Annotated in this window: 58 protein-coding genes and 1 tRNA gene (1 of these 59 cut by a window edge); 35 read left to right on the forward strand and 24 right to left on the reverse strand. The window is 61.2% G+C overall.

What is annotated here, in order from left to right; translation table 11 throughout:
* Positions 1-12 precede the first annotated feature (12 nt).
* From CHR90_RS09590 to CHR90_RS09685, 20 genes are all read left to right on the forward strand, one after another.
* The gene (locus tag CHR90_RS09590) at positions 13-378 is read left to right on the forward strand and encodes an NADH-quinone oxidoreductase subunit A (RefSeq protein WP_094408784.1); all 366 of its coding nucleotides are present in this window, start codon (positions 13-15) and stop codon (positions 376-378) included.
* Positions 369-923: a NuoB/complex I 20 kDa subunit family protein gene (locus tag CHR90_RS09595; protein WP_094408785.1), complete on the forward strand. Its 555-nt coding sequence runs from the start codon at positions 369-371 to the stop codon at positions 921-923. The genes CHR90_RS09590 and CHR90_RS09595 overlap by 10 nt, the downstream gene beginning before the upstream one ends.
* A gap of 76 nt (positions 924-999) precedes the next feature.
* A complete protein-coding gene (locus CHR90_RS09600) occupies positions 1,000-1,617 on the forward strand; it encodes an NADH-quinone oxidoreductase subunit C (protein WP_094408786.1) in 618 nt (205 codons plus the stop codon).
* A gap of 10 nt (positions 1,618-1,627) precedes the next feature.
* The gene (locus CHR90_RS09605) at positions 1,628-2,806 is read left to right on the forward strand and encodes an NADH-quinone oxidoreductase subunit D (protein WP_094408787.1); all 1,179 of its coding nucleotides are present in this window, start codon (positions 1,628-1,630) and stop codon (positions 2,804-2,806) included.
* Positions 2,803-3,432 carry an NADH-quinone oxidoreductase subunit NuoE gene (gene nuoE / locus CHR90_RS09610; RefSeq protein WP_094408788.1) on the forward strand — a complete coding sequence of 210 codons (630 nt, stop codon included), beginning with the start codon at positions 2,803-2,805 and terminating at the stop codon, positions 3,430-3,432. The genes CHR90_RS09605 and nuoE overlap by 4 nt, the downstream gene beginning before the upstream one ends.
* Positions 3,432-4,718 carry an NADH-quinone oxidoreductase subunit NuoF gene (gene nuoF, locus CHR90_RS09615; RefSeq protein WP_094408789.1) on the forward strand — a complete coding sequence of 429 codons (1,287 nt, stop codon included), beginning with the start codon at positions 3,432-3,434 and terminating at the stop codon, positions 4,716-4,718. The genes nuoE and nuoF overlap by 1 nt, the downstream gene beginning before the upstream one ends.
* A 15-nt stretch (positions 4,719-4,733) precedes the next feature.
* The gene (nuoG, locus tag CHR90_RS09620; RefSeq protein ID WP_094408790.1) at positions 4,734-6,812 is read left to right on the forward strand and encodes an NADH-quinone oxidoreductase subunit NuoG; all 2,079 of its coding nucleotides are present in this window, start codon (positions 4,734-4,736) and stop codon (positions 6,810-6,812) included.
* The gene (gene nuoH, locus CHR90_RS09625; protein WP_094408791.1) at positions 6,805-7,818 is read left to right on the forward strand and encodes an NADH-quinone oxidoreductase subunit NuoH; all 1,014 of its coding nucleotides are present in this window, start codon (positions 6,805-6,807) and stop codon (positions 7,816-7,818) included. Before nuoG ends, nuoH begins: the two co-directional genes overlap by 8 nt.
* Before the next feature lie 34 nt (positions 7,819-7,852).
* On the forward strand, positions 7,853-8,341 hold the full coding sequence (nuoI, locus tag CHR90_RS09630; protein ID WP_094408792.1) for an NADH-quinone oxidoreductase subunit NuoI: 489 nt from the start codon (positions 7,853-7,855) through the stop codon (positions 8,339-8,341).
* Positions 8,342-8,350: 9 nt separating this feature from the next.
* Positions 8,351-8,965, forward strand: coding sequence for an NADH-quinone oxidoreductase subunit J (locus tag CHR90_RS09635; protein WP_094408793.1), 615 nt, complete (start codon positions 8,351-8,353; stop codon positions 8,963-8,965).
* Between the two features lies 1 nt (position 8,966).
* Positions 8,967-9,275 (forward strand): NADH-quinone oxidoreductase subunit NuoK, encoded by a 309-nt coding sequence (gene nuoK / locus CHR90_RS09640; RefSeq protein ID WP_094408794.1) that lies wholly within the window; start codon positions 8,967-8,969, stop codon positions 9,273-9,275.
* Between the two features lie 7 nt (positions 9,276-9,282).
* Entirely contained in the window at positions 9,283-11,292 is a 2,010-nt protein-coding gene (gene nuoL, locus CHR90_RS09645) for an NADH-quinone oxidoreductase subunit L (RefSeq protein WP_094408795.1), read from the forward strand.
* Positions 11,293-11,295: 3 nt separating this feature from the next.
* Positions 11,296-12,828, forward strand: a complete 1,533-nt coding sequence (locus CHR90_RS09650; RefSeq protein ID WP_094408796.1) for an NADH-quinone oxidoreductase subunit M — start codon at positions 11,296-11,298, stop codon at positions 12,826-12,828.
* A gap of 16 nt (positions 12,829-12,844) precedes the next feature.
* Positions 12,845-14,299 (forward strand): NADH-quinone oxidoreductase subunit NuoN, encoded by a 1,455-nt coding sequence (nuoN, locus tag CHR90_RS09655; RefSeq protein WP_094408797.1) that lies wholly within the window; start codon positions 12,845-12,847, stop codon positions 14,297-14,299.
* Positions 14,300-14,333: 34 nt separating this feature from the next.
* Positions 14,334-15,038 carry a biotin--[acetyl-CoA-carboxylase] ligase gene (locus CHR90_RS09660; protein WP_212668663.1) on the forward strand — a complete coding sequence of 235 codons (705 nt, stop codon included), beginning with the start codon at positions 14,334-14,336 and terminating at the stop codon, positions 15,036-15,038.
* A 10-nt stretch (positions 15,039-15,048) separates the two neighbouring features.
* A complete protein-coding gene (locus CHR90_RS09665; protein ID WP_094408798.1) occupies positions 15,049-15,825 on the forward strand; it encodes a type III pantothenate kinase in 777 nt (258 codons plus the stop codon).
* On the forward strand, positions 15,822-17,516 hold the full coding sequence (locus tag CHR90_RS09670; protein ID WP_094408799.1) for a ribonuclease J: 1,695 nt from the start codon (positions 15,822-15,824) through the stop codon (positions 17,514-17,516). The genes CHR90_RS09665 and CHR90_RS09670 overlap by 4 nt, the downstream gene beginning before the upstream one ends.
* A 22-nt stretch (positions 17,517-17,538) precedes the next feature.
* Complete coding sequence (gene mce, locus CHR90_RS09675; protein ID WP_094408800.1) at positions 17,539-17,949, forward strand: methylmalonyl-CoA epimerase; 411 nt, start codon at positions 17,539-17,541, stop codon at positions 17,947-17,949.
* A gap of 1 nt (position 17,950) precedes the next feature.
* On the forward strand, positions 17,951-18,208 hold the full coding sequence (locus tag CHR90_RS09680; protein WP_094408801.1) for a DUF1467 family protein: 258 nt from the start codon (positions 17,951-17,953) through the stop codon (positions 18,206-18,208).
* 97 nt (positions 18,209-18,305) lie between these two features.
* Complete coding sequence (locus tag CHR90_RS09685; RefSeq protein ID WP_094408802.1) at positions 18,306-18,638, forward strand: DUF2794 domain-containing protein; 333 nt, start codon at positions 18,306-18,308, stop codon at positions 18,636-18,638.
* On the opposite strand, the gene CHR90_RS09690 is transcribed toward CHR90_RS09685, so the two are convergent.
* The 6 genes from CHR90_RS09690 to CHR90_RS09715 form a co-directional block, all read right to left on the reverse strand.
* Positions 18,639-19,208 carry a hypothetical protein gene (locus tag CHR90_RS09690; RefSeq protein ID WP_094408803.1) on the reverse strand — a complete coding sequence of 190 codons (570 nt, stop codon included), beginning with the start codon at positions 19,206-19,208 and terminating at the stop codon, positions 18,639-18,641. It lies immediately after the preceding gene.
* 34 nt (positions 19,209-19,242) lie between these two features.
* The gene (locus tag CHR90_RS09695) at positions 19,243-19,959 is read right to left on the reverse strand and encodes an ATP-binding protein (RefSeq protein ID WP_141210916.1); all 717 of its coding nucleotides are present in this window, start codon (positions 19,957-19,959) and stop codon (positions 19,243-19,245) included.
* A 189-nt stretch (positions 19,960-20,148) separates the two neighbouring features.
* Positions 20,149-20,475, reverse strand: coding sequence for an STAS domain-containing protein (locus CHR90_RS09700; RefSeq protein WP_170941363.1), 327 nt, complete (start codon positions 20,473-20,475; stop codon positions 20,149-20,151).
* 148 nt (positions 20,476-20,623) lie between these two features.
* Complete coding sequence (locus CHR90_RS09705) at positions 20,624-21,205, reverse strand: septation protein A (RefSeq protein ID WP_094408806.1); 582 nt, start codon at positions 21,203-21,205, stop codon at positions 20,624-20,626.
* Between the two features lie 91 nt (positions 21,206-21,296).
* On the reverse strand, positions 21,297-21,929 hold the full coding sequence (locus tag CHR90_RS09710; protein ID WP_094408807.1) for an NAD(P)H-dependent oxidoreductase: 633 nt from the start codon (positions 21,927-21,929) through the stop codon (positions 21,297-21,299).
* Between the two features lie 85 nt (positions 21,930-22,014).
* Positions 22,015-22,428, reverse strand: coding sequence for a winged helix-turn-helix transcriptional regulator (locus CHR90_RS09715; RefSeq protein ID WP_094408808.1), 414 nt, complete (start codon positions 22,426-22,428; stop codon positions 22,015-22,017).
* Between the two features lie 141 nt (positions 22,429-22,569).
* Between CHR90_RS09715 and CHR90_RS09720 the strand changes: the two genes are divergently transcribed.
* Positions 22,570-23,454 (forward strand): SDR family oxidoreductase, encoded by an 885-nt coding sequence (locus tag CHR90_RS09720; RefSeq protein WP_212668664.1) that lies wholly within the window; start codon positions 22,570-22,572, stop codon positions 23,452-23,454.
* A gap of 3 nt (positions 23,455-23,457) precedes the next feature.
* On the opposite strand, the gene CHR90_RS09725 is transcribed toward CHR90_RS09720, so the two are convergent.
* From CHR90_RS09725 to guaB, 8 genes are all read right to left on the reverse strand, one after another.
* On the reverse strand, positions 23,458-24,336 hold the full coding sequence (locus CHR90_RS09725; RefSeq protein ID WP_170941364.1) for an alpha/beta fold hydrolase: 879 nt from the start codon (positions 24,334-24,336) through the stop codon (positions 23,458-23,460).
* Positions 24,329-24,787 carry a GNAT family N-acetyltransferase gene (locus tag CHR90_RS09730; protein WP_094408811.1) on the reverse strand — a complete coding sequence of 153 codons (459 nt, stop codon included), beginning with the start codon at positions 24,785-24,787 and terminating at the stop codon, positions 24,329-24,331. Before CHR90_RS09730 ends, CHR90_RS09725 begins: the two co-directional genes overlap by 8 nt.
* Positions 24,788-24,849: 62 nt before the next feature.
* Positions 24,850-25,797 (reverse strand): hypothetical protein, encoded by a 948-nt coding sequence (locus CHR90_RS19210; RefSeq protein ID WP_141210917.1) that lies wholly within the window; start codon positions 25,795-25,797, stop codon positions 24,850-24,852.
* Positions 25,798-26,055: 258 nt separating this feature from the next.
* Positions 26,056-27,627: a glutamine-hydrolyzing GMP synthase gene (gene guaA / locus CHR90_RS09735; RefSeq protein WP_094408812.1), complete on the reverse strand. Its 1,572-nt coding sequence runs from the start codon at positions 27,625-27,627 to the stop codon at positions 26,056-26,058.
* A gap of 26 nt (positions 27,628-27,653) precedes the next feature.
* Positions 27,654-28,226, reverse strand: a complete 573-nt coding sequence (locus CHR90_RS09740; RefSeq protein ID WP_170941365.1) for a GNAT family N-acetyltransferase — start codon at positions 28,224-28,226, stop codon at positions 27,654-27,656.
* 4 nt (positions 28,227-28,230) lie between these two features.
* Positions 28,231-28,680: a GNAT family N-acetyltransferase gene (locus CHR90_RS09745; protein WP_094408814.1), complete on the reverse strand. Its 450-nt coding sequence runs from the start codon at positions 28,678-28,680 to the stop codon at positions 28,231-28,233.
* Positions 28,681-28,809: 129 nt separating this feature from the next.
* Positions 28,810-30,180, reverse strand: a complete 1,371-nt coding sequence (locus CHR90_RS09750) for an RsmB/NOP family class I SAM-dependent RNA methyltransferase (protein WP_094408815.1) — start codon at positions 30,178-30,180, stop codon at positions 28,810-28,812.
* 5 nt (positions 30,181-30,185) lie between these two features.
* Positions 30,186-31,649, reverse strand: coding sequence for an IMP dehydrogenase (guaB, locus tag CHR90_RS09755; RefSeq protein ID WP_094408816.1), 1,464 nt, complete (start codon positions 31,647-31,649; stop codon positions 30,186-30,188).
* Positions 31,650-31,997: 348 nt separating this feature from the next.
* Here guaB and CHR90_RS09760 point away from each other — a divergent pair, with 348 nt between their 5' ends.
* Complete coding sequence (locus tag CHR90_RS09760) at positions 31,998-33,998, forward strand: methyl-accepting chemotaxis protein (protein WP_094408817.1); 2,001 nt, start codon at positions 31,998-32,000, stop codon at positions 33,996-33,998.
* A gap of 61 nt (positions 33,999-34,059) precedes the next feature.
* Here CHR90_RS09760 and CHR90_RS09765 read toward each other — a convergent pair whose 3' ends face one another.
* Positions 34,060-34,785: an RlmE family RNA methyltransferase gene (locus CHR90_RS09765; protein ID WP_094408818.1), complete on the reverse strand. Its 726-nt coding sequence runs from the start codon at positions 34,783-34,785 to the stop codon at positions 34,060-34,062.
* A 7-nt stretch (positions 34,786-34,792) separates the two neighbouring features.
* Complete coding sequence (locus tag CHR90_RS09770; protein ID WP_229671458.1) at positions 34,793-35,761, reverse strand: Ppx/GppA phosphatase family protein; 969 nt, start codon at positions 35,759-35,761, stop codon at positions 34,793-34,795.
* 253 nt (positions 35,762-36,014) lie between these two features.
* Here CHR90_RS09770 and CHR90_RS09775 point away from each other — a divergent pair, with 253 nt between their 5' ends.
* The 4 genes from CHR90_RS09775 to panB are packed head-to-tail and all read left to right on the forward strand — an operon-like array spanning position 36,015 to position 39,340.
* Positions 36,015-36,944, forward strand: coding sequence for a YicC/YloC family endoribonuclease (locus CHR90_RS09775; protein WP_212668665.1), 930 nt, complete (start codon positions 36,015-36,017; stop codon positions 36,942-36,944).
* A 10-nt stretch (positions 36,945-36,954) separates the two neighbouring features.
* A complete protein-coding gene (gene gmk / locus CHR90_RS09780) occupies positions 36,955-37,617 on the forward strand; it encodes a guanylate kinase (protein ID WP_094408820.1) in 663 nt (220 codons plus the stop codon).
* Positions 37,618-37,642: 25 nt separating this feature from the next.
* Entirely contained in the window at positions 37,643-38,518 is an 876-nt protein-coding gene (gene panC, locus CHR90_RS09785; protein WP_094408821.1) for a pantoate--beta-alanine ligase, read from the forward strand.
* The gene (gene panB / locus CHR90_RS09790; RefSeq protein ID WP_094408822.1) at positions 38,519-39,340 is read left to right on the forward strand and encodes a 3-methyl-2-oxobutanoate hydroxymethyltransferase; all 822 of its coding nucleotides are present in this window, start codon (positions 38,519-38,521) and stop codon (positions 39,338-39,340) included. It abuts the gene before it with no gap.
* Here the strand turns inward: panB and rsmA are convergent.
* Both rsmA and CHR90_RS09800 read right to left on the reverse strand, forming a co-directional pair.
* Entirely contained in the window at positions 39,337-40,197 is an 861-nt protein-coding gene (gene rsmA / locus CHR90_RS09795) for a 16S rRNA (adenine(1518)-N(6)/adenine(1519)-N(6))-dimethyltransferase RsmA (protein ID WP_229671457.1), read from the reverse strand. The genes panB and rsmA overlap by 4 nt on opposite strands.
* Entirely contained in the window at positions 40,194-41,159 is a 966-nt protein-coding gene (locus tag CHR90_RS09800; protein WP_170941366.1) for a peptidylprolyl isomerase, read from the reverse strand. The genes rsmA and CHR90_RS09800 overlap by 4 nt, the downstream gene beginning before the upstream one ends.
* Positions 41,160-41,358: 199 nt before the next feature.
* Here CHR90_RS09800 and CHR90_RS09805 point away from each other — a divergent pair, with 199 nt between their 5' ends.
* The 3 genes from CHR90_RS09805 to CHR90_RS19215 are packed head-to-tail and all read left to right on the forward strand — an operon-like array spanning position 41,359 to position 44,604.
* Positions 41,359-42,846 carry a leucyl aminopeptidase gene (locus tag CHR90_RS09805; protein ID WP_094408824.1) on the forward strand — a complete coding sequence of 496 codons (1,488 nt, stop codon included), beginning with the start codon at positions 41,359-41,361 and terminating at the stop codon, positions 42,844-42,846.
* Positions 42,847-42,860: 14 nt separating this feature from the next.
* Entirely contained in the window at positions 42,861-43,322 is a 462-nt protein-coding gene (locus CHR90_RS09810; RefSeq protein WP_094408825.1) for a DNA polymerase III subunit chi, read from the forward strand.
* Between the two features lie 25 nt (positions 43,323-43,347).
* The gene (locus CHR90_RS19215; RefSeq protein ID WP_141210918.1) at positions 43,348-44,604 is read left to right on the forward strand and encodes a hypothetical protein; all 1,257 of its coding nucleotides are present in this window, start codon (positions 43,348-43,350) and stop codon (positions 44,602-44,604) included.
* A gap of 204 nt (positions 44,605-44,808) precedes the next feature.
* On the opposite strand, the gene CHR90_RS09820 is transcribed toward CHR90_RS19215, so the two are convergent.
* From CHR90_RS09820 to recG, 3 genes are all read right to left on the reverse strand, one after another.
* Positions 44,809-46,011 (reverse strand): cyanophycinase, encoded by a 1,203-nt coding sequence (locus CHR90_RS09820; protein ID WP_170941367.1) that lies wholly within the window; start codon positions 46,009-46,011, stop codon positions 44,809-44,811.
* 107 nt (positions 46,012-46,118) lie between these two features.
* Positions 46,119-46,508 (reverse strand): tautomerase family protein, encoded by a 390-nt coding sequence (locus CHR90_RS09825; protein WP_094408828.1) that lies wholly within the window; start codon positions 46,506-46,508, stop codon positions 46,119-46,121.
* Between the two features lie 25 nt (positions 46,509-46,533).
* Positions 46,534-48,630: an ATP-dependent DNA helicase RecG gene (recG, locus tag CHR90_RS09830; protein ID WP_094408829.1), complete on the reverse strand. Its 2,097-nt coding sequence runs from the start codon at positions 48,628-48,630 to the stop codon at positions 46,534-46,536.
* Positions 48,631-48,720: 90 nt separating this feature from the next.
* On the opposite strand from recG, the gene CHR90_RS09835 reads away from it, so the two are divergent.
* The 3 genes from CHR90_RS09835 (at position 48,721) to CHR90_RS09845 (ending at position 52,762) form a co-directional block, all read left to right on the forward strand.
* Complete coding sequence (locus CHR90_RS09835) at positions 48,721-48,984, forward strand: FAD assembly factor SdhE (protein ID WP_094408830.1); 264 nt, start codon at positions 48,721-48,723, stop codon at positions 48,982-48,984.
* A gap of 77 nt (positions 48,985-49,061) precedes the next feature.
* Complete coding sequence (gene mfd, locus CHR90_RS09840) at positions 49,062-52,556, forward strand: transcription-repair coupling factor (RefSeq protein ID WP_094408831.1); 3,495 nt, start codon at positions 49,062-49,064, stop codon at positions 52,554-52,556.
* Between the two features lie 116 nt (positions 52,557-52,672).
* Positions 52,673-52,762 (forward strand) — tRNA-Ser (locus CHR90_RS09845).
* A 90-nt stretch (positions 52,763-52,852) separates the two neighbouring features.
* Here CHR90_RS09845 and CHR90_RS09850 read toward each other — a convergent pair.
* Positions 52,853-53,893, reverse strand: a complete 1,041-nt coding sequence (locus tag CHR90_RS09850) for a hypothetical protein (protein WP_141210919.1) — start codon at positions 53,891-53,893, stop codon at positions 52,853-52,855.
* 172 nt (positions 53,894-54,065) lie between these two features.
* The gene (locus tag CHR90_RS09855; RefSeq protein ID WP_094408833.1) at positions 54,066-54,353 is read right to left on the reverse strand and encodes a DUF1330 domain-containing protein; all 288 of its coding nucleotides are present in this window, start codon (positions 54,351-54,353) and stop codon (positions 54,066-54,068) included.
* 98 nt (positions 54,354-54,451) lie between these two features.
* Between CHR90_RS09855 and CHR90_RS09860 the strand changes: the two genes are divergently transcribed.
* From CHR90_RS09860 to CHR90_RS09870, 3 genes are read left to right on the forward strand one after another with little or no spacing between them, the layout of a single operon-like run.
* Positions 54,452-55,027: a TetR/AcrR family transcriptional regulator gene (locus CHR90_RS09860; RefSeq protein WP_094408834.1), complete on the forward strand. Its 576-nt coding sequence runs from the start codon at positions 54,452-54,454 to the stop codon at positions 55,025-55,027.
* A gap of 11 nt (positions 55,028-55,038) precedes the next feature.
* The gene (locus CHR90_RS09865) at positions 55,039-55,326 is read left to right on the forward strand and encodes a YciI family protein (RefSeq protein WP_094408835.1); all 288 of its coding nucleotides are present in this window, start codon (positions 55,039-55,041) and stop codon (positions 55,324-55,326) included.
* 2 nt (positions 55,327-55,328) lie between these two features.
* Positions 55,329-55,937 carry a DNA-3-methyladenine glycosylase I gene (locus tag CHR90_RS09870; protein ID WP_094408836.1) on the forward strand — a complete coding sequence of 203 codons (609 nt, stop codon included), beginning with the start codon at positions 55,329-55,331 and terminating at the stop codon, positions 55,935-55,937.
* On the opposite strand, the gene CHR90_RS09875 is transcribed toward CHR90_RS09870, so the two are convergent.
* A protein-coding gene (locus CHR90_RS09875; protein WP_170941368.1) for a GGDEF domain-containing protein crosses the window boundary here: on the reverse strand, positions 55,934-55,998 show its end. It continues 1,291 nt past the right edge of the window; the window shows 65 of its 1,356 coding nt (coding positions 1,292-1,356); its start codon lies beyond the right edge, outside the window; the stop codon is at positions 55,934-55,936. The genes CHR90_RS09870 and CHR90_RS09875 overlap by 4 nt on opposite strands.

Consider the following 55,998-nt stretch of genomic DNA (forward strand, 5'->3'; position numbering starts at 1 on the left):
AGGGTCTTTTAGATGAATGCACTGCTCGCCGAATATTTACCGATCATGGTGTTTCTGGGCATCGCCATTGGCCTGACCATCGTGATGCTCGTCGCGTCTCGCCTTGTTGCGGCGCAAAAGCCGGACTCCGAGAAAGTGTCCGCCTATGAGTGCGGCTTCGAGGCGTTCGATGACGCCCGCAGCAAGTTCGACGTGCGCTTCTACCTCGTCGCCATTCTCTTCATCATTTTCGATCTAGAAGTGGCTTTCCTGTTCCCCTGGGCTATTTCGCTCAAGGATATCGGTCTCTACGGCTTTTGGTCGATGATGGCCTTCCTGGGCGTGCTGACCGTTGGGTTCATTTACGAATGGAAGAAAGGGGCGCTGGAATGGGAGTGATGGTTCCGCAGAAGCCCGCGGGCGTCGATCTTCTGGCGCCGGGTACCGAGCAGGATGCGCTGCTGGGCCATGTGACCGACGAGCTGCAGGACAAGGGCTTCGTCGTCGCGCAGTTCGATAAGCTGGCCGCTTGGGCACGCACCGGTTCGCTGTGGCCGATGACCTTCGGGCTGGCGTGTTGCGCCGTGGAAATGATCCATACCGGCTGTAGCCGCTACGATCTCGACCGGTTCGGGATCGTTTTTCGTCCCAGCCCGCGCCAGTCCGATGTGATGATCGTTGCCGGCACGCTGACCAACAAAATGGCCCCGGCGTTGCGCAAGGTTTACGATCAGATGGCCGAACCGCGCTGGGTGATCTCGATGGGATCCTGCGCCAATGGCGGCGGGTATTACCATTACTCCTATTCGGTGGTGCGCGGCTGCGACCGCATCGTTCCGGTCGATATTTATGTTCCGGGCTGCCCGCCGACGGCCGAAGCCTTGCTGTATGGCATCCTGCAACTTCAGAAGAAAATTAAGCGGACGCGCCACTTCGTCCGCTAACGGCTTGTTCTGGCGCGGATCGTCTGTCGCCGGAACCAAAAAATGAAGCGTAAAGCTCTCATACGGATGGGTTCGAATGGTCGAGACACTGGAACAGCTTGGCGCGCATATTGCGCAACGTAGCGGCGCGGCCGTGACCGCGGTCGATCTATCCGGCGGCGAGCTGACGCTGAGCACGACCGCCGATAATCTTCTGACGCTGATGGGTTTTCTGCGCGACGATGCGGCATGCCTGTTTAAGACGTGCGTCGACGTGTGCGGGGTGGACTACCCTGAGCGTGAACTGCGCTTTGATGTCGTCTATCATCTGCTCAGCCTGAAGAAGAATCTGCGCCTGCGCGTTCGGCTTGAAACCGATGATGCGACCGCCGTGCCGTCCGTGACCGGCCTGTGGCCGTCGGCAGGCTGGTACGAGCGCGAAACTTGGGACATGTACGGGGTCTTCTTCTCCGGCCATCCCGATCTGCGCCGCATCCTGACCGACTATGGTTTCGAAGGCCATCCGCTGCGCAAAGATTTCCCGCTGACCGGCTATGTCGAACTGCGCTACGACGAAGAGCAAAAGCGCGTCGTCTACGAGCCGGTGAAGCTGACGCAGGACTTCCGTAGCTTTGATTTCATGTCGCCCTGGGAAGGGATGACGCGCGATCGTCCGGTTTTGCCGGGCGACGAAAAGGCCGCGCAGAACGGGTAAGGAGCGGGCCATGACCGACGTTAAGATCGAAAACTACACGATGAACTTCGGGCCGCAGCATCCGGCGGCCCACGGTGTGTTGCGCCTCGTCCTTGAAATGGACGGCGAAGTGGTGGAGCGCGCCGATCCGCATATCGGCCTGCTGCATCGCGGCACCGAAAAGCTCATCGAGTATAAGACCTATACCCAAGCGCTGCCGTATTTCGACCGGCTGGACTATGTGGCGCCGATGAACCAGGAGCATGCCTTCGCGCTGGCGACGGAACGGCTGCTGGGCATCGAGGTGCCGAAGCGCGCGCAATATATCCGCGTGCTGTTCAACGAAATCGGGCGCATCGGTAATCATCTGCTGAACCTGACGACCTATGCGCTGGACGTCGGCGCGCTGACGCCGATCCTCTGGGCGTTTGAAGAGCGCGAAAAGGTGATGGAGTTTTATGAGCGCGTTTGCGGCGCCCGTCTCCATGCCAATTATTTCCGCGTCGGCGGCGTGCATCAGGATCTGCCCGCTGGGCTGCTCGACGATATTGCCGCCTGGGTCGATCATATGCCGGCGCTGCTGGACGATGTTGAAGGTCTGCTGACCAACAACCGCATCTTTAAGCAGCGCACGGTGGATATCGGCGTCATCACGGCGGACGAATGCTATGCCTGGGGCATGACCGGTCCCGTGCTGCGCGCGTCGGGCATTCCGTGGGATCTGCGCAAAAGCCAGCCCTATGAAGTCTACGGCGAGCTGGATTTCGATATTCCCATCGGCAAGAACGGCGACTGCTACGACCGTTACCTTGTGCGGATCGAGGAAATGAAGCAGTCGCTGCGGCTGATCAAGCAGTGCATTGCGCGTATTCCTGATGGCCCTGTCATGACGACGGATGGCAAAGTCGGCGCGCCGAAGCGCACGGCGATGAAGCAATCGATGGAAGCGCTGATCCATCACTTCAAGCTCTATACCGAAGGCTATCACGTCCCGGCAGGCCAGACTTACGCCGCCGTGGAAGCGCCGAAGGGCGAGTTTGGCGTTTATCTGGTCGCCGATGGCACCAATAAACCCTATCGCTGCAAGATCCGCGCGCCGGGGTTTGCCTTCCTGCAAGCGATGGATTTCCTCGCAAAAGGCCACATGCTGGCCGATGCCGTGGCGATCATCGGTTCGCTGGATATCGTTTTTGGTGAGATTGATCGATGAGCAGCGCCCCCATTCCCGCCCATATGGTCGAGCCGACCGAGTTCAGCTTTTCGGCTGAAAACCAAGCCTTGGCCAAAAAGATCATCGCGAAATATCCGGCAGGCCGCGAAGCCAGCGCCGTGATCCCGCTGCTCGACGTCGCACAGCGCCAAGCGGGTGGCTGGTTGCCGCGCGTGGCGATGGATCATGTTGCCCAGGTGCTGGGGATGCCGCCGATCCGCGTTTACGAAGTCGCCAGCTTCTACACGATGTTCAACCTAAAGCCGGTGGGGAAGCATTTCGTGCAGGTTTGCACGACGACGCCGTGCTGGTTGCGCGGCTCGGACCAAGTGGTCCATGCCTGCAAGAAGGAACTCGGCATCGATCTTGGCGAAACCACGGCGGACGGCGAGTTTACGCTGATCGAAGTGGAATGCCTCGGCGCTTGCGTGAATGCGCCGATGGTGCAGATCAACGATGATTTCTACGAAGATCTCGACGAAGCCAGCACCACCAAAGTGCTACAAGCGTTGAAGGCCGGGCAGAAGCCGAAGGTTGGGCCGCAGATCGGCCGCAACTACGCCGAACCGGTGACCGGCCTGACGACGCTGACCGATCTTCCTGCCGGTAAGAAGGAGCCGTCGTAATGTTGCGCGACCAAGACCGGATTTTCACCAATCTCTACGGCCAGGGCGATTTCGGCCTGGCGGGCGCACGGGCGCGCGGCGATTGGGATGGGACCAAGGCGATCCTGGAAAAGGGCCGCGACTGGATCATCGACGAAACCAAGAAGTCGGGCCTGCGCGGGCGCGGCGGGGCGGGGTTTTCCACGGGGATGAAGTGGTCCTTCATGCCCAAAACCTCCGACCGGCCCCATTACCTCGTCGTCAATGCCGATGAAGGCGAACCGGGCACCTGTAAAGACCGCGAAATTATGCGCCACGACCCGCATAAGCTAGTCGAAGGCTGTTTGATCGCCTCTTTCGCCATTGGCGCCAAGGCTTGCTACATCTACATTCGTGGCGAGTTCTGGTCGGAAGGGAACAACCTTCAGCGCGCCATCGACGAAGCCTATGAAGCAGGGCTGATTGGCAAGAATGCCTGCGGGTCGGGTTGGGATTTCGATCTCTATCTGCATCGCGGCGCCGGGGCCTATATCTGCGGCGAAGAAACCGCGCTGATCGAGTCGATCGAAGGCCGTAAAGGCCAGCCGCGCCTGAAGCCACCGTTCCCGGCGGGTGCGGGGCTGTACGGCCTGCCGACGACGGTGAACAACGTCGAAAGCATCGCTGTGGTGCCGACCATCCTGCGCCGGGGCGCGGAATGGTTCGCGGGCATCGGTCGTCCGAATAACACCGGCACGAAACTCTTCTGCATCTCGGGGCATGTGAACACGCCCTGCACCGTGGAAGAGGAGATGGGGATTCCGCTGAAGGACCTCATCGAAAAGCATTGCGGCGGCGTACGCGGCGGCTGGGATAATCTGCTGGCGGTCATCCCCGGCGGCTCCTCCGTCCCAGTTCTGCCGAAGACCACCTGCGATACCGTGCTGATGGATTTCGACAGCCTGCGCGCCGAGCGCTCCGGCCTTGGTACGGCGGCGGTGATCGTGATGGATAAATCCACCGACATCGTCAAAGCCATCGCCCGCCTGTCGAAATTCTACATGCACGAAAGCTGCGGCCAGTGCACGCCGTGCCGCGAAGGCACCGGCTGGATGTGGCGCGTGATGGAACGCATGGTCAAGGGCCAGGCCGACATCGGCGAAATCGACATGCTGGAAGAAGTGAGCCGCCAGATCGAAGGGCACACCATCTGTGCGCTTGGGGATGCGGCGGCCTGGCCGGTCCAGGGTCTCATCCGTCATTTCCGGCCGGAAATGGAAAAGCGTATCCGCGATCGCCAAGGCGTCGCAGCGCAGGCAGCGGAATAAGGGGCGAGTAGCGCTATGCCAAAACTCACAGTCGACGGCATTGAGGTCGAAGTCCCGGCAGGGGCGACCGTCATGCAGGCCTGCGAGGCCGCCGGAAAGGAAATTCCGCGCTTCTGTTATCATGAACGGCTGTCCATCGCGGGCAACTGCCGCATGTGCCTCGTGGAAATGGAAAAGGCGCCGAAGCCGATTGCCTCCTGCGCCATGCCGGCGGGCGACAATATGGTCATTAAGACCGATACGCCGTTGGTGCAAAAGGCGCGCAAGGGGGTGATGGAGTTCCTGCTCATCAACCACCCGCTCGATTGCCCGATCTGCGATCAGGGCGGCGAGTGCGACCTGCAAGATCAGGCGATGGCCTATGGCCGTGACGGCTCGCGCTTTGAAGAAAACAAGCGCGCCGTGCCGGACAAAAATTTTGGCCCGCTGATCAAGACCTTCATGAACCGCTGCATCCATTGCACGCGCTGTGTTCGCTTCATCTCCGAAGTGGCAGGCGAGCCGGATTTGGGCGCGACGGGGCGTGGCGAACATACGGAAATCGGCACCTTCATCGAAAAGGCCGTTAGCTCCGAACTGTCGGGCAATGTCATCGACCTCTGCCCGGTCGGCGCCTTGACGTCGAAGCCCTACGCCTATGCCGCCCGCCCGTGGGAGTTGCGCAAGACCGAATCGGTCGATGTGCTGGACGCGGTCGGTGCCAATATCCGCGTCGATGTGCGCGGCGGCGAAGTGCTGCGCGTGTTGCCGCGCCTCAATGAAGACATCAACGAAGAATGGCTGGCTGATAAATCGCGCTATGCCGTCGATGGGCTGAAGAAGCGGCGCCTGGATCGCCCGTATGTGCGGAAGAACGGCAAGCTGGTCGCGGTCGATTGGGCGGAAGCCCTGTCGGTGGTCGCGCAGAAGCTGACCCAGACGGCGTCGCAGAAGATTGCTGCCCTCGCAGGCGATCTCGTCGATGCCGAAAGCGCCTTCGCGCTGAAGCAACTGCTGACCGGCCTTGGCGTGACCAGCCTCGACTGCCGCACCGATGGCGCGGCTATCGGCGGCGGGGCACGGGCAGGCTATCTGTTCAACACCACCATCGCCGGTCTCGAACAGGCCGATGTGGTGCTACTGATCGGCACGAACCCGCGCTGGGAAGCACCCTTGCTGAACGCGCGCCTGCGCAAGCGCTACCTGACCGGAGCGCTGACGGTGGCATCGGTCGGGCCGGAAGTCGATCTGACCTATACGGTCGAAGACCTGGGCAATGATCCGCAAGTGCTGGATTCGCTGCTGGAAGGCACGCACCCCTTCGCCGAGGTGCTGCGCGCGGCGAAAAACCCCGTCGTCATCATCGGCATGGGCGCACTGGCCCGCGCAGATGGCGCCGCCCAACTGGCGGCAGCGCGCGGCATTGCCGAAGCCTACGGCATGGTCCGCGATGGCTGGAACGGTTTCAACGTGCTGAACACGGCCGCAGGCCGCGTCGGGGCGCTCGACCTCAATTTCCTGCCGCAAACAGGGGGCCGCGATCTCGCCGGTATTCTGGCGGGGGCCGCCTCGGGTGAGGTGGACGTCGTTTACCTGCTCGGCGCCGATCTGGCCGATACGAGCGCGCTGAAGAACGCTTTCGTGATCTACCAAGGTCATCACGGCGATAGCGGCGCGGAAGTCGCCGATGTAATCCTGCCGGGCGCTGCCTATACCGAGAAGGACGGTACTTACGTCAATCTCGAAGGCCGGGCACAGCGGGCGCAGCGGGCGACCTTCCCGGTCGGCGATGCGCGCGAAGATTGGAAGATCGTCCGTGCTTTGTCGGCCTTGACCGGGAAAGTGCTGCCGTTCGACAGCATTGCTGAACTGCGGGTGCTGCTGGCGCAAACCGCGCCGAGCTTCGCGGCAATTGGGCAGGTGGTTCCGGCGGCCTGGGGGCCGTTCGGCACGGCGGGGGCGATTAACGCCGCCCCGTATCGCTTCCCGATTTCCGATTATTACCGGACCGATCCGATCAGCCGCGCCTCGGAAACGATGGCCAAATGTTCGGCTCTGTTCGTTCATGGGCGTCAGCCCGACGATCTGCTGGAGCGGGTTGGGACCTATGGTTGATTTCTGGCAGGATTACGCGCTTCCGGCGGCGATCATCGTCGCCAAGATTGTCGCGATCATTGTGCCGCTGCTCGTCGCAGTGGCCTATCTCACCTATGCCGAACGCAAGGTTCTGGCCGTCATGCAGTTGCGCCGGGGGCCGAACGTCGTCGGTCCCTTCGGTCTGTTGCAGCCGCTGGCGGACGGGCTGAAGCTGCTGCTGAAGGAAACCATCATCCCCGCCGGGGCGAACCGCGTGCTGTTCGTCATGGCGCCGATGCTGACCTTCATTCTGGCGATGCTGGCTTGGGCGGTTATTCCGGTCGATAAGGGCTGGGTTCTGTCCGACATCAACGTCGGCGTGCTCTACCTCTTTGCGATTTCGTCGCTCGGGGTTTACGGCATCATCATCGCCGGTTGGTCGTCGAACTCGAAATATTCCTTCCTCGGCGCGCTGCGCTCTGCGGCGCAGATGGTGTCTTACGAAGTCTCTATCGGCCTCGTGATCATCACCGTGCTGCTCTGCGTCGGCTCGCTGAACCTGTCGAAGATCGTGGAAGCGCAGAAGACCGTGTGGTTCTTCATTCCACTGTTCCCGATGTTCATCATCTACTTTATCTCTGCCCTGGCCGAAACGAACCGCTCGCCGTTCGATTTGCCGGAAGGGGAGTCGGAACTCGTCGGCGGGTATTTCACCGAATATTCGTCGATGACCTTCGCCCTGTTCTTCTTGGGCGAATATGCCAACATGATCCTGATGTCGGCGATGGGGTCGATCCTGTTCCTCGGTGGCTGGTTGCCGCCGCTCGACATCGCACCGTTTAACTGGATCCCCGGCCCGATTTGGTTTGCGCTGAAGATCAGCCTGCTGCTGTTCGGGTTCCTGTGGGTCCGCGCCACCTTCCCGCGCTTCCGCTACGATCAGTTGATGCGTCTCGGTTGGAAGATTTTCCTGCCGTTCTCGCTGTTCTACGTGGTTCTCGTCGCCGGGGTGCTGGTGGCGTTCGATTGGTTGCCGACGCCGTAAGGCGCGCGCGCAGTAATGAGGGAGTGATCCAGTCATGGCATCCTTAGGCGCGACCGCGCGGAGTTTCCTGCTTGCCGAGCTTGTCTCGGGCATGGCGCTGACCTTCAGCTACATGTTCAAGAAGAAGGCGACGGTTAACTATCCCTACGAAAAGAGCTACATCAGCCCGCGCTTCCGGGGTGAGCATGCGCTGCGCCGCTACGCCAACGGCGAAGAGCGCTGCATTGCCTGCAAGCTCTGCGAAGCGATTTGCCCGGCGCAGGCCATCACTATCGAAGCCGAACCGCGCGACGACGGTAGCCGCCGGACGACGCGCTACGACATCGATATGACGAAATGCATCTACTGCGGCCTGTGCCAAGAGGCCTGCCCGGTCGATGCCATTGTCGAGGGGCCGAACTACGAGTTCGCCACCGAGACGCGCGAAGAGCTTTTCTATAATAAAGCCAAACTCTTGGCGAACGGCGATCGGTGGGAAGTTGAAATTGCCGCCAATATCGCCGCTGACGCGCCGTATCGGTGAGATCCCGTCATGATTTTGCAAACCCTTGCCTTCTATCTCTTCGCGTCGATTTGCGTTGCATCGGGCGTGATGGTGATTTCGTCGAAGAACCCGGTTCACGCGGTTCTCTATCTGATTTTGGCTTTCTTTAACGCGGCGGGCCTGTTCGTCCTGATGGGTGCCGAGTTCTTGGCAATGCTGCTGATCGTCGTCTATGTCGGCGCGGTCGCGGTGCTGTTCCTCTTCGTCGTTATGATGCTCGACATCAATTTCGCGGAATTGCGCCAGGGCTTCTTGCAGTATCTGCCCATCGGCGGGCTGATCGGCTTTATCCTGCTGATCGAACTGCTGCTGGTGTTGGGGTCGTGGGCGGTTTCGCCCGACGCCGGATCGGCGCTGGTGGCGAGTGCAGCGAACGTCGGCGGGCCAACCAATGCTCATGCGCTCGGGCGGCTGATCTATACCCATTACGCCCTTCTGTTCCAAAGCGCGGGGCTGATCCTGCTGATCGCCATGATCGGTGCGATTGTGCTGACGCTGCGCGAACGGGTAGGCGTGAAGCGGCAGAATGTCGCCCGCCAGATCGCGCGCCGCCGCGACGAAGCGGTTGCCGTTGTTAAAGTCGAGTCGGGGAAGGGGATTTAACATGGTGATCGGCCTCGATCATTTCCTCACCGTCGCCGCCATTCTGTTTACGCTGGGGATCTTCGGCATCTTCCTGAACCGGAAGAACGTCATCGTCATCCTCATGTCGGTAGAACTGATGTTGCTGGCGGTGAATATCAACCTCGTCGCCTTCTCCACCCATTTGCAGGATCTCGCCGGGCAGGTCTTCGCCCTGTTCATCCTGACCGTTGCTGCGGCCGAAGCCGCCATCGGCCTTGCGATCCTGGTCGTCTACTTCCGTAATCGCGGCACGATTGCGGTTGAAGACATCAACATGATGAAGGGCTGATCCCGCGATGTATGCCGCCATCGTCTTTTTGCCGCTGATTGCGGCAATCCTGGCCGGTTTCGGGGGCCGCGTGCTCGGGGATCGTGGATCCCAGCTCGTCACCACCGTTGCCGTGTTTATTGCCGCCATCCTATCGTGGGTAACCTTCATCGAGGTTGCGGGCGGGGCGCCTGTGAAGACCGTCGAGCTGCTGCGCTGGATCGACGTCGGGTCGCTCGACCTGTCGTGGGCGCTGCGCATCGACGCGCTGTCGGCGACCATGCTGATCGTCGTCACCACGGTTTCGGCCTGTGTGCATCTTTATTCCATCGGCTACATGGAAGAAGATCCCGCCAAGCCGCGCTTCATGGCCTACCTCAGCCTTTTCACCTTCTGCATGCTGATGCTGGTGACGGCCGATAACCTCGTCCAGATGTTCTTCGGTTGGGAAGGCGTCGGTCTTGCGTCCTATCTGCTGATCGGCTTCTGGTATCAAAAGCCCTCGGCCAATGCCGCCGCGATCAAAGCCTTTGTCGTCAACCGCGTGGGTGACTTCGGCTTTGCCCTTGGCATCTTCGGCATCTTCTTGCTGTTCGATACGGTGAATTTCGACGGTATCTTCCAAGGCTCGCTGGCCATGAAGGATAAAACCTTCATGTTCCTTGGGATGGAAGTGCATGCGCTGACCACCATCTGCGTGCTGCTCTTCATCGGCGCGATGGGCAAATCGGCGCAGCTTGGCCTGCACACTTGGTTGCCGGACGCGATGGAAGGCCCGACGCCGGTGTCGGCACTCATCCATGCGGCAACCATGGTCACCGCCGGGGTCTTCATGGTCTGCCGCATGTCGCCGCTGTTCGAACTGGCGCCGAGCGTGCTGGCCCTGGTGACGATTGTTGGCGCGAGCACGGCTTTCTTCGCGGCGACCGTCGGGCTGACCCAGACCGACATTAAGCGCGTGATCGCTTATTCGACCTGCTCGCAGCTCGGCTATATGTTCTTCGCCGCCGGGGTTTCGGCCTATGGCGCCGCTATGTTCCACCTGATGACGCACGCTTTCTTCAAGGCGCTGCTGTTCTTAGGGGCGGGCTCGGTCATCCATGCGATGCACCACGAGCAAGACATGCGCAACATGGGCGGCCTCGCCAAGCACATTAAAATTACCTATGCGCTGATGTGGATCGGCACGCTGGCCCTGGTCGGTATTCCGCCCTTCGCCGGGTTCTTCTCGAAGGATATCGTGCTGGAATCGGCTTTCGCCGCCCACAGCCAAGCGGGTACTTATGCCTTCGTTCTAGGCACCATCGCCGCTTTCCTGACGGCCTTCTACTCGGGTCGTCTGACCTTCCTGACCTTCCACGGCACGCCGCGCTGGGCGGATCATGGGCATCACGGCCATGATGATCACGCGCATGCCGCTCACGGTCACGATGATCACAATCATGATCATCACGGTCATGGTCACGCCCATACGCCGCATGAATCGCCGATCGTTATGCTGATCCCGCTGTTCGTGTTGGCGATTGGCGCCGTCGTCGCGGGTTATCTCGGCTATAACGCCTTCGTCGGTGATGGGCGGGAGCATTTCTGGGGCGAAACTCTCTCGAACGCCTCGGGCCGTGATACGCTGCATCACGCCCATGACGTACCGACCTGGGTGAAGCTGCTGCCGCTGGTGATGGGCGTGTCGGGGCTGGGGCTGTCGTGGGTCTTCTATGTTAAGGCGCCGCATCTGCCCAACCAGGTCGCGACCGGGTTCCGGGGGCTCTATCAGTTCTTCCTGAACAAATGGTTCTTCGATGAACTCTATGACCTGATCTTCGTGCGCCCGTCGCTCTGGCTTGGCCGACTGCTGTGGAAGCGCGGCGACGGCACCATCATCGACGGTTTCGGCCCGAATGGGGTGGCCTCGGTCACCGTCTTCCTGTCGCGCCGGGCCTCGGTGCTGCAGTCGGGCTACGTCTATCATTATGCGTTCGCCATGCTGATCGGGCTTGTTGCCCTGGTAAGCTGGTATCTCTTCTCGCGGAACGGGTGATCCATGACCGGGCTACCGCTACTTTCGCTGGTCACGTTCCTGCCGCTTGCGGGCGTGGTTCTGATCTTCCTGCTGCGCGGGGAGGAGTCCAAAGTTGCCGCACAGTCGCGCTGGATTGCGCTGCTGACGTCGCTTTTCGTCTTCGCCCTTTCGCTGCTGCTGTGGACGGGCTTCGATAAGACCAATCCGGGCTTCCAATTCGTCGAAAAGCTGAACTGGCTGCCGGGCACCGGGGTTAGCTATCACGCTGGGATCGACGGCATCTCGCTGTTCTTCGTCCTGCTCTCGACCCTGCTGACGCCGATTTGCATCCTGTCGAGCTGGGAAGCGGTCGAAAAGCGCGTAAAGGAATATATGCTGGCTTTCTTGGTCCTTGAGACCCTGATGGTCGGCATGTTCGCCGCGCTCGATCTGATTACTTTCTACATCTTCTTCGAAGGTGTGCTGATCCCGATGTTCATCATCATCGGGGTCTGGGGCGGCCAGCGGCGCGTTTACGCGGCCTTCAAGCTGTTCCTCTATACGCTGGCCGGGTCGGTGTTGATGCTGGTCGCTATCCTGGCGATGTATTGGGATGCGGGGACCAGCGATATTCCGGCGCTGCTGAAGCATAGCTTCCCGGTCGGGATGCAAACGTGGATGTGGCTGGCTTTCTTTGCCTCCTTCGCGGTGAAGGTGCCGATGTGGCCGGTGCATACGTGGCTGCCCGATGCGCACGTCGAAGCGCCGACCGCTGGATCGGTCATCCTGGCGGGGGTGCTGCTGAAGATGGGGGGCTATGGCTTCCTGCGCTTCTCCATCCCAATGTTCCCGCACGCGACCGAATTCTTCACACCGCTGGTCTTCACCCTGTCTGCCGTGGCCGTCATCTACACCTCGTTGGTGGCGCTGGCGCAGGAAGACATGAAGAAGCTGATCGCTTATAGCTCCGTCGCTCACATGGGCTTCGTGACGATGGGCCTGTTTGCGCTGAACCAGCAGGGCATCCAGGGCGCCGTTTTCCAGATGCTAAGCCACGGAATTGTCTCCGGCGCGCTCTTCCTCTGCGTCGGCGTCGTCTATGATCGGCTGCATACTCGCGAGATCAACCGGTATGGCGGGCTTGCGGAAAATATGCCGAAATATGCCCTGGTCTTCCTGTTCTTCACCTTCGCGACCATCGGTCTGCCGGGGACGAGCGGGTTCGTTGGCGAATTCACCATCCTCGTCGGCTCCTATATCGCCAATACATGGGTGACTTTCTTCGCCGCGACCGGCTTGGTTCTGGGGGCCGCTTACTCCCTGTGGCTGTATCGCCGCGTGGTGTTCGGTAAGCTCGAGAAGGCCGATCTGAAGCTGTTGCCGGATCTGTCGGCGCGCGAAGTGCTGACGTTTGCCCCGCTGGTGATCCTGGCGCTCTGGATGGGCATCTACCCGGCGTCCTTCATGGACCCGATGGCCGGTTCGGTCGAACTGCTGGTCAAAAACTATAAGGCCGCCCTGGCCGCTGCCGAGCCGCTGTCGTTGACCGGCACGCTGCTGGCCTGGGTGCAGTAAGGGGATTGAGGGAAAGATGAGCATCGTTCTAGACAAAGCCGAACTGGCGATCGTCGTCCCCGAACTCTTCCTGGCCTTAGCGTCGCTGGTGCTGTTGATGGCCGGGGCGTTCAGCAAAGGGCAGCGGGCCGTGCGCGGCACGACGGTGGGGGCGCTGTTTGCCTTCGCCGTGACTGCCCTTTTCGTGGTGCTCTTGCCCTATGGCGATAGTGGCCGCGTAGCGTTCAATGGGCTGATCCACGTCAGCGCCTTCACGGCCTTCTTGAAAGTGCTGATCCTGCTCGGTTCGGCCCTAGCGCTGGTCTTGTCGACCGACTTCTTCGAGAAGGAGAAGATCGCCCGCTTCGAATATCCGGTGCTGGTGGTCCTGGCCACGGTCGGCATGCTGTTGATGGTCAGCGCCTCCGACCTAATGACCCTCTATATGGGTCTCGAAATGCAGTCGCTGGCACTCTATGTCATCGCCTCAATCCATCGCGACAATGCGAAATCGACGGAAGCGGGCCTCAAGTACTTCGTGCTCGGCGCTCTGTCCTCGGGCCTGCTGCTCTACGGGATTTCACTGGTCTACGGTTATGGTGGCAGCACGAACTTTACGCTGCTGGCCCCGCAACTAACCGATCATCCGCCGACGGGCGTTGTCATCGGCCTTGTCTTCGTCATCGCCGCGCTGGCCTTCAAGGTTTCCGCCGTGCCGTTCCATATGTGGACGCCGGATGTGTACGAAGGCGCGCCGACGCCGGTCGCGAGCTTCTTCGCCGCTGCGCCGAAGGTTGCCGCGATGGGGCTGCTGGTCCAGGTGCTGACCGGACCGTTCGGGGGCATGGTCGCCCAGTGGCAGCAGGTGATTGTTTTCGTCTCTATCGCCTCGATGGTTTTCGGCTCGGTTGCCGCGATCAATCAGAAGAACATCAAGCGCCTGATGGCCTATAGCTCCATCGGCCACATGGGCTTCACCCTGGTCGGTTTGGCGGCGGCGAATGCCGATGGTATCCTGGGGGTGCTCGTCTATCTCGCCGTTTACGTCGTCATGGGTCTCGGCACCTTCGCCTGCATCATTGCCATGCGTGTGAAGGGGCAGGCGGTGGAGAATATCGACGATCTCGCCGGCCTGTCGCGCACCCAGCCGCTGGTTGCCCTGGCCTTGGCGTTATTCATGTTCTCGATGGCCGGGATTCCGCCGCTCGCGGGCTTCTTCTCGAAGTTTTACGTCTTCCGGGCCGCGGTGCAGGCCGATCTTTTTGCGCTGGCAATCATTGGTGTTCTCGCCAGCGTCGTTGGGGCCTTCTATTACCTGCGCGTGATCAAGGTCATGTACTTCGATCAACCGTCGGTGACCTTCGATAAGATGGCCCCGGGCGTTGCCCTGGTAGCGGGCAGCACCTGCCTTGTCACGCTGTTGTTCTGGGTCTATCCGTCGGCAGTGATTTCGACGGCGGCGCGCGTTTCGGCCCTCGTGATCGGGGGCTGATCTGTCGGCTCTAACTTTACCGCCCGGGTGGCGGTTGCAGGATTTCGACAGCGTCGCCAGCACGATGGAGCTGGCGACGCAAGCGCTTTTAGAGGGGGAGGGCGAAGGCCTGATCCTGCGGGCGCGCGAACAAGTCTCCGGCCGGGGGCGGCAAGGCCGCCCGTGGCGTAGCCCGCCCGGCAACCTCTACATGTCTATCCTGATTGACCCGGCGCCGCGCTTGGCCGAAACGGCGAACCTATCGTTCGTCGCAGGGCTCGCCGTTTGGCGGGCCATTGCCGATCTTATTCCTGGGGCGGGGCTTCGACTGAAATGGCCGAACGATGTCTTGCTCGATGGGGCGAAGCTCGCCGGGCTATTGCTCGAAGTGCCTTATGCTGGGAAACCCGCCGTGCTTGGGCTAGGCCTCAATCTGCGCACCGCGCCGACCGATACCCCCTATCCGGCGACCAGCCTGCCCCCCCGGGCGACCGGCCCGGTAGACCGGGACGAGGCGACGGAAGCGATTGCCCTTCGGCTCGCTGAAACCTTGCGCCAATGGCGGCAGGAGGGGTTCGCCAGTATCCGCGCCGATTGGCAGGCCGTCGCTCATCCCATTGGAACGCCGCTTACGGTTCGTCTCGCCCCCGAAACGGTGCTGAAGGGCACGTTCGACGGGTTGGGGGAGGATGGGCATCTGCGCCTGCAAACCGCCGATGGTCTGCGCGCCATTCCGGCGGGTGATGTGATTCTCGCTTAGGATTTCAGCCATGCTGCTGGCCATTGACGCCGGGAATACCAATACCGAATTTGCGCTGATCGACGGAACCGAGGTCTGCAATTCCTGGCGTATCGCCACCGATCCGCGCCGCACGGCCGACGAATATGCCGTTTGGCTGACCCAGTTGATGGCGCTCGACGGGATCGACCGCAGTATGGTTACGGCCAGTATCGTGGCAACCGTGGTGCCGGAAGCGCTGTTTAATCTCACCGGCCTATGTCGTAAGTATTTCAATGGCTTGCCGTTGATTGTTGGCGACCCATCGGTGAAGATGACCATTCGCGCCGCGACCGACCGACCGGAGGAGGTTGGGGCAGACCGGCTCGTCACCGCGCTGGCGGCGCGCGATACCTATGGTTGCCCGCTGATCGTCGTTGATTTCGGTACCGCAACGACCTTTGATGTGGTTGATGCAGATGGGAATTTTGCCGGCGGCGTTATCGCCCCAGGGATCAACCTGTCGCTGCAAGCGCTTTATATGGCCGCCGCCAAACTGCCGCGCGTCGCCATCCGCCCCACCCCGACCGTGATCGCCCGCAGTACGGTCCCGGCCATGCAGTCCGGCGTCTTTTGGGGCTATATCGGCATGATCGAAGGGTTGGTGCAGCGGATGCGCGCCGAGCTTGGACAGAATGTCCCCGTTGTTGCAACTGGGGGGCTTGCCCCTATGTTTGCGGGCGCGACGGACCATATAACCCATATCGACCGCGATCTCATCATGCGCGGTCTCGTGACACTCTATCAGCATAATCGTTTGGAATCATGATCGACGGCACCCCCTTGCACTCCGCCATTGCCGCCCGCGGCGAACTTCTCTTCCTGCCATTGGGGGGCGCGGGGGAGATCGGGATGAACCTCAACCTCTTCGGCTACAACGGCCAATGGGTGATGGTTGATCTTGGTGTGACCTTCGGCGACGATAGTCAGCCATCGATCGACGTGATCATGCCCGATCCGGTCTTCATCGCCGAACGGCGCGATGCCTTGCTGGGGATCGTGCTGACCCATGCCCATGAAGATCATATCGGCGCGGTTCCGCACCTGTGGCGCCGCCTGGGCGCGCCGCCGATCTATTGTACGCCGTTCACGGCCAGTGTTCTGCGCCGTAAGCTGCCTGAATATGGGTTGGCGCGCGACGTGGTGATCCACGAGGTTCCCCTGTCGGGGGATTTCAGCCTGGGGCCGTTCCGCTTCCAGATGATCACCCTGACGCATTCGATCCCCGAACCGAACGCCCTGGCGATCCACACGCCCGTCGGCACCGTGCTGCACACGGGGGATTGGAAATTCGATCCCGAGCCTTTGGTCGGTCAAGTCACCGACTTCGACACGCTGAAGGCTTTGGGCGATAAAGGCATTCTGGCCCTGGTCGGCGATTCCACCAATGTCTTCAAACCGGGCGAAGCCGGATCGGAAGCCGCGGTGCGTGCCAGCCTGACGGAGTTGATCGGCCAGTTTAACAACCGGGTTGCCGTCGCCTGTTTCGCCTCTAACGTCGCGCGGTTGGAGAGCATTGTCATGGCCGCCGCTGCCCACGGGCGGCGGGTGGCGCTGGTTGGGCGCTCGCTGCACCGGATGGTCGAAAGCGCGCGGGAAAATGGCTATCTTGCCGATCTGCCGCCGCTGGTCTCCGAGGACGAGGTTGGGTATTTACCGCCCGAAGAAGTGCTGCTGCTCTGCACCGGCAGCCAGGGCGAACAGCGTGCGGCCCTTGCCCGGATCGCGGCCAACGATCACCCCCATGTCGTGCTGGAAGAGGGCGATGCGGTCATTTTCTCCTCCCGCATCATTCCAGGGAACGAGAAATCCATCGGGCGCCTGCACGATAAGCTGATCAAGCAGGGCATCGAAGTGGTGACGGAGCAGGACCACTTCATCCATGTCTCCGGCCATCCGGCGCGCGACGAATTGGCCCGGATGTATGCGCTAACCCGCCCGAAGATCGCCGTGCCCGTGCATGGCGAACTGCGCCATCTTTACGAGCATGCCGAGCTCGCTCGCGAGTGCCAGGTGCCCACCGCCGTCGTCGTTGAAAACGGCGACGTGCTGCGCCTTGCGCCGGGTGAGCCGATGGTGCTCGACAAGGTTCCGACCGGGCGCCTTGCGGTCGATGGCAGCCGGTTGGTTCCCCTGGGCGGGGCGGAGCTGAAGCAGCGCCTGCGCATGACCTATAATGGTATGGCGGTCGCCACCCTTGTGCTCGATAAGCGCGGGAACTTACAGACCGATCCGGTGCTGACCCTGCACGGGCTGGTCGATGCCGAGCAGGACGAGGCGCAAATCCTGATCGATAAGGCGCTTGATGCCATCGAGGATGTGGTGGAAACCTTCGCTGCCAGTGGTCGGGGCGGGGAGGATACGGTGCTGCGCGACGCGGTAAAGGCGGCAGTGCGGCGCATTGTCCATAGCGCCATCGGGTTGAAGCCGGTAACAGAGGTCCATCTCATTCGTCTTTAAACCCTGGGGAGGGATGCCAAGAATGATCGGACGCTTGAACCATGTCGCCATCGTCGTACCGGATCTGGCTGCGGCGAGTGCGCTCTATAGCACTGGCCTCGGCGCGACGGTATCGGCCCCGGTCGATCTGCCGGAACATGGGGTAACGACGGTTTTCGTGATGTTGCCCAATACGAAGATCGAACTGCTGCATCCCTTGGGCGAAAATTCGCCCATTGCCGGGTTTCTGGCGAAGAATCCGGCGGGCGGCATGCATCATGTCTGTTACGAGGTAACCGATATTCTAGCCGCGCGGGATCACCTGAAAGCCCAGGGTGCGCGCGTGCTGGGCGACGGTGAACCGAAGATCGGCGCGCACGGACTGCCGGTGCTGTTCCTACATCCGAAGGATTTCTGCGGGACGTTGGTCGAATTGGAACAGGTGGCAGCTTAAAATGAATTGGGTTTCCGGGGTCGTCGTTTACGTTATCACCTGGTGGGTCGTGCTTTTCGCTGTTCTGCCGTGGCGCGTAACTCCCGCCAGCCAAAAGGTTGAAGGCGCGATGGCGGGCGCCCCGGATAACCCGCATATTCTGTATAAAGTGCTCTGGACAACAATCATTTCGACGGTCGTTTTCCTCGGCATTTATGCCCTGGTCGCGTCTAACCTGATTTCTTTTCAGGATATGGCCGATCAATTGGGCCGCGAATAGGGGCTGGACGCCCCCAGCCCGATCCGTCATGCTTCGGTAACAATCTCTGAAAAGCCGGGGGTAACGCCCCGGTCGCCGAAGGGAGAGTTCGCCACGCATGACCGGGCTGATCCATCTGTCCGACTTCAGGCCGAACCGTCACCGGGTGACGTTCAATCGGGCCGAGCTTCAGGAAATTCTTAATCTCTATAGCCGTCGCGTTTCCCGGGGGGAGTGGCGGGACTATGCCATCGACATGGGCAATGGCGTTGCCATGTTCTCTATTTTCCGCTCGTCGTTTGAACTGCCGCTCTACAGCATTGTTAAGCGGGCCAGCGGGCGGCAAACCGATTATGTTTTGATGAGCGGACGGCAGAAACTTCGGCAGGAAAGAAGCCTAGCGGAGCTTCTCGCTTACCTTGATGCGCGCGCGCTGTCGCTCGTTAAATAACTACCGGCGAGCGCCCGACATTTGGGCGATCACGCCGCGCAGATAGTCCACATCCTGTTGCAGGCGCTTAATTTGCGCACTTGCAACCTGGATTTCATAGGATTGGACTTCCAGATCCTTGGAGAGCCGCTTGACGGCGCTTGGATCAACCGCGTCGGCGGGGGCTTGTTCGGCCGGGGCGGCGCCCTCGGTGGCCTGGGCATCGGTTGCGTCCGACGCCGGGGCGGCGGCGGCCGATTCGGCCGCCTTCAGTTTCGCCGCCTGTTCCTGCACCTTTTGGGCCGTTGCCAGCAGTTCCTGATGCGTATTGCGCAGGCGAAGTTTGCGCGCCTCCAGGTCTTTTTCGCTGGTGCGCAGCATCTGTTCGCGCGCCGCCAAATCCCGCTGCAGGCTGGTGCGATATTCTACCTGCTGTTCAATCGCGGAGGAGGCGGCCCGTTCCCGCGCGGCGGTGCTGTCGGCCCCCGAGGCCGTGCCGCCAATCGTTGGCAGCGCCTGTTGGGCGTGCGCCGTTATCGACAGAAGACCAACTGCCGCCGTGGCGGTAAGAACAAGAAAAGTCCGGGGCATGAGCGTCAGTCCTGACTGTTTCGGCGCTGCGGCATTATGCAACGACGGCAAAGCCCAGGTCGAGCCTGCGCCCGCCATTGCGGTGCCGAATTCGGTCCGCCATGGCCGAGGTAACGAGCAGGCCACGCCCGCTAGGCAGACCGAAGGCATCTTCGTCGTCGTGCGGTTCGGCGGCAACCCGGCGCGTTTTTTCGAACCCATGCCCTTCGTCCAGCACTTCCAGCGTCAGCCAGCCCGCCGACATGCGGGCAAACAGGCAGACCGAGCGGCTGGCAAAACTATCATCATGCAGGCGATGGTCGAGGTGATCGACATAATCGGCGTAAGCATCGCCGCTCGCGCGCAAATCCTTATTGGCTTCCAGATTGCCGTGCAACAGCGCGTTGGCCATTGCTTCGGCCAAAGCAACTTCAATGCGCCAAATCAGCGATTCGTTGAAAAAGCCCGTTTCGGTCAGCGCGGCAGCAATCGCCGCCGCCGGCTCCACCCGATAGGCGGTGGAAGTCGAGAGGCAGAGGCCAATAAAAGTGCCGCGCCGGGCCGCCAAGCGGCAAAAAGCGGCCAATTGCCCCGGCGCAAGCCCCGCTTCAAAACAGAAGGCTGGTAGTTCCTGAACGGCAGCCATCATGCGGGCTTCGCTGATCCGATCCCCCATAACCCGGATGCGGCGACGGCTTCCACTCCCCAGGCTAGACATAGTGCTATGCCGCAGGGCGCTCGCGGTGCGCGCCGCCACAGGGTCGGTTTCCACGCGCTTTTCCCCGAAAGTCTCTAGCGAAAGAGCTTCCAGAGCTTCGCGCGATAGTCCGTCCGCAACCAGACTCACCGATGAGAATGGGGAGAGGGACACAGAGCCTCCGTGTTCGTCCGACGAATTGGGCCGCGCAAGCGCCGACCGCGTGTCAAAGGAGTGAGTCACCCGCCAATCCTAGGGCTGACCCTATGATTGAATGGTAAATATCTTGTCGAATTTTGCGACTTCAAGCATGCGGCGCACATTTTCTGGCGGGCGCTGAAGCACCACCGCCGCATTGAAAACTTGCGCCTTCTGCTTGGCAATCAGCAGCATTCCCAGGCCAGCCGAATCGATGAACTCGACGCCGCTCAGGTCGAATTCGTAGGAGCCGACCTTGTTTTTCAGAAGTTCATCAAGGAATTCTTTATATTCCCGATGAAATTTAAAGGTCAGCCGCCCCGTAATTTTGATCTTGGCGCTATTGTCTTTGATATCGACTGTATATTGCATCGGGTCCTCGAAGTGAGTCATCCGGCAACGCTCACAGGCTGCCGCTACCATCCCTTACCATACCCGATTTGCAGAAAGCGCAGAGCGGGTTCCTGTCTGTTGTGCGCCTTTTCGCCCCGGAAGGCAACCACACTTAGCAAACGCTTTTAATTTGAAACAAAAAAATCTCTTATATTCCAGCCGATTCCGACTCGTCGGTGCTTTTATAGCGAGTCATGAGAGGGGTTTGCGCCAGGGCAAAGACCAGCACGATCGGGATGAAGCCAAAGGTTTTCAGCATAACCCATTGATCAGTCGTTAAAATACGCCAAGCGATCTCATTAATCCCGGCGAGACAGACGAAGAAGGCCGCCCAACGCCAGGTGAGCAGCGTCCAGCCTTTTTCTGTTAAGGAGAGCATCGGACCGAAAGCGATTTGCAAAGGCTGACGCCCAAGCAGGCGGCCCCCCGCCAAGAGAAGGGCGAATAGCCCATAGATCAGCGTCGGCTTCATTTTAATGAAGGTTTCATCGGCCAACAGCAGGGTCAGGCCGCCAAAGATGACGACCAGCACCACATTCAACAGCGGCATGACCGGCACCCGCCGCTCCAGCCGCCAGAGCACGGCAAAGCAGATGACCGACGCCACCACCAGCACCCCGGTGGCCGTCAACAAATCGCTCCGGCCATAGGTGATGAAAAACAGCAGCAGCGGCCCAAAATCGAGCAGCAGCTTGATATAACCGGCGGGTTTCGGGGCGGGGTCGGTCATTGCGGCCTCAAGCGCTTAGAAAATCAAGGCCGAGACTATTCGCGATCTTTGCGGCGAAAGCGAGTCGAGACTGCGCCGCCCCGGTTCCCGGTTAGGCCACTTCAGTCACGAATTGATCGCGCGGACGGCGAACTTTCTTCAGCGGTGCCAGCCAATCCTTCTCCACCTCGCGGTAACCGAGCGGCAGGATCGCCACCGACCGCAGACCCCGCGCGCGCAGCCCCAGAATCTCATCGAGTTTATCCGGCTCGAACCCCTCCATCGGGGTCGAATCGACACCTTCAAAGGCGGCAGCGGTCAACGCCAGCCCAAGGCCGATATAGGCCTGTCGCGCCGCATGTTCGAAATTCACCTGGGCGTCGCGCTGCGGATAGGTGTTCAGCAGCATCTTGCGGTAATTTTCCCAGCCCTCGCTGGTAAAATTCCGCTCTTGGTTCACAAAATCGAACATGCTGTTGATCCGGTCCGCCGTGTAGGTGTCCCAGGCGGCGAAAACCAACAGGTGCGAGCCATCAGTAATCTGGGCCTGATTCCAGGCAATCGCCTTGATCTTTTCACGCACCTCCGGGTTGGTGACGACGATCACTTCGAACGGCTGCAAACCGCTCGAGGTCGGGGCGAGACGAACGGCTTCGATGATCCGGTCCACCTTATCCTGCGGCACGGCCTTCGCCGTATCCATCTTTTTCGTCGCGTAACGCCAGTTGAGTTTTTCGAGCAGCATGACGGGCCTCTCATTAGTGAACGCCGTTAATCGGCGGAGAGGCTGACATAGGGGTGCAGCGATACCGTTACAAGATCAGTTACTATTAAGCGTCCAATGGGTCCATTGCTTCCGCAGTTTCTGCGTCAAACTGTCGCCGGGCATCCCGGATCGTCTGATGGTTTTCTTCGGCCCAATTCAACGCCGGAACAAGCGCTTGATAGAGCGAATGGCCAAGCGGCGTTAGGCGATATTCCACCCCCGGCGGTTTGGTCGGGAAAACCCGACGTTCGATATAACCGTCACGTTGCAGAGTGCGAAGGGTCTGCGAGAGCATTCGTTGGGAAATATCCGGGACAAGGCGGCGCAGTTCGGCAAAGCGGTAGGGGTGTTCCGCCAACGCATCGAGTAGCAGCATCGCCCATTTTCCAGCAATCGGATCCATCACGTCGCGCACCGGGCATACCTCGGACAGGTCAACGAGCGGCAGGCGGGTGCTGAGGGGGGGACGCGTTGCCATGACGGGGGGTTCCTTTTCGATAACCAAGGGCCAAAAAACTGCCCTCTTTTCAGAGCGCGATAAATTACCTTTATAGAGCAAGTCTCTTTTTGAGAGCACATCTCGTTTTATCTCTTACCGCATCGTGCCTAGGAAATCATCATGGCAAAACTTCTCGTGACCGGCGCAACCGGCCAGCTTGGTCGGGGCGTGCTTCAGCATCTGCTGACGACCTATGGTGTCGCGCCGACCGATATCATCGCGGCCACCCGCAATCCGGCGGCCTTGGCCGATCTAACCGCCAAGGGCGTTGAAATCCGCGCAGCGGATTTCGACAATCCGGCAGCCTTGGTGCAGGCGTTCCAGGGGGTTAATCGGGTGCTGATCATCTCCACCTCCGAACTCGCTGTGCCGGGCAAACGCCTTCAGCAGCAATCAGCCGCCGTTGCGGCGGCGGCGAAAGCGGGAGTGGCGCATATCGTCTACACGTCGATGCCGAACCCGGCTAACTCGCTCGTGACCTTTGCCCCCGATCATCTGGGGACTGAAAAAGCCATTCAGGCCAGCGGGGTGCGCTATACGATCCTGCGCAATTCCTGGTACACGGATAATTATCTCCTCTCGCTGCCCCATGTGCTGGCGACCGGCACCTGGTACACGGCGACGGGCGAGGGGCGGACGCCCAACATTAGCCGCAATGATTGCGCCCGGGCCGCCGCCGCCGCGCTGGCCAATCCACCCGCCGGAAACGCTATTCTGACGCTGACCGGCCCGGAATCCCTGACGATTGCCGAGGTTGCCGCCCAGGTCAGCGCCGTGACGGGTAAGGCGATTACCGTGCAGCAGGTGCCCAATGCCGCCTTTGCCGCAGGGCTTGAAAGCGCAGGCCTGCCGCCGTTTCTGGCAACGGCCCTGGCGTCGGCGGATGCCAATACTCAGGCCGGAAATTTCGACCTGCTGACCGGCGACTATCAAACCCTGACCGGGCAGGCGCCACAAACTGTTAGGGCGTTCCTGGAGGCCCATAAGGCTGCGCTGCTCGGTTAAGCCTTACAGCGCGTCGAGAAAAGCGGCGACCGTCTGCCGGATCGGATGCAGATGGCTGAATAGAGCCATATGTTCGGCCCCCGTTAGGGGGACAAACCGCGCTTGCGGCAGACGGTCGGCTAACGCGCGGGCCTGATCGACGGGGACGATCGGGTCCGCCGTCCCATGCAGCAGCAAAAGCGGTGCGGTAAGCGGCAGGGCGGCGGGCAGGGTGAAACCCTGACAGGCGGCGATATCGTTCAAGGTGCCGGGCAACCGCTGCGGGATCGCCGTCATCACGCTTCGCTGCAAACGGGCGAGCAGCGGCCCGGCCACTGGATCGGCCAGAGTGGCCGCACAAAGATCGGGGTCGCTGATCCCGCGCGCCGCTGCCCGGCGAGGATTTCGCCGCAGCGCCCAACGGCCTAAGGCAGCAAGACCGGGCAGCCGCGCGAAGAGTTTGAAGCGTTTCAGCCGTTTCAGCGCCGCCTCCGGCACCGGCAGAGGACCGGCACAGGCCGAAATCAACACAAGCCCCCGGCACAGGTCCGGGTGCCTAAGGCCGAACTGCAGCGCCGACGGCCCACCCGCCGAAATCGCCACGACGAGACACGCGGTGATCCCGAGGCGGCGCAACAGCGCCGCATAGGCATCGGCTTGGGCTACCGGCGTTTCCCGGCCTGCCAAGGCGGAGGCAAAATACCCCGGGCGGGCGACAATAATCCGCCGAAACGCCCGATCCGGCGGTAGGGCGGCCTCGGCTAAAATCGCCCCCTGGTCGATCCCACCGAACCCGCCGTGCAGCACGAGCACGGCCGGGCCGACGCCTTCATCGGTAAAGGCCAACCCTTCGACCAGATCATGTCGCGCCGCCCGCATCGCCCCGTGCCCCAGCTTACGCATGACGGTAGACGATAAACCCAGATTTCTCGGCAAGTCGGTCATAGAGGCGCTGGGCGGTGATATTCGTCTCATGGGTTTGCCAATACACCCGCGCCGCGCCCGCCTTGGCCGCGTCAGCATAAACGGCGCGGATCAGGGCTTCCCCAACGCCGCGACCGCGCGCGGCTTCTGCCGTAAACAGATCTTGCAAATAGCAGTTCGGCCCGATGGCAACGGTCGTGCGGTGATAGAGATAATGGGTCAGGCCGATCAACCGCCCCTCCGCCTCAGCGACCAGGGCGTGCATCGGCTCATAGGCATCGAAAAACCGCTGCCACGTGGTACGGGTAATCTCCTCCGGCAGCGCCGTCGCCCCGGCCCGACCGTAAAAAGCATTATACCCGTCCCAAAGCGGTTTCCACTGATCATAGTCGGTCGGACGCGCAGGGCGGATGATGATACTGGTTGGCATTGCCGAACCCTTTCAAAGAAACGCCACTACACGCCATTATATGCTTACTATTCATACCAAGTCTAATGCCCAATAAATGCCTGGGTAGAAGCCCGGATAGCTCCTTTCTCATCCTGTTCAAGCCAGAGTAGGGCGTGCTTGAAAGAACCTCGATTTGTGGCTAACCAATTACCAATAGTACTAGCACGGCGACTTTCAATGTTGCTTGCGTCCAATTTGATCAACCAAGCCTCCACCCCCAGAAAAGCAGGAAGAAACCTACTTAATTGACAATATGCGCCGGCCGCAAGATCTGCTATCGCAGCGACGTCCTCCGACCAATAAGGAGCAATAGGTGACTCTGTGGTTCCGAATTGGTGATCTGCTGGCTGCCGCCAGCCTGTGAAGCCAAAGGTGAGGTAGCTGGCTAGGCGTGCGAATTTTTCTCGCTTGTCATGACTATCAAGAGCCTCGTCATGATCACTTATCCAATTCGAAATTTGATTTTCGCTACGCAATCCCGCCAATATAAAAGCAACAAAACTAGCAAGTCGAAGCATCTTCTCTACGGTGCCACGATTTGAATTAACATCAAAACAATCCGGAAATGACCTAATAATAGCTTCCGGACCACCCAACATGAAACTTCCTATCCGTTTATCAATTAGCACTGTTATTAAATTTCCCTTTAAATTTCCTACTGTATTCAAAAAAGCTGGAAGCGCCCGCCAACGGACCGGTTCGTTTAGTTTCTTATACGAAATGCGTCTACCATCCGGAAGCCATTGTTTACGGAACTCAATTAATGATGGTAACCATTCCCTCAGCGCTTCATCAGTTGTAACAAGGAAAGAATATGCTTCATGGCTGGCTTCCTTGTGTTGCCCAGAGTAATCACTTGCAATAATCATCGCACCAGAGTCAACTGAAGCTAACATATCGTGATATTGATTCTCAGCAATACGAAGCGATTCGCTCAAGTTAAATAAATATCCTGAGCGCCTGTCAATAATATGCTTCCAAACTGCCATAGCTCAATCCCCAACAGATTGCTTCGAAATATCAGAAGTGACGTGACAAAATTTTTCCTCTTCCTTCACGTTACCATTAATAGGCAATCAACCCTAAGTAAAAACATTTCTTCCCTACCTAATATTTAAAACAGACAACAGGTTTCCCAATTGTTGACGTCAGTTTGAAAACTAGGGTCGGAAGCATCATCAAAAACTCTGCTAAGATGGCCAACGGATAGCAAATTGAGGGATGCGCTATGGCGTATCTCGTGCCCCTCACTCCCACTCAATCGTCCCCGGCGGCTTCGAGGTAATGTCGTAGCTCACCCGATTGATCCCGCGCACTTCGTTGATGATGCGCGTCGCCACCCGCCCCAAGAAATCGTGCGGGAAGGGGAAATAGTCGGCGGTCATCCCGTCGGTCGAGGTTACTGCGCGCAAGGCGCAGGCGTAATCATAGGTGCGGGCGTCGCCCATCACGCCCACGGTGCGCACCGGCAGCAGCACGGCGAAGGCCTGCCAAATCGCATCATAGAAGCCCGATTTGCGGATTTCATCGAGATAGACCGCATCGGCGGCCCGCAGAATATCCAGCTTCTCGCGGGTGATGTCGGTACCCGGCAGGCGGATGGCGAGGCCGGGGCCGGGGAAGGGGTGGCGGCCCACTAGGCTTTCCGGCAGCCCCAGTTCGCGGCCCAGCACGCGCACTTCGTCCTTAAACAGGTCGCGCAACGGCTCAACCAGCTTGAGGTTCATGCGGTCGGGTAGACCGCCGACGTTATGGTGCGATTTGATCGTGACGGACGGACCGCCGGTAAAGCTGACGCTTTCGATCACATCGGGGTATAGCGTGCCTTGTGCCAGGAAGGCGGCGCCGCCGATCTTGCGGGCTTCTTCTTCGAACACATCGATGAACAGCTTGCCGATGGTCTTGCGCTTCACTTCCGGGTCGATCTTGCCCGCAAGTTCGCCCAGGAACAGGTCGCTCGCATCGCGGTGGATCAGCGGAATATTGTAATGGTCGCGGAACAGGCTAACGACCTGTTCCGCCTCGCCGGTGCGCAGCAAGCCGTGATCGACGAAAACGCAGGTAAGCTGGTCGCCGATCGCCTGATGGATCAGGACAGCGGCGACGGAGGAATCTACCCCACCGGAAAGACCGCAGATGACCTTTTCCGTGCCAACCTGGGCGCGGATACGCTCGATCATCATTTCACGGAACCCGGCCATCGTCCACGCGCCGTGGCAGCCGCAAATATCTTTGACGAAGCGCGCCAGCAGCTTCGCGCCATCGGGGGTATGGGCCACTTCCGGGTGGAACTGCACTGCGTAGATTTTCCGCGCTTCATCGGCGACGGCGGCGAAGGGGGCATTGGCGGACGTGGCGACGACCGAAAAGCCCGGCGGCAGCGCCGTTACCCGGTCGCCGTGGCTCATCCACACTTGGTAGCTTTGCCCAACCTGCCAAATACCGTCGAACAGCGGGCAGGGGGCGGTTACGGTCACTTCCGCCCGGCCAAACTCGCGGTGATGGCCGCTTTCCACCGTGCCGCCCAATTGCGCGCAGATCGTCTGTTCGCCGTAGCAAATGCCAAGGATCGGCAGGCCTTGCTGATACACCCACTCCGGCGCGCGCGGCGTATGCTCCAAGGTCACAGAGGCCGGACCGCCCGACAGAATGATCCCCTTCGGCTTAAACGCAGCCAGCCGCGCCGGATCGGTATTGAAGGGCATCACCTCGCAGTAAACCCCGGCTTCGCGCACGCGGCGAGCAATAAGCTGGGTCACTTGGCTGCCGAAATCGAGGATGAGGATATTCTCGGCTTGCAGGGCGGGGTCGGTCGTCATGTCGCGTCTCTCTCGGGCTTCAGGCTTCAATCGCGGGACGGGCGGCAGGCGGCGCTGAGAGCAGCCGCGTCGGACCACAGAATGCGCTGCGTGCGCACGGTGATCCCGCCCAGGGGTTCAGTAATCTCGTCAGTCACTTGACCGCCGAGGCTCATGTAAAATTTCAGTGCCGGGGCATTGGTCGCCAAGACCCATAGCCAGACGTGCGGGGCAAGACCGGGGGTGCCGAGCGTATGGTCCGCCGTTCGCCGCAGCAACTCCCGCCCCAGGCCACGCCCGCGCCCGGTGGGATCGACGTGCAGATTATCGACATAGGCGCCGAGATAATCGCCGTAGGGGTCCACAGCTTTGCTCGCGTCATCCCCCCAAACCGAGATGAATCCCGCGAGGCTATCACCCTGTTCGGCCAGCAGAATGAGATCGGCAGGACGGGCGCGCGCCAGTTTTTCAGCCCATTGCGCCTGTTTTTCGAGGTCGAGCGGCCCGTCGAGATAGGCATCGGGCAATTGACCGCGATAGGCCGCCCGCCACGAGCGGGTATGGAGATCGGCGATCATCGGTGCATCGTCAGGCACCGCACGGCGGAAGCGCAACGCCACGGGGCTACTCCAGCAAAAGGGCCATATCGCGCCACTCATAGGCGACTTCTGGCAACCAGACGCCGCCGAAGCAATGGGCTTCGCGGTCGATGACTTTACCGCCGATACGATCATAGAAGGCACGAGCCTTGCTATTGCCTTCGAGTGCCCACAACAATAGCGACCGGCGATGTTGGGCCATCAGACCCTGGGCGGTTTGGCGCACCAGCGCCCGGCCAATGCCGTGGCCGCGCCAATCGGTATCGACATAGAGCGCGTAGATTTCCGCGTCATGCTCCCAGCTCGACCCGCGCACGGGGCCGAAGGCGGAAAAGCCGATGACTTTGCCGGTCGGGCCGACCGCCAACCAGGGAAACCCCATATCGCCAAAGCCGCCGCCGCGCGCCCCCAGCATCCGCCGCCATAGCACGCGATGATCCTCCAGCAGCGGGCCATCCAGCACGCTATCGGGCATCAAGCCCCGGAAGGAGTCGCGCCACCCATCCGTCTGGACGCGGGCGATGGCGCCATAATCCTCGCGCTGCGCCCGGCGCAGGCTCCAGCCCTGATCAACGGGAAGCGGGGATAGGGCGCGGCTGTACAGTTATTCCTCCCTCGGCGTAGGCGGGGTTGCCGCCGCCCGGCGGGCCAGAACGGCAGTGAAGAAACCATCCGTGCCGTGACGATGGGGCGTCAAGCGCAAATAGGGGCCTGGGGCGGGGCAGGGCGTCGCCACCTTCTCCGCCCAAATCGCCGTCACCGGAACAACCTCGAAATCGGGATGATCGGCCAAAAAGGCGTCGACGGAGGCTTCGTTTTCGTCCGGCAGTAGCGAACAGGTAGCATAGATCAGCCGCCCGCCCGGCTTTACCAGCTTTGCGGCATTGCCCAGAATCTCGCGCTGTTTCTGCGTCAGTTCGGCCACATCGTCCGGGCCGATGCGCCATTTCATATCCGGGTTGCGGCGCCAGGTGCCGGTGCCGGAACAGGGGGCATCGACCAATACTCGGTCGAACTTACCGGCTTGGCGCTTGAACCAACTGGCATTCTCGCCGCCAAGGGCGCGGCGTTCAACATTATGCACCCCCGCCCGGCGCAGGCGCGTCACGGCCCGCTCAAGGCGCTGAACCGAGATATCGGACGCGATCAACCGGCCCTTATTCGCCATATCGGCGGCCAGCGCCAGGGTTTTACCGCCCGCACCGGCGCAATAGTCGATCACCCATTGGCCGGGCTTGGCGTCGGCGAGCAGGGCGACGAGTTGCGAGCCTTCGTCCTGGATTTCCACCACGCCGTCTCGGAACGCGGGCAGGGCACCCAAGGCCGGGCGGCCTTCGACGCGCACCGCCAGTGGCGACCATTCACCCGGCGTTACCCGCAGCCCTTCGGCGGTCAGGCGGGCGAGAATAGCTTCCCGCGTGCCATGCAGCGCATTGATACGCAGATCGAGCGCGGCATTGGTATTGAGTGCCGCCAGTTCGGCTTCGTCGCCGTTGAACAGCGACGAGAGCGGCGCTTCCGACCATTGCGGGATTTCCACGCGCACCCACAGCGGCATGTCTGGGTGATCCAGCGGCACCGGGGCGCCGGTCTCGGTGCGCAGGGCGACGATCTGATCGACCAGACTGCGCTCCGCCCGCGACAGGGCGTGTGGGCGGTGGCCCTCGCCGTCGAAATTCTTTTCAAACTGCTCGGGGATCCACGCATCCGTCAGCAGCATATCCATAATGAACAGATGGCGCGGTACGACCGGCCCGGCTTCTGCCGGACGGGCCAGCAGGCGATTGACCCACCACTCCAGCCGCGCCCGCCGCCGCATCAGACCGTAAAAACGCTCCGAAATCGCCGTGCGGTCCTTAGCGCCAATATAGCGCCGGTCGCGGAAGTAGCGGGAGGCCGCCGCATCGGCGACGCCCCCCTGGCTGATGTCTTCCAAAAGATCGAGAGCGGCCTGGAGCCGCGCGGCGGGAGTCATCGGTATTAATTGCCCTGACGGTAGTTCGGCGCTTCGCGCATAATGCCGACGCCATGAACGTGGGATTCACGCAGGCCAGCGTTGGTAATGCGCACAAAGCGGCAGTTGCGCTGCATATCGGCGATGGTGGCATTGCCGGTATAGCCCATCGCCGCCCGCAGACCGCCGACGAGTTGATGGACGACCGGGTGCAGCGGCCCCTTATGCGGCACGCGGCCTTCGATACCTTCCGGTACCAGTTTCAGCGTATCGTTCACTTCCGCTTGGAAGTAACGATCCGCCGACCCGCGCGCCATCGCGCCGACCGATCCCATGCCGCGATAGGATTTATACGAGCGGCCTTCGTAAAGGAAGACTTCCCCCGGGCTTTCATCCGTCCCGGCGAAGAGCGAGCCGATCATGGCGCAATCGGCCCCGGCGGCAATCGCCTTAGCCAAATCGCCGGAAAACTTAATCCCGCCATCGGCGATGACCGGAATGCCGTGCTTGCGGCAGGCTTCGACGCAATCGAGAACCGCCGTTAGCTGGGGCACACCCACGCCCGCGACGATGCGGGTGGTGCAGATCGACCCCGGCCCGATACCGACTTTAACGGCATCGGCGCCCGCATCCATCAGCGCGCGAGCGGCATCGGCGGTGGCAACGTTCCCGGCCATGATCTGCGTGGAATTCGACAGATGGCGTACCCGGCGCACCGTATCGAGCACCCGTTCCGAATGGCCGTGGGCGGTATCGACGACCAGAAGATCAACCTCGGCATCGAAGAGGGCCGCGGCGCGTTCAACGCCATCATCGCCCGTGCCGGTCGCGGCGCCGGTGCGCAGGCGGCCCTTCAGATCTTTCACCGCGTTCGGGAACTTCTGCGCCTTTTCAATGTCTTTGACCGTGATGAGGCCGATGCAGCGGTAGTCTTCATCGACCACCAGCAGCTTTTCGATGCGGTGTTGGTGCAACAAGCGCTTCGCTTCATCCTTGGTCACGCCTTCGCGCACCGTGATCAGCTTTTCCTTGGTCATCAACTCGGAGACCGGCTGATTGGCATTGGTCGCGAAGCGCACGTCGCGGTTGGTCAGAACGCCGACCAGCTTGCCGCGCGGCGCATCGACGACGGGAATACCGCTGATCTTGAAATCGGCCATCAGGGCCAGGGCGTCGGCCAGGGTTTGATCGGGGGTGATGGTCACGGGATCGACGACCATGCCGCTTTCGAACTTCTTCACCTGGCGCACTTCGGCAGCCTGACGGTCCAGCGACATATTTCGGTGAATGATGCCCATGCCGCCCATCTGGGCCATTGCGATGGCGAGTGCGCTTTCCGTCACCGTATCCATAGCAGCGGAGAGCAAGGGGATGCCCAGCCGGATTTCCTTGGTTACCCGCGTCGAGGTATCGACCTGCGCCGGCATCACCGCCGAGGCAGCGGGTTCCAAGAGAACATCATCGAAAGTAAAGGCATCGCGCACGATCATGGCAGGGCGGCTCCATCTCACCTGATACGGTCCGGCCAAACCGCCCCTGTCTTTGCGCTGCTACGAACCCCAAGGGATAGGGGGGTGCGCCGGTGCTGCATAATACATATTGCGCCTTCGCTGCCAAGCCCTTGTGTTATGCGGCTACAGAGGCAGTCCCATGCACCCACGGCACCGGATTGTCGGGCAGCCGTTTCCCCGGACATACTCTGTGTAATTTATGAAACATTTGATTGTTGCATAGACAAGTATGGGCCGTCCCCGTATGATCCCGCTCCAAAAGTGGGGGGCTGTCGTCGCAGACCATAACGGTTACTGCGACCCAATGACGTATTGGGAACGAGTCCTATGAAGATCTTCGATAAAATTGCCCTGAGCCGCAAGATTGGTTTGATTGTTACGGTTTTACTCGTACCGATTGTCTATCTCGCTTATCTGCTCGTTTCCGCCAATATGATCCAAATCCGTTTCGGTCAGGCAGAAATGGTCGGCACGGAATATTTGCGCCCGGTCCAAAAAGCGTTGGTCGCGACTTTACAGCAAAGCCGGGGGGCGGTGCCGGTTGGGGCCGAGCACGCTCAGGCGCTGACGGCAATCGAAGCCAAGCTAGGCAGCGCCCGTGCTGGGGTTGATCTGCAAAGCGGCGATGTTGCAAAGGCCGCCGTTCAGGCTTTGCAAGCGGCAAGCAACAGCAAAGACCGCGCCTCGGCGCTGAAGGCGATGAATGCCTTGCGCGATCTTACGGTGCGGGTCGGCGACCATTCCAACCTCATCCTCGACCCCGATCTCGACAGCTATTACACGATGGATATCGTGCTGCTGCGCCTGCCCGATCTCGTCTCCTGCGTGGCCGAACTCGAGGCGGCCCTGCGCGCCGGGGCAACCTCTGGCCTGACGGCGGCGGAACAGGCCGATATTCTGGTCGCAAAGGGTGCAATGCAAGCGACGCTCGATGGTATCGCCGCCTCTGTCAGCCTCGGGTATCGCGGCAATGGCAGCGGTGACCTCAAACGCTGGATCGATACGGATATGCAGGCGCTGCTAACTGCAGGCGCGGCGCTGATCAAGGCCGCCGAGGCCCGCGCGGGCGGCCAGTCGGTCACCGGGGTCGATACGATGTTGGCGGGCATGGAACAAGGGCTGACGAAAGCTTATGATGCTGCCTCTAAAGCCCTTGAAAACCTTCTGATTATTCGGATCGACGGCTTCTATCAGGCGATGACGATTAGCCTTGTGATCGTTGCCATCATCGTCCTGCTGGCCGTTACCCTATCGCTCATCATCGGCCGGTCGGTCAGCGGTCCGCTCCTGCGCCTGACGGGGCAGATGGAGAGCCTGATAACCGGCAGTACCGACATTGAAATCCGCTACCAGAAGCGGACGGACGAGGTTGGCATCATCGCAAAGGCGGTGGAATTCTTCCGTCAAGCGCTGGTCGAACGCGGGCGGCTGGAAGCCGAACAACGGCAGCGTATGGAGGCCGATCTCGCCCTTGCCGAACGCCGGGTGGAGGCGGTGAACGAGTTCCGCGCCGACCTGTCGCAGGTGATCGCCGCCGTTAGCGCGGCGGTGGGCCGGATGCGCCATTCGTCCGAAGAACTCTCAGGCGTGGTGGCCGCCACCAATCAAAGCTGTGTGGCGATGGCCACTTCCTCCGATCAGACCTTGCAGACGGTGCAGATGATGGCCGCCGCGACGGACGAGTTGACGAGCTCCATCGCCGAAATTGGTCGTCAGGTCGAAAGCAGCACCGGCATCTCGCGCAAAGCCGCTGAAGAGGTGCAATCGGCGGATAAGACCCTGCACGCGCTAGAAAGCGCAATGGCCCAGATCGGCGAAATCGTGACGCTGATCCAAGCGATTGCCGCGCAAACCAATCTTCTGGCGCTGAATGCTACCATCGAAGCCGCGCGGGCGGGCGAGGCCGGGAAGGGCTTTGCCGTGGTGGCGACCGAAGTGAAAAACCTCGCCACCCAGACGGCGGGCGCAACGGAAGATATTCAACAGTCGGTCGAAACCATGCGGGCCCTGACCCACGACGTCAGCCGCATCATGGTATCGGTGCGCGATCATGTGTTGGAGACCGATACGCGCATGTCCTCCGTCGCGGTGGCGGTGGAACAGCAGACGGCGGCGACGCGGGATATCGCCCGCAATGTGTCGCACGCCGCAGAAGGCGCAGCCGTCATCGCCGATGCGATCAGCAGCGTCACCGAAGCCTCGGGCCATGCGGCGGAAGCCGCGAACGGAACGTCGGAGCTCTCGACAGCGCTTGAAAGCAGCACCCAAAGCCTGGGCCGGGCGCTGGATAAATTCACGCAGCGCCTTGCGGCGGTTGGCGAAAACTAAAGACGTCGCAAGATCGCATTGGCAAAGGCCCCGACGGAAACCCTCAGGGCCTTTTGTCTACTTAATCAGCGCGCCGGAAGCCGGTCGCGACCACATACATCTCGCTCGAGTCCGCCCGAGAGGCTGAGGGTTTAGCGTGACGGACGATCGCGAAATGCTTTTTCAGCGGATCGAGCAAATCTTTCTCCGACCCGCCTTGGAATACCTTCGCTACGAAAGCTCCGCCCGGTTCTAACACTTCCAGGGCGAACATCAGTGCGGTTTCGGCGAGGGCAATGACGCGCAGATGGTCCGTCTTAGCGTGGCCTGTCGTCGGGGCGGCCATATCGCTCATTACGACATCGGCCCCACCACCCAGCAAAGCGCGCAACTGATCGGGGGCATCGGGCGCCAGAAAATCCGCTTGAATGAGATCAGCGCCAGGGATCGGCTCCATCGGCAGGATATCGAGACCGACGACGCGCCCGCGCCCCTTGTCGGACCCAACGCGGGCAATCGCCACCTGGGTCCAACCGCCAGGGGCGGCACCGAGATCGACGACGCGCTTACCCGGGCCAAGCAGCTTAAACTTCTCGTCCAACTGCACCAGCTTGAACGCGGCGCGCGACCGATACCCAAGCCGCTTGGCTTCGGCGACATAGGGATCGTTCAACTGCCGTTGCAGCCAGAGGGTGGAGGACAGTGACCGTTTATGCGCCGTTTTCACCCGCACGGTCTGTTGCCGCCGCCCGCCGCCCCCGTCGCCGCTATTGCCGGAACCGCCGCCGGATTTTCCCCGCTGGGTCATAGTTACCTTACTCCGATTGAGGCGTGGCCGGGGCCAATTGCGGTGCCGGAACGCCCATCAAACCAAATAGAATGCCTTCGCGGACGCCGCGGTCGCCGATGCGTAGCGATGGGATCGCCCATTGCGTCCGCATTGCATCGATAATGGCACAGCCTGCGATCACCAAATCGGCCCGTGCCCGCCCGATGCAGGGATGCGACAGGCGCGCCTCCTCGCTCATACGGCGGATTCGGTCGGAGACGCTGGCAAGATCTTCGGCGCGCAACCGAATGCCATCGACCCGCGCGCGGTCGTAGCGCGGCAGATCGAGGTGAATGCCGGCCAGCGTCGTCACCGTGCCAGACGCGCCAAGCATCTGCACACCGCCAGCCTGAATGGCTGCTGAGATACCATGCGCGGCATCGAACCCCAGCAGCTTTTCGGCAAACACCTGCCGCATGCGGTCATAACCGTGATCGTTGCGCGTCGTATCGCCGTGGGCTTCGGCCAGATTGACGACGCCGAGCGGGATCGAAATCCAGCCCAGCACCAGCGGCGCCTGTCCGGGGCGCACGGCCAGCCAGGTCAGTTCCGTCGAGCCGCCGCCGATGTCAAACATCAGGGCGCGCGGCACGGACGGGTCGAGGAGGGCAGCGCAGCCCGCGAGGGCCAGCAGGGCTTCTTCCTGCGGCGCGATGGTTTCCATTCGCAGACCGAGTTCGGCACTGATCCGTTGCAGGAACAGATGGCCGTTCTCCGCCCGGCGGCAAGCTTCCGTCGCGACGATGCGCACAAAGCGGGGCCGGTAGCGCCGCAGTTTGCGCGCACAGACGGAGAGCGCAGAAACCGTGCGGTCCATCGCCGCGTCCGACAGGCGGCCGGTGGCGGCCAGCCCTTCCCCAAGGCGGACGATGCGGGAAAACGCATCGACGATTTCCAAGGTCGGCGGCGGCGCGCCCGTTCGTTCGGCAGCCACAGCGGCGGTTGAGCCGGGCACGGCAGACCGATACCCATCACGGCGGCGCGCAATGAGCAGACGGCAGTTATTCGTTCCGAGGTCGAGGGCCGCATAAAGGGGCTGGGTCGGCGGTCCCGCGGCGCGCGCGTGCCTCCCCTGGGGTCCGTCAGCGGCCGTCCTCGGCGCAAGGGCAATAGTCATATTAACTGTATAGCGTGCCGATCTTCATTCCGCCAAGGTCTGCACGATCTTAATTGAGGCAGGGCAGGGCGGCGACTATAAGGGGGGCACGATGACGATGCCCCTTCCTTCCGCCGCCGCGCCCTCCGCCGTTGCCAGCATGACCGGCTATGCCCGGCTCGCCGCCGTTGGCTGCCCTACACCGGCGCAGACCGCCACCTGGGAAATCCGGGCAGTGAATGGGCGCGGGCTTGATATTCGCTTTCGGTTACCGCACGGGCTAGATCGGCTGGAAGCCGCGCTGCGCGAGCGCTTGAAGGGGTGCCAGCGCGGCACGATCACCGTCTCGCTCGATCTGCGCGGCAGCGCCCGCGACACGGCGCTGACCATCAACCGCCCGCTGATCGACGAAATCGTCGCCTTACAAAAATCCTTGGGTGCGCTCGTCGATCAGTCACCGCTACGGCTGACCGATCTTCTCGGCGTGCGGGGGGTGATTGAAAGCCAGCAGGCTGAAGCGGCCCCGACCGAACCGGACCCGGCCGAAGATGCGGCTCTCGTCGATCTTTTTGGTAAAGCCGTCGAGCAGTTCGAAGCGATGCGGCGGGCGGAGGGGGCAAAACTTGCGACCATCCTGCACGGTCAGGTGGACACAATCGCCACGATCACCGCCCAGGCCCGCAGTGCCGCGGAAGCCCAAACCCACGGGGTGGCGGAACGGCTGCATACCCGCCTGACGCCGCTGCTGGGCGATACGCCCCCCGTTCCGGCGGAGCGGCTGGCCCAAGAAATCGCCTTGCTGGCGCAAAAATGTGATCCTTCGGAAGAACTGGACCGGCTGGACGCCCATTGCGCCGCTGCGAAAGCCCTGCTGGCCGAAGGCGGCGCCATCGGTCGGCGGCTGGACTTTTTGGCCCAGGAATTCAACCGCGAAGCCAATACGCTGATGTCGAAAGCCGCCGATCTTCTGGTGACACAAACGGGCCTTGCCCTGAAAACCGTGATCGAGCAATTCCGCGAACAGGTTCAAAACGTCGAGTGATCATCCGACCATGATGCAGGCTCCCCAGACCATCGAACGCCGCCGCCGGGGCTTGATGCTGATCCTTTCTTCCCCCTCCGGGGCGGGGAAAACCACCTTGTCGCGCTTGCTGCTCGAACATATGCCGCATCTTCAGATGTCGGTATCGGTCACGACGCGGCAGCGCCGCCCATCCGAAATCTCGGGGCGGGACTATCATTTCATCGACCGGGACGAGTTCGACCGCTACGTCGCTAATGATGATCTGTTGGAACATGCCGAGGTGTACGGCAATTTCTACGGCACGCCGAAAACCCCGGTCATGAAGGCGCTGGCCAGCGGGATGGATGTGCTGTTCGATATCGACTGGCAGGGCACGCAGCAGATGATGCGTAAGGCCCGCCCCGATCTCGTCACTATCTTTATCCTGCCGCCGTCGATGGCTGAACTTGAACGCCGCCTGCGCACCCGCGCCCAGGATTCCGCCGATGTGGTGGCCAAACGCATGGCGAAAGCCCATGACGATGTGTCCCACTGGCGGGAATATGATTATATTCTGGTCAATGACGATATCGAAGCTAGCTTGGTTTCCGTCCGCGCTATCCTGACGGCGGAGCGTTTGAAGCGCGAGCGGCAGACCAGCCTGCCGGATTTCGTGGCCGCCCTTCAGGCCGAACGCCCGCCGAGCGATTGAAGCCGGGTCTTCTAGGGGATTACCGATGCAGATCATCACAACGGTCGCCGCCTTGCGCGATGCCCTGGCAGCCCTGCGCCGGGCGGGCAAATCCGTCGGCTTCGTGCCGACAATGGGCTATCTCCATATCGGACATTTGACGCTAGTGGGACGGGCGCGGGCGGAGAATGACGCCACCATCGTCTCGATCTTCGTCAATCCCCTGCAATTTGGCGCCAACGAGGATTTGGCCAAATATCCGCGCGACTTGGCGCGGGACAGCGCCTTACTGGAGGCGGCGGGCGTCGATCTGCTTTTCGCGCCCGAGGCGGCGGAAATGTATCCGCGTCCGATGGCAACAATCGTCGATGTCCCCGCGCTGGGCAGCCAGCTTGAGGGGGAAGTACGGCCCGGCCATTTTGCCGGGGTGGCGACCGTGGTGACCAAGCTATTCAATCTGGTGCAGCCGCAGCGCGCCTATTTCGGCGAAAAAGATTACCAGCAGGTCACACTGATTAAACGGATGGTCGAGGATCTCGCCCAACCGGTGGCGGTTATCGCTGTGCCGACCGTGCGCGAGGCGGATGGTTTGGCCTGTTCGTCCCGCAACGTCTACCTATCCCCGGCCGAACGGGCGGCGGCGGTGATCGTGCCGAAAACCCTGGCCGAAGCCGAGCGCCTACACGCGGCAGGCTGCACCGATCCTGCCGAGATGGAAGCCCACCTTCGGCGCTTCATCGCAACCGAACCACTGGCCGTGCCGGAAGTGGTCGCCGTGCGCCACCCCGAAACGCTGGAACCCGTGACCAGCCTGCGCGTGGGACCGGCTCTTGTGGCACTTTTCGTGCGGATCGGCACGACGCGGCTGCTCGATAACCGGGTGATTGGCCGCGCAGATACCCTCGGGGCACAGGCTGCCTGAATGAGCCAACCGACCCAGATCAAACGCCGCACCACCACGCAGATCCGCGCGATGAAGGGCGGCACGCCCATCGTCTGCCTAACCGCCTATACAACGCCGGTCGCCCGGCTGCTTGATCCCCATTGCGATGTGCTGCTAGTCGGCGACTCGCTTGGGATGGTGCTGTATGGGCTGGAAACCACCGTCGCCGTTACGCTCGATATGATGATCGCCCACGGTGCCGCCGTGCGGCGAGGGGCTGACCAAGCCTGCGTGATCGTCGATCTGCCGTTCGGCAGCTATCAGGAATCGCCGCAGCAGGCCTTTCGTGCCGCCGTCCGTGTGCTTCAGGAAACCGGCTGCGATGGGGTTAAGCTGGAGGGCGGGGCGGAAATGGCGGAAACCATTGCCTTCCTGACCGCGCGCGGCGTGCCGGTCGTCGGCCATGTTGGGCTGATGCCGCAGATGGTGCATACGGCGGGCGGCTTCCGCTCGGTCGGGCATTCGGAGGCGGAGGAAGCCAAAATCCGCCGCGACGCGATGGCGGTGGCCGAAGCCGGCGCTTTCGCCCTGGTGATTGAGGGCACCGTGGAGCCGCTGGCCCGCGACCTGACCGCCACTCTGCCGATCCCGACCATCGGTATCGGCGCTTCTGCCGCCTGCGACGGGCAGATTCTGGTGTCCGACGATATGCTCGGCCTCTTTAACGCGTTTAAGCCGCGCTTCGTCAAACGCTATGCCGACCTCGGGGCGACCGTATCCTCGGCTGTCGAGACTTACGCCGCCGAGGTCCGCGCGCGGCAGTTTCCTGCCGCCGAGCATACTTTTCAGCCGCGCCGTTAGCGCGGGCCGATCATCCCGGTAAAAACGACCGACAGGCGGCAAAAATCGGCCACGCTGAGTTCTTCCGCCCGCGCGGTCGGCTCGATCCCGGCGTCCGACAGCAGCGCTGCCGTGTCGGTTCCCAGGCTTTTCAGCGATTGGCGCAGCATCTTCCGGCGCTGGCCGAAGGCGGCGGCAGTCAGTTGCTCCAACCGCTCGACCGATCCGCAGTCGGGCCGATCCTTGCGCGGGACGAGTTGCAGCACGCTCGACATAACCTTCGGCGGCGGCGTGAAGGCTTGGGGCGGAATATCGAACAAAATGCCGCTTTGGGCGAAATAGCCGCTCAGCACCGACAGGCGGCCATAGGCATCGTCGCCCGGTGCAGCGGTCAGCCGTTCCGCGACTTCCTTCTGGAACATCAGCGTCAGCGACGCGTAGCGGTCAATCGCGCGCAGCCAAGCGATCACCAAAGGCGTGCCGACATTGTAGGGCAGATTGGCGATAATCCGGTAGGGGGCGGGGCCGAGGGTTGTCGGGTCGAGGTCGAGCGCGTCGGCCTCCACCACCGTCAACCGCCCGCCCGCCATCTCCACTAAGGGGGCGAGGGCGGCGACCATGCGCCGGTCTTTTTCGATGGCGACCACATGCCGCCCGTCTTCCAGCAACAAGGCGCGGGTCAGGCCACCGGGACCGGGGCCGATTTCGATCACGGTCCCCGCGTCCAGCGGCCCGCCCGCCCGGGCGATGCGACGGGTCAGGTTGAGATCGAACAGAAAATGCTGACCAAAGCGCTTATCTGCCGTCAGCCCGGCGGCGGCAACGGTTACGCGCAGGGCGGGCAGGCGCTCAATGGCCTCGATAATCGGGTCGGTCACAGGCGAATATCGATCGTCGCAGCTTGGCGAACGTCGCGCAGGGCGCGGCGGCTTTCGGCTTCGATCCGTTCGTTCAGCAAACGGGCGCGCGCTTCATCGCGGGTCAGGCTGGTCGTAGCCGTGCGCTTTTCGCGGAGCAGCAGCATATGCAGCCCCGAGACAGTGCGCACCGGCGGGCTAACTTGCCCCGGCTGCATTGCCTCAAGCGCGCTCAGCAAGACTGGATCGATCTGCCCGGTACGCACCCAGCCAAGATCGCCGCCGGTCGTTGCCGAGGCGGAGTTGGAATATTGCTGGGCAACGGCGGAAAACCGCTGGCCGCCGTTAAGCTGGCGGGTGATTTCTTCGACCAACCGCGTTGCCCCGGCTTCACCGCCCGCCGAGTCGAAGGAGATAAAAATATCGGCGGCGAGATATTCCTGCTGGCCCTGCGAGGCCTTCGCTTCGGCGACCACTTGATCGATCTCGTCGTCGGAAATCGGGCGGGTCACCCGGACGCGCTGACGGTTCAAAATTTCCCACCCCAGGCGGGCGCGGATCTGTTCCATCAGGGTATCCGGCGATAGGCCCGCCGTTTCCACATCTTTCAGCAGCGACCCTTTGGGCCGGTTATTCGCTTCTTCGAGGGCCGTCAGATAGCCCTTCACTTCCTCATCCTGAACGCTGATGCCGCGCCGCTTGATTTCTTGCAGCATCAACCGCTCGTCGATCATCTGGCGCAGCATGAGGCGGAAGAGGCGGGAGCGCGCCTCGTCGCTCACCTGCTGCCCCATACCGATGATGATCTGGAAATCGGTGCGTTGCAAAACGTCATAAACCGAGATGATGTCGTCGTTCACAACAGCGGCGATGCGCAGCATTTCCTGCGCCTGGGCGGATTTCGGCGCGATTACACCGTTGAACCCTACCGGCGCAACCGCCAGCAGCGCTGCCAAAACCGAAGACGTTACCAAGCGGGCCATGCCGACCATCTCTCCCAACTCGTCCTTAAGCAGCGCAACGCACGTTAGGACAAAACAATTTCGCGGACCTTGCCCCATTTGCCCGGCGGCAGCAAGAGAGGCTGCGCATTGGCAACGGCGTTAAGGGCGGATATGGTGACGGAATGGGCAGGTAACCCTTCGGACTGCCCCCGCTTTTGCAGATGGAAAGACTGATCCCATGAAAATCTCTTTCGGCGATCTCGACCTTGCCAAAAAAGGCACCCTGGTCGTCACGGTTGCGGAAGACCGTGCGTTTTTAGCGTCCGCCGCTCAGGTTGATAGCCAAGCGGGCGGCGCGCTCAGCCGGGCCGCGAGCGCCAGCCGCTTTACCGGCAAGTTCGGGCAAACGCTTGAAATCCTTGCCCCGGCGGGGCTGGACGCGGGCCGGGTGATCCTCCTCGGTCTCGGCAAGCTCGCCGATCTCACCGAAGCCAAGGCCGAAAGCCTGGGGGCGACCGTCTATGCCGCCGTCGCCACGCAGCCGGAAACCCATCTGTCGGTCGCCCTCGATCCGCTGACCGGCGATCTGACCGCCGCCACCTTCGCCGCGCGCCTTGCCCATGGGCTGCACCTGCGCACCTACCGCTTCGATAAATATCTGACGAAGCAGAAGGCCGAAGATAAGCCGACGCTGGAAAAAGTGGCGGTGTTGCTGGCCGATCATGCCGCCGCCAAAAAGGCCTATGGCGATCTCGCAGCGCTGGCCGAAGCCGTCTTTTATGCCCGCGATCTGGTGACGGAGCCGGGGAATATCCTCAACCCCGAAACCTATGCCGACCGGCTGAAAGACCTTTCCAAGCAAGGGCTTGAGGTCGAAGTCCTCACCGTGAAGGACATGAAGAAGCTGGGCATGGGTTCGCTGCTCGGCGTCGGCCAAGGCTCCAATTCCGAATCGCGCGTCGTCATCCTGCGCTGGAACGGCGGCAAGGACGGCGCCGCCCCGGTTGCCTTCGTCGGCAAGGGCGTGACCTTCGACTCGGGCGGGCTGTCGCTGAAGCCCGCGAAATCGATGGAAGATATGAAGTGGGACATGGGCGGTTCGGCGGCGGTCGTCGGCACGCTGCTGGCGCTGGCGGGCCGCAAGGCCAAGGTTAATGCCGTTGGCGTTGTCGGCCTTGTCGAAAACATGCCCTCGGCCACGGCGCAGCGGCCGGGCGACGTCGTGACGTCGATGAGCGGCCAGACCATCGAAGTGCTGAACACCGACGCGGAAGGTCGCCTCGTGCTCGCCGATGTGCTGTGGTACACGCAGGACCGCTTCAAGCCGGTGGCGATGATCAACCTCGCCACCCTGACCGGTGCCATCATCATTGCCCTGGGGCATGAGCACGCCGGGCTGTTCTCCAACAATGATGCCCTGTCGGATGCGATCCTCGCCGCCGGTAAAGACACGGGCGAAACCCTGTGGCGCATGCCGCTGGGCGAGGCCTATGACGCGCTGCTGAAATCCCCCATCGCCGATATGAAGAACATCGGCGACGGCAGTGCAGGTAGCGCGGTGGCCGCCGTCTTCCTGCAACGCTTTGTGAATGACGTGCCCTGGGCGCATCTCGACATCGCGGGCGTGGCCTGGTCGGGCAAGGATAAGGGCGTGGTGCCGAAGGGCGCGACCGGCTGGGGCGTGCGCCTGCTCGACCAGCTTGTAAAGTCCAAGTACGAAGCCTAAGGCCCGCCGCCGCCATGACCGATTGGAGCTTCTATCACCTCACGCGCTCGCCGCTGGAGGTGGCTTTACCGAAGCTCTTAGAACGGGTTGTGGCGGCAAACCTGCGCGCCGTGGTGTTGTTCGGGTCGGAGGAGCGAGTAGAAGCCTTCAACGCGCTCCTCTGGACCTATGAAAGCGCCAGTTTTCTGCCGCACGGCACGGTGAAGGAAGGCATGGCCGCCCGCCAACCGATCTGGCTGACTGCCGAAGACGAAAACCCCAACCGCGCCGATGTGGCCGTGCTGACGGAAGGCGTCAGCGTCGCCAACCCCGGCGGCTTTACCCGCATCCTGGATATTTTCAACGGCCGCGACGAACTGGCGGTGGCCGCCGCGCGCCTGCGCTACAAAGAAGCGAAGACGGCGGGGCATTGGCTGAAGTATTATCAGCAGACCGAGCGGGGCTGGACGCTGGCGCATGAGGCGAGGGCAGAGTAAGTTTTGCGGCTAAAGGAGAGATTTTATGACGGTAGATTTTTCGCAAACCTTGAGCGAATTAAAAAATATTCAAAATTTATTATCAAATTATCCAAATAAGAATCAGATGATTTCTTTTCAGGGGGTTGATTTTTCCATTCAAGATGTTTCGATTTTTATCGAAAAAACCAAGGATGATATTGAAAGTGTATCAATAAATTCTATTAATGCTGCCGAATTTAAAATGGAAGAGTTGAAATTATCGGTATGCTTTATGAAAATAAATAAGTCTTTTCATCTTTTTAGGAATAATGGTATAAATAATACACACAATCAAATATCAGATTTATTTGAAAGCCTGCATTCTATAAAACAGTTTTCTGACAAAATGATAAAAACTCATAAAGATTATCTATTCTCTAAAACAAATCCAGATTTAGAGTCGGAAAAAAATAGATATGAGGATTTCATTAATGAAGTAAATGAAATATTAAGAGAAATCCGAGAAAATAGAGTAAATATAACTCGAATATTATCCGATTCAGAGATACTGTCTGATAAAAATCGGGAAATTCATCAAATAATACAAAAATCATTATTAGACATACAGGGTCATGAAAGAGAGGTAAGCACGGCAAAAATAACTACGTTAAGCTCTGCATCCGACGCTCAATCGGCATTAAGTTCAATTCACAAAGTAATTGATGACTTGAATCAATCCATAATAATTAAGGATAATTTATTCCAAGAATTTAATAGCATACGGGATGATGTCTCAATATTGCTTGAAAATGCAAATAAAATTGGTTTGGCGCGATCATTTAGTCAGCGGAAAAAAGATCTTTTTATATCAAGCTGGCTCTGGCTTTCTATGTTTGTATTAGGAGTTGGTGGGCTTTTAGCACTTGGGATATACTACATACTTCCTCTTCTGGGAGTATCGTCCCCTGATCCGACAGCTGTTGCAACCCGTTTCCTTATTGGCGCTCCTCTGGTTTGGCTGACATGGTTCGGAGCCCGACAGTACGGCCATAACCTTCGAATGCGTGAGGATTATGCGTTCAAAGAGGCTACCGCGATGGCTTTCGTCGGATACCGCAATGAAATGAGCCAAGATGCTGATATGCTAAAGCTTCTTCAGGAATCAGCAATCAGAAATTTTGCCTCCAGTCCTTTAGAGGCCATTTCCAAAAAGGACGAAGTAGCCTCACCAATTCATGATCTTTTAGAGAAATCACTCTCCAAACTTGAACCAAAGCAATTAGTTGATGCAATCATCACACTGACAAAAAAAGATAAATAATCACATTGCTCTCCTTGCCCGCAGAAACCGCGCTGCGGCATTCCCTTCGAACAGGTACAGCAAAATTCGAATCGCTTGACCGCGACGAACTCGCCATAGCCGCCGCACACCTGAGCTAAAAAGAGGCGATGACGGCTGAAGTATTATCAGCAGACGGAGCGGGGTTGGACGCTGGCGCATGAGGCGAAGCCCGCCGCGTAATCCTTACGGTTTCTGCGCCACCGGTGCCGTAACGGATAGACGGAGCCCCGTTAGGCTATAGGCCCGGTCCCCTGGTAGATCGGACGCAAAATAGACCTTGGTTTCCGGCGTGCGGGTAACGCTGATGCGGATGCCCGGAACCTGCGACCCACCCGCAGCAAGGCCGGTAGCGTTGATTGCCGCGAGCTCCATCAGCTTCCGAAACGCGCCCGGTGCGAAAACCTCGCTCACACTATTTTCGACCGTGACGCGCGCGGGGGTGATTTGGGGGCGGGCCGGGGAAATCTGGATAGAGCCGTTCGACGGATCGTAGCGGTCGCCATCGGCGAGCAAATCAATGGCGATTTGACGATACGGCTCCCTAGCGGACGTGGGACGCAAGGCAACCGCGCCACTTTCCCCAATAATGGTCCAGGGGGTGCCGTCGCCGGGAATAAGCACGGCAGTATCTTCATCCAATCCCAGAGCAAATGGCTCAGCGGTGGTTTTTAGGGCACCAACGAGCCGCCCGATCAAACCGCGCTCTAAGAAATGAGCATCGATCAATCCCTCCGAGACAAACCGCAACCCCGGCGCCAGTTTAAGGCGATTATTGACCAAAGCATCGACCGAGCTTCCTGCCCCGCACTCGCACATCATCGTTTTGCTCGCCGCCATTGCCCCGGCGCTCGATCCCGTGACGGCGGCCCCCTCCGCGTGGCGTTGACGGATCGCTTTCAGGGCTGGGGTGTCGGTGCCGTTGTTTTCTATCAGCGCGGTCGATAGCCGCGATGGGTCACCCCCAGCGAAATAAAACACAGAACAGGCATAAATAGCCCCCAAGACCTTTGGATCTCGGGTCGAAACAGCCCGGTTTTCCGGCGTTATGCCCAAAAAGATGAATGTGATTCCGTTCTGGGCGTCGGCCCTTTCGAATGGCCGGGGGTCGGGGGCGGCAGCTTCGATCAAGCAGACCTGGGGGCTATTCAGTTTGGAACGGCGGGCAAACTCGAACAAAGCCTCAAAAAACGCCTCAGGCTTCGCTGAGCGCCGCCCCCCGCCGCCACCGTGCAACAACAGCGGGCCGGGCTTCAGGCCAGTGTCGGCAATCCGTTCAAAAGCAGAATAGCTGAAGGGCGCGCGCAGCCCGCTGGCGACGGGCGTGGCTTTAACTGTCGGTTCCGACGTGGTTTGGCAGGCTGCGAGGCCAACCGCGATCAGTGTCACAGAAACCACTTGCGCCCATCGACTCAGCAAATCCCGCCCCCCCATGGCTGAAACGCTTTCGAAAAGCCTCGCAGATTTTTTACCTGCCCGGCAACCTAGTGTTTACCCTAAAGCCCCAAAACGGATTTCACCGACCCTGCGGGGCTGAAGGACCAGTCGATCGCCCGGTTTTCCAGCAGGAAAATGATCGAATTTTCGGGCGGAAACTGAATGGCGGCAAGGCGTTGCCGCACGTCTTTGAAAAGCGCTTCTTTTTGCTCGTCTGATCGTCCGGCAAGCAGGGCGATTTCGATGATAATGGTCGCGGCCGGGTCGCGTTTGCCCAAGAAGGTAGGATGCAAGATCATATCATCGGCGTCATAGCGCGCCACGAGACAGAAATAATCGTCGGGATTAACGCCGCAGGTTTCAACGAGACAATCGTGCAACAGATTGTTGATCGCGTGACAGGTCTCGGCCGGAAGATCCTTCGGAACATGCAATTTATTGAACGGCATAGCGGTTTTCCTTTCTCAAAACAAATCACCCAGCCCGCAGGAACCGCGCCGCCGCATCCCGTTCGAACAGGTAGAGCAAAATCCGCATCGCTTGCCCGCGCTCGCTGTCTAACTCGGGATCGCGGGAGAGTAGGTTTTGCGCGTCGGCGCGGGCGGTGAGCAGCAGGTCTTCCTGCTGCACGGGATCGCAGAGCTTGAAACCGGGCAGGCCGCTTTGCTTGGTGCCCAGCACCTCGCCGGAGCCGCGCAGGCGCAAGTCTTCCTCGGCGATGCGGAAACCGTCTTCGCTTTCGCGCAGGATTTTCAGGCGCGATTTGGCGACCTCGCCCAACGGGGCCTGATAGAGCAGCAGGCAGGTGGACCGGTCGCCGCCGCGCCCAACGCGCCCGCGCAATTGGTGAAGCTGGGCAAGCCCATAGCGCTCGGCGTGCTCGATCACCATGATGGTGGCCTCCGGCACATTGATGCCGACTTCGATGACCGTGGTGGCGACGAGGATTTTAAGATTGCCGCGCGCGAAGGCGGCAATCGCCGCGTCTTTTTCGGCGGCTTTCAGGCGCCCGTGGACCAGCCCGACCACGCCAGGGCCGAACACTTGCTCCAGGGCCGCCGCGCGGTCGGTGGCGGCGGCGAGATCGACCAGTTCCGATTCCTCGACCAGCGGGCAGACCCAATAGACCCGCGCATCGCGCTGGATCGCCCGGCCAACGGCGAAAACCACTTCTTCCAGCCGTTCTAAGGGCAGGGCGCGCGTGTCGATGGGCTTGCGCCCCGGCGGCTTTTCCGTGAGGCGTGAAATATCGAGATCGCCGTAAGCGGTGAGGGCGAGGCTGCGCGGGATTGGTGTTGCCGTCATCACCAGCACATCGACGCCCCGGCCCTTATGGGCCAGCGCCAAGCGCTGATGGACGCCGAAGCGGTGCTGCTCGTCGATCACGGCGACCGCTAAATCCTTGAAAACAACGTCTTCCTGAAATACCGCATGGGTGCCGATCAGAAGATCAATCTCGCCTGCCGCCAGCGACGCCAGCAGCGCTTCGCGCGGCTTGCCCTTATCGCGCCCGGTCAGCACGGCCACGCGCAGGCCCACGGCGTCCGCAAGCGGTTGGATGGTTTCGAGGTGCTGACGGGCGAGAATTTCCGTTGGGGCCATCAGCGCGCCCTGTGCCCCCTCCTCAATCGCCACGGCCAGGGTGAGCAGCGCTACCACCGTCTTGCCGCTGCCGACATCGCCTTGCAGCAAGCGCAGCATGCGCCGGTCCGACGCCAGATCGGCATCGATTTCGAGTAGTGCCTGTTCTTGCGCGCGGGTCAGGGCGAAGGGCAGGGCGGCGCGCAGTTTTGCACGCAACGCCCCGCAGCTGTGCGCCGCCGCCACCAAAGGCCGCCCCGTCAGGCGCTTATGATGCTCGCGCAGCAGCAGCAGGGCCATTTGATTGGCCAGGATTTCGTCGTAGGCGAGGCGCTGGCGGGCGGGATTAGTCGGCTGAAGCTCGGCGTCGGCCTTAGGGTGGTGCAGGGCGCGCACCGCCTCCGCCCAGACCGGCCAGTTCCGTTGCTTCACCAAGGATTGATCGGCCCATTCCGGCAGGTCCATTACGCGCGACAGGGCGGTTTCGATCAGCCCCGCCAAAACCTTGGGCGTAATGCCCGCCGTCATCGGATAGACCGGCTGCGGTGCCGTTGCGGTCGAAAAACTCTCGGGCGCGCCGATAAAATCCGGGTGCGGCATTTGTTTTTCAACGCCATAGGCTTCGATCTTACCCGCCACCACCCGTTCGCCGCCCACCGGCAGCAGCTTGGCGAGGTAATCGCCCTTGGCGTGGAAGAAGATGAGATGCAGAAAACCGCTGGCGTCGCGCACCCGCACCCGCCAGGGGTGGCGCGGGTTTTCCGGCGCGCGGTGCTCTTCCACCGTCACGCGCAGGGCGGCGCTTTCCCCGGGTACGGTTTCGGCGATCGATCCGCGCGCCCGATGCTCCACCAGCCCCACCGGACGGTGCCAGAGAAGATCGACAACGCTCGAAAGCCCCAGCTTTGCCAATAGCTTCGCCCGCGCTGGCCCAACCTTGGGCAGCGCCTCGACGGAGGCAAAGAGCGGAAAGAGAATTTGCGGGCGCACCGATTAGTCCTGTATTTCGCCGCTGACAGGCTGCGGGGAGCGGTCTATATCCATCCCCGGCTTCGGACAAGCCCGAAGCGGGGGGACATCATGACCGATGATTTGACGACGCGCCGCAAGCGCATTCTGTTTCAGGCCCGGCACCGGGGCACCAAGGAAGCCGATTTGCTGATTGGTCGCTTCGTCGAAGCCCATCTCGATGGCTTCAGTGTCGCCGAACTCGATGCGCTGGAAGCGGTGATGGCGGAACAGGATCTCGACCTTGTGGCCTGGATTATCGGGGGCGTAACGCCGCCCGAAGCCTCCAACACCCCTATGCTGGCGCGCATTATCGCCCATCACCGCGCCGCCTAGAGCAAATCCCGAGCAGGTGGCGACACCTGCGACGACGCATTTGCTAAGAAAATGCCCGATTGATTGGACTTGCCGTCATGAGCCTTGCGAAAACCCCCGCCTGGTACGCTGCCCCCGGTCGTCTCGATCTGCACGGTGTCCCCGACGGTTATGAAGCGTTGGTCTTGCGCCGGGCGGCAGAAGCGATTGGGGAGCAGGGGCGGGCCGTCCTCCACATCGCGCAACACGACGCCCGCGTCGCGCAACTAACGGAAAGTTTGGCGTTTTTCGCGCCGGATATCCAGGTGCTCAGCTTTCCGGCCTGGGATTGCTTGCCCTACGACCGTGTGTCGCCGAACAGCGATCTGGTCGCCAAACGCCTCGATACGCTGACGCGGCTGCTGGCGGAAGCGGGCAGCAAAGCGCCGCGCGTTATCCTAACGACCGTTTCCGCCATCACCCAGCGCGTGCCGACGCGCGAGAGCTTAGCCCAAGCCGCCCTGGCGCTGAAAGTGGGCCAGCGCGTCGATACTAAGGCGCTGCTGGGGTTCTTCGAGCGTAACGGCTATCATCGCACCGAAACCGTGCGTGAGCCGGGGGAATATGCCGTGCGCGGCGGCATCGTCGATGTCTTTCCGACCGGGATGACCGATCCGCTGCGGCTCGATCTCTTCGGCGATACCCTGGAGACGCTGCGGGATTTCGATCCGGTGACGCAACGGTCGAGCGGCACGCGAAAGGACGTGACGTTTCGCCCCGTTTCCGAAGTGCCGATGGACGAGATTGCCATCCACCGCTTCCGCTCTGGCTATCGCAGCCTGTTCGGCGCCGAAACGGCCAATGATCCGCTGTACGAAGCGGTCAGCGCCGGGCGCAAGCAGATCGGCATGGAACATTGGTTGCCGCTGTTCCACGAGCGGCTGGAAACCCTGTTCGATTATATCCCCGGCGCGGCGATCACGCTCGACCCGCAGGCCGAAGAGGGGGCCAAGGCGCGGTTCGAGCAGATCAATGAGTTTTTCCAGGCGCGCAAGGACTTAGCGACCGCCGCGCGCAAGGATGGTGCGCCCTATCATCCGCTGCCGCCCGATCTTCTCTATCTGACCGAACGGGATTGGCGCCTGTCGCTGGAGGGCCGCCCGCACGCTGTCTTTCATATCGGCGCCGCGCCGGACGATGCAGCCAACCGCGCCGATACCGGCACGCGCCCCGGCCATGATTTCGCCGAGGCCCGCCTGCGGCAAGAAGGCTCGCTCTATGATGCGGTGCGGGAGCATGTGGTGTCTCTCCGCGCCCAAAAGCGCCGGGTGCTGATCGCCGCCCATTCCCCCGGCTCCCGCGACCGGCTGTTCGGCCTGCTGCGCGATCATGGCATGCCGAGCCTGGAGGTGGCGGAGAGCGGCCCCGCCGCCCTGGCACTGCCGGCGGATAAGGTGGTGCTGGTCACGCTAGCGCAGCCGCGCGGCTTTCTGGCGCCCGATGTGGCCCTGATCACCGAAGCCGATATTCTCGGCGACCGGCTGATCCGCACACCCAAGCGCAAGAAAGCCGCCGATTTCATCACCGATGCGGGTACGCTGACCACGGGCGACCTTGTGGTGCACGTCGATCACGGTATCGGCCGTTACGAGGGGCTGGAGGCGATTGCCGTTTCCGGCGCGCCGCACGATTGCCTGTGCCTTTCGTATCTTGGCGGCGACAAGCTCTATGTGCCGGTAGAGAATATCGATACGCTGTCGCGCTTCGGGTCGGAAGACGTTGGTGTCACCCTCGATAAGCTCGGCGGCACTGCTTGGCAGGCGCGTAAAGCCAAGGTCAAGCAGCGCATCCGCGATATTGCCAACAAGCTGATCGCCGTTGCCGCGCAACGGGCGCTGCGGGAAGGGGAAATCCTAACCCCGCCCGATGGGCTGTACGACGAGTTTTGCGCGCGCTTCCCCTATCCTGAAACCGACGATCAACTGCGCGCCATCGAAGATGCGGTGGCCGATCTCGCCTCCGGCAAGCCGATGGACCGGCTGATCTGCGGCGATGTTGGCTTCGGCAAAACGGAAGTGGCCCTACGCGCCGCGTTCGTTGCCGCGCTCTCCGGCCAGCAGGTGGCCGTGGTGGTGCCGACGACGCTGCTGGCCCGCCAGCATTATCAAAACTTCTCCAACCGTTTCAAAGGCTTCCCAGTTCGCATTGAAACGCTGTCGCGCCTCGTGACGCCGAAGCAGGCAGCCCTGACCAAGGCGGGGCTGAAAGATGGCACCGTCGATATCATCGTTGGCACCCACGCCGTGCTGGCCAAGACCATCGAGTTTAAACGGCTCGGCCTGCTGATCGTTGACGAAGAGCAACATTTCGGCGTGGCACAGAAGGAGCGGTTGAAGGAACTGAAGTCGGACGTTCACGTCCTCACCCTCACCGCCACCCCGATCCCGCGCACCCTGCAACTGGCGCTGACCGGCGTGCGCGATCTCTCGATCATCGCCACCCCGCCAGTGGACCGGCTGGCCGTGCGAACCTTCGTGCTACCCTATGATCCGATGGTGGTGCGCGAGGCGATCCTGCGCGAACATTTCCGGGGCGGGCAGTGTTTCTACGTTAGCCCACGCCTGGAAGACCTTGATATGCTGGCCGAACGGCTGCGGACCCTGGTGCCGGAAGTAACCTTCACCACCGCGCACGGGCGCATGCCCGCCAGCCAGTTGGAAGACGTGATGAACGCCTTCTGCGATGGGAAGTATGACGTGCTGCTCTCGACCAATATCGTCGAAAGCGGCCTCGATATTCCCTCCGCCAATACGATGATCGTGCATCGAGCCGATCTGTTCGGTCTGGCGCAGCTCTATCAGTTGCGTGGGCGCATCGGGCGATCGAAACTGCGCGCCTATGCCTATCTGACCCTGCCGACCGGCAAAGTGCTGACCGAAAGCGCCCAAAAGCGGCTGGAGGTTATGCAAACGCTCGATAAACTCGGCGCAGGCTTCCAGCTTGCCAGCCACGATCTCGATATTCGCGGCGCCGGGAACCTGCTGGGCGACGAACAATCCGGGCATATCAAGGAAGTCGGGATCGAGCTTTACCAGCATATGCTGCAAGAAGCCGTGGACGCCGCCCGCGCCGGGGGGATCGGCAGCGGGGAGGGGGCGGCAGACGCCTGGTCGCCGCAAATCGCCGTCGGTATCCCCGTGCTGATCCCGGAAACCTATGTGGCGGACCTGGGCGTGCGCCTGGACCTCTACCGCCGCGCCGCCGTGCTGGCCAACCGGGAGGAAATCGACGGTTTCGCCGCCGAAATGATCGACCGCTTCGGCCCGCTGCCCGCCGATGCCGATGGGTTCCTAAAGGTCATTGCCATCAAAGCCCTGTGCCGTCAGGCCGGGGTGGAAAAGGTCGACGCCGGGCCGAAGGGCGTGCTGCTGACCTTCCGCGACAAGAGCTTTAAAAACCCCGATGGGCTGATCCGCTACATCCAGCGCCAGGCGGGCACCGTCAAATTGCGCCCGGACCATAAGCTCGTCGTCATCCGCGCCTGGGAAACCGCCGCCGAACGGCTGGAAGGCGTAACGAAGGTGCTGCAACAATTGGCCGATCTGGCGGGGTAGAGCCGGGGGCGTGGGCGGTATCGCGGGGTTCCACCCCGCCCCCCGCCAGGACCGCTGCCGGTCCTGGACCTGCGCGCTTGACGGACCCCAGGCGGCTTCGCTAGGGTCCGCCCCACGGATGGGTGGCCGAGTGGTTTAAGGCAGCGGTCTTGAAAACCGCCGAAGGTGTGAGCCTTCCGTGGGTTCGAATCCCACCCCATCCGCCATCATACGCTGGAGCACGCCACAATCTTCCGTGTCTCTCCGACCGAGTACGGGCGCGACCGCTGCGTAAATTTCTGGTCGCGTTGGAGGCGTCAACCAGCTCGAAACCAGATCGCTGAAAAGAGAAGCGGGAAGCTATCCATCAGCCAGTCGCTCCAATTATCAGGTTCCGGATTGATTCGCCGGACGGTCGGCTCCGCGTCCGCTGCATGGTTGAGGACGCGGAGAGCCATGTCGGACGCTCTTTCCATGAGATCGCCATCCACATGCTCGACTGTGTCCCACCAACGCCAGCCGCCTGCGTGCGCGGCGAACTCGTTCCGGAGGAAGTACACATGTTCTGCTAGCTGTGCGTCATTTTGGTGCATACCCAGCGTCGTGATCAGATCAGAGCGGCTACGCCGTGGATCGCCGACCACGCTGGTCCACCCAATCGTCTGCAATGATTGCAACACGCAGTCAATGGCGACCAAGGCTTCGAGTTCGAAACCAGCGGACAAGAGCGATTGCCCGCGAAGGAAATGGAACACGGCCTGATGAACCGCCGGATCGAATGTGTTTCGGCGTGTCCAGCGGGATCGGCTCCGAGGTGCTGCTTCAACTCCTCCCCATCGGCTAACACTGTCTTCAACCGCGGTCGAAAGCGCCATTCTTGGCAAGACCGGAGGAGTGACCGCCCCGTAGCGGCAACTATGCGCTTCCGAACCGAATGGGTGAAGAACTGCGCGGTCTCTCTCCCAAGCGATCATCAGCACCTTAGCTACGTGCGAACGATGGATGTACTGACGCGCGTAATGTCCCAACCACGAGAGCACGTCGTAGACGTATTCGTCGCGGAGGGCCTTACGCCAGCCGAAACCCCATCCCGGAACGACTGTGCTCACCGCCAGCCCCTTCTGGCAGGGGACCACGCGCCAACCTTGGCCTGAAGCCTGGAATTGAGGAGCTGAGTGATCGCCAAGCAGGATCGTCATGCATTCCGACCAAGAGTTGCGCTTGGCTATCTCGTCGACGAAGCGGTCCACGCCCAACGCGAGTTTACCGCGCATTTCAGGTGGTTGGCTGCTACCGTCGAACCACTTGAGGATTAGAGATTTTGCACGAGCCTTCAGATTTGGCGAACGGAAATTCATGAAGACCTTTGACGTTAAGCGCTTTTAATGACGCTCTAGGATTGGTGTCTGAGCCAGTACAAAATCCCGGGTCATAGTGCCACGGCGAAAACATAGTGATCATCGCTATCGGTCGCGGCCCGCCAAAACTGTATCGACTCCCTCGCGGGTCCAAGGCGACTCCAGAGCGCTCTCACCCCTCCACAATAAACATCCGCGCCTTTTGCGCCAGGGCGCGCTCGGCTTTGATGGGGGCGTAGTCGGCGGATTGGTAGAAGGCCTGGGCGGCGGCGACGGAGGGGAATTCGAAGAGGCCCGCGATGGGGAGCGGGGAGACGTCGCCTTCCAGCACCTCGACCACCGGTCCAAAGTGCAGGATGCGCCCGCCCGCCGCGTGCAGGGCGGCCTGAAAGCGCGGCGCTAGGGCGGCTTGGCGGGCGGGGTCGGTGATGCGCAGGTTGATATGGACATAGGCGGGCATGGGGTCTCTCCAATAGATAGCTGCGTACACAGTATTCTCAATTTGCCCCCGAGTCGAGAAGGCTTGATCATTTAGGACAATCGTCCTAAACTCGCCCCATGCCCGCTATCACCGATACCCGCGACCGGATTATCGCTACCGCCGATGCGCTGTTTTACGCGCGCGGCTATGCGGCGACCTCCTTCATGGACATCGCCCAGGCGCTGGGGATTTCGCGGGGGAATTTTTATTATTACTTCAAAACGAAGGATGAAATCCTTGCCGCCGTGATCGAATTCCGGCTGGCGCGCACGCGCGCCCTGCTGGACGCTTGGTCGCAGGAGGAGGGCAGCCCGGCGGCGCGGGTCGGGCGCTTCATCCAAATGCTGATCGACAATCAGGCGCCGATCATGGCGCACGGCTGCCCGGTCGGCACCCTCTGCGCCGAGCTTGCGAAACTCGATCATCCGGCGCAGCCGCAGGCGCGGGCGCTGTTCACCCTGTTCCGGGATTGGCTGCGCGCGCAGTTCGACGCGCTGGGGCAGGGGGCGCGGGCCGATGCCCTCGCGCTGCACGCGCTGATGCGCAGCCAGGGCATTGCAACGCTGGCGACCGCCTTTCGCGATCCCGTTCTGCTGGGCCAAGAGGTTGCGGCGCTGCGCGCTTGGCTGGCCGATCTTTCCCCCAATCCTTAAGCGAGGGCCCAATGTTCGTTGTTTTTCTGCGCTTTACCGAGCATAAGGCGAAAGCCCCGGCCTTTATGGCCGCCCATAACGCCTGGTTGGCGGAAGGGTTTGCGGCGGGGGATTTTCTGCTGAGCGGCGGATTGGCCCCCGGCCTCGGCGGTGCGCTCCTGGCGCAGGCCGCCTCCCGCCCGGCACTCGAAGCCCGGCTGGCCACCGATCCGTTCGTAGCCGAAGGGATTGTGACGGTGGATATTCACGAAATCGCCCCGGGCCGGACCGATCCCCGGCTTGCCTTTCTGGCGGCCTAACGATGGCCGACCTTTTCCTTGCCCCCGACGGACGCCCGCGCTGCCGCTGGTGTGGCGGCGCGCCGGAGTTTCTGCCGTACCATGATCAGGAATGGGGATTTCCGGTCGCCGATGATCGTCGGCTGTTCGAAAAGCTCTGCCTTGAGGGCTTTCAGTCGGGCCTGAGCTGGCGGACGATCCTCAATAAGCGCGAGAATTTCCGCGCGGCCTTCGATGGGTTCGATATCAAGGTGATCGCCGATTATTCGGAAGCAGATGTCGAACGGCTGCTGGCCGACGCCGGGATTATCCGCCATCGCGGCAAGATAGAAGCCGTGATCAACAATGCCCGCCGGGCGGTTGAGCTTACGGCCCAGGAAGGCTCGCTCGCTGCCTACCTCTGGCGCTTCGAGCCGACACCGGGGGAAACCGCGCCGCCGCAAAGCGCTTCCGTCTCGCCAACCTCGATTGCCCTCTCCAAAGATTTGAAAAAGCGCGGCTGGAAATTCGTTGGCCCAACAACGGTTTACGCCTTTATGCAGGCCATGGGGTTGATCAACGATCACGCCGACGGCTGCGCCATCCGGGCCGAAGCGGCGGCGGCGCGAGCGCGGTTTACCCCGCCGGTTTAACCGCACACACGGTTCCGCCCCTCGGCCTTGGCGCGGTAGAGATGGCGGTCGGCGGCCTTCA

This window comes from Elstera cyanobacteriorum, assembly GCF_002251735.1.
Taxonomy (GTDB): Bacteria; Pseudomonadota; Alphaproteobacteria; order Elsterales; family Elsteraceae; genus Elstera; species Elstera cyanobacteriorum.

Coding starts and splice junctions, on each gene's coding strand:
- nuoI (WP_094408792.1), top strand. CDS start 7,853: ATGGCATCCTTAGGCGCGACCGCGCGGAGTTTCCTGCTTGCCGAGCTT.
- CHR90_RS09750 (WP_094408815.1), bottom strand. CDS start 30,180: ATGACTCCCGCCGCGCGGCTCCAGGCCGCTCTCGATCTTTTGGAAGAC.
- CHR90_RS09720 (WP_212668664.1), top strand. CDS start 22,570: ATGGCAAAACTTCTCGTGACCGGCGCAACCGGCCAGCTTGGTCGGGGC.
- CHR90_RS09870 (WP_094408836.1), top strand. CDS start 55,329: ATGGCCGACCTTTTCCTTGCCCCCGACGGACGCCCGCGCTGCCGCTGG.
- CHR90_RS09725 (WP_170941364.1), bottom strand. CDS start 24,336: ATGCGTAAGCTGGGGCACGGGGCGATGCGGGCGGCGCGACATGATCTG.
- nuoE (WP_094408788.1), top strand. CDS start 2,803: ATGAGCAGCGCCCCCATTCCCGCCCATATGGTCGAGCCGACCGAGTTC.
- CHR90_RS09765 (WP_094408818.1), bottom strand. CDS start 34,785: ATGACCCAGCGGGGAAAATCCGGCGGCGGTTCCGGCAATAGCGGCGAC.
- panB (WP_094408822.1), top strand. CDS start 38,519: ATGAGCCAACCGACCCAGATCAAACGCCGCACCACCACGCAGATCCGC.
- nuoG (WP_094408790.1), top strand. CDS start 4,734: ATGCCAAAACTCACAGTCGACGGCATTGAGGTCGAAGTCCCGGCAGGG.
- CHR90_RS19210 (WP_141210917.1), bottom strand. CDS start 25,797: ATGGCAGTTTGGAAGCATATTATTGACAGGCGCTCAGGATATTTATTT.
- CHR90_RS09680 (WP_094408801.1), top strand. CDS start 17,951: ATGAATTGGGTTTCCGGGGTCGTCGTTTACGTTATCACCTGGTGGGTC.
- CHR90_RS09685 (WP_094408802.1), top strand. CDS start 18,306: ATGACCGGGCTGATCCATCTGTCCGACTTCAGGCCGAACCGTCACCGG.
- nuoH (WP_094408791.1), top strand. CDS start 6,805: ATGGTTGATTTCTGGCAGGATTACGCGCTTCCGGCGGCGATCATCGTC.
- CHR90_RS19215 (WP_141210918.1), top strand. CDS start 43,348: ATGACGGTAGATTTTTCGCAAACCTTGAGCGAATTAAAAAATATTCAA.
- guaB (WP_094408816.1), bottom strand. CDS start 31,649: ATGATCGTGCGCGATGCCTTTACTTTCGATGATGTTCTCTTGGAACCC.
- CHR90_RS09860 (WP_094408834.1), top strand. CDS start 54,452: ATGCCCGCTATCACCGATACCCGCGACCGGATTATCGCTACCGCCGAT.
- CHR90_RS09590 (WP_094408784.1), top strand. CDS start 13: ATGAATGCACTGCTCGCCGAATATTTACCGATCATGGTGTTTCTGGGC.
- mfd (WP_094408831.1), top strand. CDS start 49,062: ATGAGCCTTGCGAAAACCCCCGCCTGGTACGCTGCCCCCGGTCGTCTC.
- mce (WP_094408800.1), top strand. CDS start 17,539: ATGATCGGACGCTTGAACCATGTCGCCATCGTCGTACCGGATCTGGCT.
- CHR90_RS09705 (WP_094408806.1), bottom strand. CDS start 21,205: ATGACCGACCCCGCCCCGAAACCCGCCGGTTATATCAAGCTGCTGCTC.
- CHR90_RS09710 (WP_094408807.1), bottom strand. CDS start 21,929: ATGCTGCTCGAAAAACTCAACTGGCGTTACGCGACGAAAAAGATGGAT.
- nuoK (WP_094408794.1), top strand. CDS start 8,967: ATGGTGATCGGCCTCGATCATTTCCTCACCGTCGCCGCCATTCTGTTT.
- CHR90_RS09635 (WP_094408793.1), top strand. CDS start 8,351: ATGATTTTGCAAACCCTTGCCTTCTATCTCTTCGCGTCGATTTGCGTT.
- CHR90_RS09595 (WP_094408785.1), top strand. CDS start 369: ATGGGAGTGATGGTTCCGCAGAAGCCCGCGGGCGTCGATCTTCTGGCG.
- gmk (WP_094408820.1), top strand. CDS start 36,955: ATGATGCAGGCTCCCCAGACCATCGAACGCCGCCGCCGGGGCTTGATG.
- CHR90_RS09805 (WP_094408824.1), top strand. CDS start 41,359: ATGAAAATCTCTTTCGGCGATCTCGACCTTGCCAAAAAAGGCACCCTG.
- nuoN (WP_094408797.1), top strand. CDS start 12,845: ATGAGCATCGTTCTAGACAAAGCCGAACTGGCGATCGTCGTCCCCGAA.
- CHR90_RS09855 (WP_094408833.1), bottom strand. CDS start 54,353: ATGCCCGCCTATGTCCATATCAACCTGCGCATCACCGACCCCGCCCGC.
- CHR90_RS09670 (WP_094408799.1), top strand. CDS start 15,822: ATGATCGACGGCACCCCCTTGCACTCCGCCATTGCCGCCCGCGGCGAA.
- CHR90_RS09600 (WP_094408786.1), top strand. CDS start 1,000: ATGGTCGAGACACTGGAACAGCTTGGCGCGCATATTGCGCAACGTAGC.
- CHR90_RS09745 (WP_094408814.1), bottom strand. CDS start 28,680: ATGCCCGATAGCGTGCTGGATGGCCCGCTGCTGGAGGATCATCGCGTG.
- CHR90_RS09865 (WP_094408835.1), top strand. CDS start 55,039: ATGTTCGTTGTTTTTCTGCGCTTTACCGAGCATAAGGCGAAAGCCCCG.
- CHR90_RS09760 (WP_094408817.1), top strand. CDS start 31,998: ATGAAGATCTTCGATAAAATTGCCCTGAGCCGCAAGATTGGTTTGATT.
- CHR90_RS09800 (WP_170941366.1), bottom strand. CDS start 41,159: ATGGCCCGCTTGGTAACGTCTTCGGTTTTGGCAGCGCTGCTGGCGGTT.
- CHR90_RS09715 (WP_094408808.1), bottom strand. CDS start 22,428: ATGGCAACGCGTCCCCCCCTCAGCACCCGCCTGCCGCTCGTTGACCTG.
- CHR90_RS09810 (WP_094408825.1), top strand. CDS start 42,861: ATGACCGATTGGAGCTTCTATCACCTCACGCGCTCGCCGCTGGAGGTG.
- CHR90_RS09690 (WP_094408803.1), bottom strand. CDS start 19,208: ATGCCCCGGACTTTTCTTGTTCTTACCGCCACGGCGGCAGTTGGTCTT.
- CHR90_RS09665 (WP_094408798.1), top strand. CDS start 15,049: ATGCTGCTGGCCATTGACGCCGGGAATACCAATACCGAATTTGCGCTG.
- CHR90_RS09835 (WP_094408830.1), top strand. CDS start 48,721: ATGACCGATGATTTGACGACGCGCCGCAAGCGCATTCTGTTTCAGGCC.
- panC (WP_094408821.1), top strand. CDS start 37,643: ATGCAGATCATCACAACGGTCGCCGCCTTGCGCGATGCCCTGGCAGCC.
- CHR90_RS09605 (WP_094408787.1), top strand. CDS start 1,628: ATGACCGACGTTAAGATCGAAAACTACACGATGAACTTCGGGCCGCAG.
- nuoL (WP_094408795.1), top strand. CDS start 9,283: ATGTATGCCGCCATCGTCTTTTTGCCGCTGATTGCGGCAATCCTGGCC.
- nuoF (WP_094408789.1), top strand. CDS start 3,432: ATGTTGCGCGACCAAGACCGGATTTTCACCAATCTCTACGGCCAGGGC.
- CHR90_RS09730 (WP_094408811.1), bottom strand. CDS start 24,787: ATGCCAACCAGTATCATCATCCGCCCTGCGCGTCCGACCGACTATGAT.
- CHR90_RS09775 (WP_212668665.1), top strand. CDS start 36,015: ATGACGATGCCCCTTCCTTCCGCCGCCGCGCCCTCCGCCGTTGCCAGC.
- CHR90_RS09700 (WP_170941363.1), bottom strand. CDS start 20,475: ATGACTCACTTCGAGGACCCGATGCAATATACAGTCGATATCAAAGAC.
- CHR90_RS09825 (WP_094408828.1), bottom strand. CDS start 46,508: ATGCCGTTCAATAAATTGCATGTTCCGAAGGATCTTCCGGCCGAGACC.
- CHR90_RS09850 (WP_141210919.1), bottom strand. CDS start 53,893: ATGAATTTCCGTTCGCCAAATCTGAAGGCTCGTGCAAAATCTCTAATC.
- guaA (WP_094408812.1), bottom strand. CDS start 27,627: ATGACGACCGACCCCGCCCTGCAAGCCGAGAATATCCTCATCCTCGAT.
- CHR90_RS09650 (WP_094408796.1), top strand. CDS start 11,296: ATGACCGGGCTACCGCTACTTTCGCTGGTCACGTTCCTGCCGCTTGCG.